Source organism: Microcoleus sp. AT9b-C3, from assembly GCF_036705485.1.
GTDB lineage: Bacteria > Cyanobacteriota > Cyanobacteriia > Cyanobacteriales > Microcoleaceae > Microcoleus.
Genome location: NZ_JAUBUR010000035.1, coordinates 1 through 57,671, shown reverse-complemented (window position 1 = coordinate 57,671; position 57,671 = coordinate 1). Strand labels below are relative to the sequence as shown.

The window sequence follows — 57,671 nt, the reverse complement described above, 5'->3', positions numbered from 1 at the left end:
GATTGCCCTCTATCTGTTTGGAAACCCAGTCGCGAGTTAAATACCGCCCTACCAAAAAAGCGCAAGTTGCGCCTAAAACAGATCCGATGGAAACACAAACCGAACCGCCAACGACTCCGAACAAAACGCCCGAACCGAGAGTCAGCAAGGAACCGGGGATAAATAGAACCGTTGCGACAATGTAAATTAGAATAAAAGCTGCCGGGCCCCACGGGCCGAGACTCGCGATCGACTCCAGCGCATTTTTCAGAATTCCTTGAAAGTTCAAAAACCTGGTCGCAGCAATTAAAGCCACAGCTAAAGCAATCCCTAAAATCAGTTTCCACCTGTTTGATGGTGGCGGATTTTCATCGGGCGATCGCGAATCATTCATTACCTAAACTCCCCATTCATTGCATACTAATTATGTAGGGTGCGCAGTGCGCACCTTACTGCATACTAATTATGTAGGGTGCGCACTGCGCACCTTACTATGTAGCACCTTACTATGTAGGGTGCGCACTGCGCACCTTACCGCCATAATTCGCGCGTCAAACCACTTCTTGCGTCCACGACTGTTAAATCAAAGTACCGCCGCAGCTAGAACCGCTACCCGCCGTACAGCCGTAACAATAAGCAGCCGTTTGCACCTCTTGAATCAAATCTAAACTCCCAGATTCCAGCAATTTAGCAGCAGTTATATTTTCCCCGGTCCCAGTTTTCGCCGGCAGATTTTCCATTTGGTTAAAATCGCAGTCGTAGACATTGCCCAAATAGTCGATCGACAATTCGTTGCGGCACATTAAATTTTCCAGAGTAGCGGGATTAAAATTATCCTCCAAAAACCCCAGATAAGGCTTGTGAAGTTTCTTATGTTCCAAATGAAACTTAGTCCGTCCCACCGGCAAATTAGTAATCGCGAACAATTGATTAAAACAAATCCCAAAATGTTCTGCTAAATAAACCTTATAATCTTGCTCTAACTTGCCTTGTTCCGGTGTTAGCGAAAATTTGTCTGTTGCCGGCACTTGTGGATTGTACACCAAATCCAGAATTAAATTTGGGTTTTTCCCGTATCCCAACTCATTTAGCTTTTGCAGCGCCCGAATCGAACTGTCAAAAACACCGTTACCGCGCATTTTGTCCACATTGTCAGCTTGGTAGCAGGGAAGCGACGCCACAATTCTGAGTTGGTGCTGCGCGCAATATTCGGGAATATCTTCAAAACCTTTTTCAAAGTAAATCGTCAAATTAGAACGAACAATTACCTCTTTACCTGCTGCCCTGGCAGCTTCCGCTAGCGGTTTAAAACCGTAAAGCATTTCGGGAGCACCGCCGGTGAGGTCAACAGTTTGAATTTGAGGAAAGCGGCGAATGATTTCAATTAATTGGTCGCAAATTTCCGGGGAAAGTTCTTCGGTTCGTTTCGGGCTAGCTTCTACGTGGCAGTGAGTGCAAGCGAGGTTGCAGCGTTTGCCGAGATTAATTTGTAAAACTGTAATCTGCTTTTTAGTTAAAGCTGAGTTAATTTTGTTTTTGAAAGGCGTGACTGCTGTCTGAATCATGTGCTAACCTTTTGGTCTGTGCTCGCAATGAATGTAGAGGCGTTCGGGGGGAACGCCTCTCATAATTTAGCACTAATTCTAATAGTTCTGGACGCATCAAAACCCAAGAAACCGGGTTTTCTGCCGTTTTTGCGGGATGTAACGCATCTTCTGAGAAAAAAACCCGGTTTCTGACCACCTGCGGGTATAGGACTATTAATCTTACTTTAGAGAGTCAACTAATGTTTCAACTCGTGCTTTAATTTCATCTCGAACGCGGTGAAAAGTTTCGATGGGTTGTCCGTCGGGATCGTCGAGTTGCCAATCTTCAAACACTTCTCGCAATACCCACGCTTCGGGTAAATTCACGCCGCAGCCGCACAGAGAAATTACGGCATCGTAGTCTTCAGCATTGAATTCGCTTAATGGGTTTGATGTTTGGTCGGTGATATCGATGCCGATTTCTGACATGACTTGAATTGCTGTCGGATGAACTCTGCTTGATTCTAACCCGGAACTGGTGACTCCAATCTGGCCGGCTCCGATGGTTTTAGCGAATCCTTCTGCCATTTGCGATCGGCAGGAGTTTCTTTTGCAAACAAACATTACTTTTTTCATGGTTTTTGCTGGTTGTTGGTTGTTAGTTGTTAGTTGTTAGTTAGATGTTTCAAGGGCGCGATTTGCTAGTGCGATCGCCTCTTTAGCGGCTTGTTCCTTGCGTTCGCTGTAGCGATCGGTCAAATAGTCGGCTTGCTCCCGCAACAGCAAGGTAAACTTGTACAGTTCCTCCATCACGTCGATCGCGCGATCGCGATAAGGCGAATCCTTCATCGTTCCATCCTCATTAAATTCCTGATAAGCCTTAGCAACCGAAGACTGATTCGGAATCGTAAACATCCGCATCCAGCGGCCCAAAATTCTCAAAGTATTCACAGCATTAAAAGACTGGGAACCACCGTTAACTTGCATCACCGCCAAAGTTCGACCTTGAGTTGGTCTGACGGCCCCAATGCTTAAAGGAATCCAGTCAATTTGGTTTTTCATAATGCCGGTAATATTCCCGTGCATTTCTGGACTCGACCACACTTGACCCTCCGACCACAGGCTCAATTCGCGCAACTCTTGAACCTTCGGATGCGTATCGGGAACACTACCATAGATCGGCAGTTCTAGAGGATTAAAAAATCGAACTTCGGCACCGAAATCCTCAATAATTCTCGCCGATTCTTCCGCCAACAAGCGGCTGTAAGAACGCTCTCTTAAAGAGCCGTATAGAAACAAAATTCTCGGTTTGTGCGTAAAACTTGTCATGATACTTTCAATTAAAATCCCGAAATCCGTTAGACAATTCCCGATAAACTGCCACTGCTAATTGTGCCCCCCAAATAGGAGCAACCCAGTAAACCCAGTGGTGTTCCCAAATGCCGCCAACTAAAGCCGGGCCGAGCGATCGTGCCGGATTCATGCTCGCTCCGGTAATCGGCCCCATAAATGCAGCTTCTAACCCTACAGTTAAGCCTATTGCTATCCCGGCAAAACCGATGTGAGCGCGCCTGTCAAGTCCTGAACCGAGGATAACAAACATTAAGATAAAGGTCAAAACAGTTTCTAAAATTAGAGACTGCAACCAGTTACCGTTGAGAGGGATAGTTGCACCGATATTTGCTACTTTTCCTAGGGTAATTAGCAGCACTTGAGAAGCTGCGATTGCACCCGCACACTGCCCTAAAACGTAAGGCAAAACTTTGTATTTTGGGAAAAAACCGCTCGCCCAAAACCCTAAAGTTACAGCCGGATTAAAGTGTGCACCGCTGATGTGTCCTAGGGCGTAAATCATCGCAGTTACTACTGCACCAAATACAAAACTGACGCCTAAATGAGTTACGGAACCAGCGCTAGTTTTGTTAACCATCACCGCACCGGTGCCTGCAAAAACCAAAATAAATGTACCTAGAAATTCCGCGATCGCCTCTCGCCTGCAATCTGGCCGAGCACAACCTAACCTCTGAGGTGTTGCATCCATCGCTCTCAACTAATTGGTTCCATGCCATCATATCAATAAAATTTGATATGTCAAGCATCAAACAAGCCATCTCAGTATTTGAGTGATTAAGAAATGTTGATGGGTTGACCCGCCTCGGAACAGGGGCGCGCCGGCAGGATCTGGCTGAAGCGGCGGTATTCGGCGAGGTACTGTTCGAGGGCGACAAACTGAGCTAAATTGAGGCTGTAGTAAATCCAGCGTCCTTCTTGGCGGCTGCGGACTAAAGCTGCATCCTTCAAGGCTTTGAGGTGAAAAGAGAGTTTAGACTGAGTGACGTTGAGTCGATCGCACAAATCGCACACGCACAACTCCTGTTCCCGCAGCAACTCCAAAATCTGAAGCCGTAAAGGATCGGAAAGTGCGTGAAAGCCAGCAGCGATCGATTTATCTGCAACAGGCGGCGCGATCGGAGAATTTTTAACCATAAATTACCCTTAAATTTTTATTCAAAAACTTCCGGCGCGATTTCTTGTTTTTACCGTTAGATTCCATAAGGTTATCCTTTGAGGGCCATTCCAAATCAACTCCGAAATCTTTATCTTCTAGGACTAACCATTAATTCTCTTACCGATGCAACACCCAGTAAGCACAGCCGCTGATTGCCGCAGCAATTGGCAAGGTCAAAATCCATGATAGTAGAATCTGATAGAAAACGCGCACATTAGCTTTTTTTGAAATCAATCCAACACCAAAGATTGAACCTACCGAAACATGGGTAGTAGAAACTGGAAGCCCATAACGACTGGCAACAATAACTAAAAATCCCGTCACTAAGTTTGCCACCAGCCCTTGACCGGTATTCATTGCTGTCAGCTTTTTGCTCATTGTTTCTGCCACTTTTTTAGCATTCAATAAACCGCCGATCGCCATTCCCAAAGCTACTGCCAAACTTCCCCACTGAACAGATATTGATTGACCGACTAACATGAGCGAAACTATTTTCGGCGTATCGTTCAATCCTCTGGCAAAACTGACTATTCCCGCACTCATAAAATGGCAAACATCCACTAACTTTTGGCTGGGGATTTGTAAGAAATTTCCCAGATATCTTTGCGTACATTTATCGAGAGAATCTACTGCGACATCAGCGGTTGTGATGCACTTGAGGATGTTAGTTGCATCGGGCTGGGGAATGGGAATAATTTGTTGAGTTTGACCAGCGCAAATACACCATTCTTTCTGGATTCCTAAATAAACTCGCAGGTAGCGAGACAGCCCATAAATTAAAGCTCCTAATAGAATCGCAATCATGGGACTCAGCAACAAAGGCATTAGAAAATTTTTCTGCAAAGCAGTAAAATTAACTTGAGTACCAATTGCTACTAAACCTGCACCAACAAGAGCACCTGTAAGACCGTGAGTTGTGGAAATAGGGAATCCAGTTAAGGTAGCAAGAATAACCGTTAAACCCGCAGCGATCGCGACTGCCAAATGAAAATCTGAGCCATTGGCGATATCGTCTGGAACTAGCCCTTTTCCCGAAAAGCTTTTTACCAGAGTTTCTGCTAGAAAAATAGAAAATACTGAACCTGCAAAAGTTGTGATGGTTGCCCAACCAATTGCTGTTTTATAGTTCGTCGTCTGACTGCCAAACAGGGTCGCCACGCCTTTAAAATTATCATTAGCACCATTGCAGTATGCTAAAAAAAAAGTGGCGATAAAGAGCGCAATAAGTAACATTTTATTGGTCAGAATAAGTGTGGTTTATTTGAAACTGTTTTTGGTCGATACCCCTACAGCACCGAATTTGATTGTATAGACACAGTTGCATCAAATAAAATAATAAAAATATTAAGATTTCTTTTGGTAATAGGCGAGCGATCGCATCTTAATTTCGCGCCAGATGGGCAGGATATTGAACGATACTATCATTAAGGCTCGGCGATCGCTTCGGGTACGCTCAATCAACCGATTTACTTCGGAGTCTGTACCCGCGGCGGCACATCTGTCAGTCCCGCCTTCTGCATCAGCGAAATCACCCCTATAGATAGAATTCCCCCAATGATTACCCCAACAACTACCAGAATGAGAAAGACTTTTTGCAGAGTTTTTTTAGTGGCGGGGTGGTACTGTCTCGGCAATGCTTCACCTTGCTCGTCAACTTCTTGCTCCAAGGGGTCTAGCGGATTGGAGGGATTTGAGTTAAAGGGATTGGGCGCTTGATTCATGGTTAGTTTGGGTTAAAGGATATAAAGAACTATTTTAACTTGCGATTTGCCCTCGCAGCTTAAATAATACATTCTGGTTGCACTCAAGACTCTATAAAATTTATTAAGATACCGAGAATTTTACCAACATTATTAATAAAATATTCCCTAGTGTCAATCTCGATCGCAATTCCTTCTAGTTTGAGAAATTTCCAGATACTGCCCGTTGTGAAAAATCAAGTGTTTTTAAGAAGCTAACATTATATCACTTGAGGCGCTAAAATTTGGAAGCGGGGGTATTTATATACTTGCCTGCTTGTCCAATGCTTTGTGTAAAAGATAATTACTATGACGTTACGCGAACTTCAAGACCGAGCACTGAGGTTGTCTGCCGAGGAGCGATGGAAGTTAATCAATGCCTTGATGCGATCGCTCCAACCGAAACCCCGATCGACGGTGAAACCGAAGGGTTTAGCCGCGAGTTTAATTGGCATTGCCAAAACGGACGCGCCACCACCTACAGATGCAGAAGTAAAGGCAATGTTGGATGAGCGGTTAGTCCAAAAGTATCTGTGATGAAAGTTTTATTTGATACCAATGTTTTACTGGATGCAATGCTGGCCCGCGAACCTTTTGTAGCGGATGCTGCTTTTTTACTGAATGCCGTTGAATCGGGGGAAGTTGAAGGGTTTATGTCGGCGACAACGGTTACGGATGTGCATTATTTGGTTGGACGACAAACCAAGAGTTCTGAAGCTGCGATTGCCGCCGTAACTCGACTGTTGGCATTGATGGAAATTTGTGCGGTGGATCGAGAGGTTCTGGAGCAAGCGATCGCGCTGAGATTTCCGGATTTTGAAGATGCGGTGCAGATAGCGTGTGCGATCGAGTTAGAGTTAGAGGCGATCGTTAGTCGGGATGTGAATGGATTCGCAGGGTCGCCGATTCCCGTTTTGTCACCTCCAGAACTGAGAAATCGGTTGACCTAGCAGAGGGCTGAATAAATTAGGCATCGGTGTTTCATCCCCGCCTTAAAAGCGCGGAAATGAAACACTTACAACAAAAATATCGCTATCTGTCATCCTTCTACTTTTGACAAACGATCGAGAGAAATTGTTGCTGCTTGAGATACTTGAGAATTGCTATCTTTTTCTAAGTATTTCAAAGCCGAAACGCTCTTAACACTCGGCAAATTGCCCAAAGCTTCAGCCAGCCTCTGGCGAATCAGCCAATCTTCCGACTGAGCAAAATTGAGGATGCGATCGATCGCCCCAATATCTTTAATTTCCCCCAAAGCCGAAATTGCCGCCTGCTGGATCACCACTTGCTCGCTGTCGAGAGCTTTTAGCAACACATCGCGAGCCCGGGGATCTTTGAGATTCCCCAGAGAAACAGCAGCACTGAAGCGCACCAGCCATTGAGTATCTTCGTAAAAAGCCCGCACCAAAGCATCAAAAGCTCTGATATCTTCCAGGTAGCCCAAAGCACCTGCAGCGTCAGCGCGAATGCCGTAATCCGGGTCTGTTTCTAGCAATTTGACTAGAATAGGATAGCACTCTGCTGTCGGTTTCACGCCGAGAGCAAACACAGCCATCGATCGCACTTGCAAACTTTCATCGTTCAACACCTTTTTAATCAAAGGCACCGCCTCTGCAGCAGGCACATTCCGCAAGTTGGCCAAAGCCACCATTCGATCGGCGGAATTTTGGCTTTCTAACTTGGCTGCAATTTGCTCTAAGCTTAAAGTTGTCATTATGGATAAATCTTGTAGTAAAACTTTACATTCGGGTTATTTTGATTATAGGGGAGTCTCAGGGGAAAAGCAGGCAGTAAAAACCGCCCAAGAATTTGAGATCGGTGAGATTGCAAATTAGTGGCACGATTAATCTAAAGCTGAGATTGCGTGGAAATAATCAAAGAGAAAGTTTATTATTTAAATCCCAAGCACAGGCGAGGTGTTTCTGCCGTTCCCTAAGGCTTTGCCCGATAGTTAGCCGCCCTCTGACAACCTGCAATCAACTATGCCGTTCTACCACCCGCCCTTTTACTCCTCAGCTTTAGAACAAGCGATCGATCGCTACCCCCTCACTGCCGGGCCAGAAACTTCCTTAGCAGTGGCGATCGCCCTGATGAGTCAGTTGCAAAACAGTTGTCCCCTAGTCAAAACACCTGTACCCTCAGACCGGGGGGCGATAACCGAAACATCCGCGCCGGAAAAGGTGCGGGCCCGCTGCGTGTTCGTCGTGCAGAACCAGCAAACTATTACCACAGGCAACTTATCCGACAACCCCAGTCGCGGGCTGTTAATCGGCATATTAACACCCGCCGACCTAGTGAGGCTGATAGCTTCTGGCAAAATAGACAGCCAGCACAAAGTAGCCCTGCACAAAATACCAATTTCCGAAGTGATGTCCCCGGTGTCGGTCTCCCTCACAGAATCCGATGACCAAGACGTGTTTACCGCTTTATCCTTATTTCGCCAGCACAAGATTCGCTATTTGCCGATAGTCAATCAATTTCGCCACTTGGTAGGAGTGCTGACACGGGAAAGAATTCGCCAAGTATTGCAGCCTTCAAACATTCTTAAATTGCGGCGGGTAGCAGAATTAATGACTACGCCAATTACAGCACCTCACACCGCCTCGCTTTTGACCATAACCGAACTGATGTCAGAGCATCAAGTCAGTTGCGTAGTGATTACAAAAAACAAAGAATTAACAATGGAGAAGCCCAAAGATGACTATACCTCCATTTTTCACTATTCCTTTCACCAACCCCTGGGAATTATTACCGAATATGACATTGTGCAGGCACAGTTTCTTGAACTAAATTTCAAGCAAACCCCAGCTCAAAAAGTCATGAGAACTCCCCTGCAATTTCTTCAACCTTCCGATTCCCTATGGACGGCGCACAAAGAAATGCAGCAGCAACAAGTGCAGCGGTTGGTCGTGTGCGGGGGGCGCGGAGAACTGTTGGGAATTATTACTCAGACCAGCTTGCTCAGAGTCCTCGACCCCACCGAAATGTACCGAGTTGTCAAACAGTTGCAGCAGTCGGTTTATCAATTGCAAGCCGAAAAAGTGGAACTGTTGCAAAGTCGCAATGCCAAACTGGAACAGCAGGTGCGGGAACGGACTGCAAAACTCCACGAACAATTGCAGCGCGATCGGCTGTTAACTCACATTTCCTTGCGGATTCACCAATCCTTAAACCTCGAAGAAATTCTCAACGCCAGCGTCGATGAAGTCCGCCAAGTTTTGCAAGCTGACCGAGTAGCAATCCTGCATTTAGAGTCCAGCAATTACGGCATTGTAGTGGCAGAATCCGTTGCCGAAAATTGGCCTTCAATATTGGGAGAAATCATGCCGGATAATATTTGGCAAGAATCTGCTTCCGTGATCGAACAGGAAATTTATGCGGTTCCAGACCTCGACCAAGCCTGTTTGAGCGCCGAAAAATATGCGCGGTTCCAGCAAGCGCAAATCAAAGCTTATTTGATTGTACCAATTTTGCAAGACGGCAATTTGTGGGGGATGATGTGTGTCCATCAGTGTTCCCAATCCCGTCAGTGGCAACCTTCGGAAGTGGATTTGCTGCTGCAACTGGCAACTCAAATCGCGATCGCCATTCAGCAAGCCCAACTCTATCAGCAAGTCCAAAATCTCAACACCGACCTCGAACGCCAAGTCCAAGAACGCACCGCCGAATTGCAGCAAAAAGTTCACGAACTCCAGCATTTAAACGTCCTCAAAGATGAATTTCTCAGCACCGTTTCTCACGAACTGCGGACGCCTTTAGCTAATATAAAAATGGCTATTCATATGTTGAGAATTTCTCCCACGCTAGATCGGCGCCAGATTTATCTAGAAATTTTAGAAACAGAATGTACTAGAGAAACAGATTTGATTAATGCTTTGCTAGATTTGCAGCGGCTCGAAGCCGCAACTTGTCCGATCGACCTCGAACCAGTAAACTTAGAAGTCTGGCTGCCTACTATTATCGACCCGTTTTACACCCGGGCCCACGACCGCCACCAAGATTTGCGAGTAGAGTGCTCGCGCCACCTCCCCACGATCAGTTCCAACCGCGCTAGTTTGGGACGAATTTTAGCAGAACTCCTCAACAATGCCTGCAAATATACGGCTAATGACGGCGAAATTTCTCTGAAAGTTGAGTGCAAAAACGGAGACTGCGAACAAAGAGGACAAAGGACAAATTCGCGACAAGCAAGTGCTGTGGCTTCAGAAATCCAATTTACACTCAGCAATCAATCGTCGATTTCCATAGAGGAATTGCCTCGAATTTTTGAGAAATTTTATCGAGTTCCCAACGCCGATCCTTGGAAACAAGGAGGTACAGGTTTGGGTTTAGCTTTGGTTCAAAAACTTGTGGAACAGTTGCAGGGAAAAATTGAGGTTGAAAGCAGGAATGGCTGGACTCATTTTATCGTCACATTTCCTACCAACCCGGATGGAAATTAGTCTGCCATCAATCCATTTTAGATTTTATATTTTAAATTTTAGATTTCGGCCTAAGAGGTTCGACTGAGCGCGAGCGTCAAGTCGCGCTCAGTCGAACTTTTAGCTTTTCGATTTACTCCACAGATGAATCTGAGAGATTGAACAAGAGTCTAAAATTTTGGCAGTTCTATGATTCCTATCGGGGGTTTGTATCCTTTTTTTGGGGTCAGCGTTGGGAGCATCTCATATTTGTAAAAACACTTCTTCTGACTCCTGCCTTCTGACTCTTTCCTCCTGCCTCCAATTTGGGGCTTGGGTGCTTTCCTTGAGATGCTCCCTCAACTTTGTTGGGTATCACTCTTTTTTAGGAGCTAGTTTGCGGATACGAGACGGTGCTGGTGTCAAATTCAAATATTCATTTTTATCTTCAACAACTGAGGCTCTAGATGCTGCATACTTCTTGCGTTTAGGGGCATGATTCGCAACTGTACCCAAGCATGGTATGCCAAAATTTTCTAATTGACTGAAAACTTTTTTGACTACAGAAAAAGCGACTTGGTGAATTGCTACAACCATCAGTATGCCATCGGTGCGCGCCGCTAAAAAATTCGTATCTTTACTGTCTGCCAGCGGCGGCGTATCGTAGATAACTAAGTCAAATTTTGCCTGAAGTTCTTCCATTAAATACTGCATCTGAGATGATGCCAGCCGTCTGGCAGTACCAGCTTCCGGGAGACCCGCAGTTAATACAAAAAGATTATCTGCTAGATGCGATCGTTGGATAATTTCATGGGGTTCGTTTTTATTGTCGAGCAAGTTGCTCAATCCCTTGACATTAGGCAGTTCCAACAGCAAGTGCAGGCTGGGCGAATGCAAATTCGCGTCTACTAACAGCACTCGCTGACCCGCCAGCGCTGCCACGTGAGCTAAGTTTAAAGCAACGGTAGATTTGCCTTCGCCAACTGTAGCCGAAGCAACTGCCAAAGAGCTAATCGTTCGATTTGAAGAAAGAAAGCGAATATTAGTATAAAGAGAGTCAAAAGCTTCTATAAATTCCGCAGCATTTTTCTTATTACCCTCTTTTCCTTCAAGATAAGCATAGGCATTAGCAATAGAAGGCGCCAATTTTCTAGCATTTTTGTCAAGAGGAATTGCTCCCAATAAAGGTGCTTCAACCGCATCTTTAACGTCATCAGCACAGTAGAAAATATTGCGGAACTTTTCAATGAGGAGAGCAGCTCCCAGACCCAAAACTAGCGCTCCAACAACTGCCATCATCAATTTGTTTTTAGCTTTCGATGGAACAGGAATCAGCTTGCCCTTCTCATCTCGCGGTATGGCGGGTTCAGAAATTATTTCCCAAGGTACTTGGCTTTGAGCTGCTTGGACGCGCAGAGTTTCCCGCTGACTTAAAAGTTGATCGCGGGTGCGGGCGGCTACTTCTAATTGCTGTTGCAGTTCGTTGTAGCGGCGGGCTATGGTGGGGAATTCTGTTGCTTGCCTGTTTAAATTGTTTTTAGTTTGGGTGATTGCTTGAAGGCGAGCTTCTAAGACTTCAACTTGGTTAGCAGTATCAACCAATTGTTTAATCAAGCCTATGCGAATAGAATTTTGAAAATTCTGAACTTTAGAATTAGCTTGGGTGCCTATTAAATTTTGCCCCAAAATTCGAGCAGTTTGCTGGTTGAGCAAAGCTACTAAATTTGCCCGCTTGCGCTCTAAAGCTTCCACTATAGGGTTAGCAGATTTAAAACGAGCTGTTTCTACAGCAATCTCACCTTCTACTTCCTTAACCTTGGTCAGCAACTCTTTATATTGAGGTTCTTCGCTTAAAGCTGAAGCGGCAATAGCTTCATTTGGTGTAAAATCTAATTGTTTTTGCAAGTTAGCATACAGCGTTTTCTGTTCTTGCAGTAGCCTTTGATTTTCTAACTCTAAAGTTTCTACTGCCCGCACTTGCTCGATTAATTGCGCGCCTTGTTCTTGAGGATCGGTAATCTGTTGCTGCTGCTGTATCAGCTGTAAATCTGATTTCAGCTTGTTTACGCGCTTATTGAGTCCCGGAAGCTGGTCTTCAATAAATTTAACACCTTCACCAATCCGAGTCTTGCGTTCCTCAAGACTGTACTTTAAATATTTCTTTTTAGTTTCTTGTAAAACGAACTCTATTAATTGAGGGTCATCCCCCATGAAGCGAACTTGCAAAATTTTAGTCATCGTCATCATATCTTCTCCCATCCGCAAAACGACTAATTCTTTTTCAAGAATTTTTTCGGTAACTTTTGGATATCGTTTTTGGACTTGTTTGGCAATAGCAGAAAGCATCTGAGGACTCTTGAGAATTTCAAGTTGAGTTGCGTAGTCCAAACTAAAAAAATCTCGATTAGGTACTCCTCCCCCCTCGCTGCGATTGGCTAGGGCAGCGGGATCAGCAATTCTTGCCTCCGTTGTCACGGGTTCCACTAGCATCCGAAAATCGCCTTGATATGTTTTCTTGCCTCCCTTGATCTGATAAACAGCTCCAGCGCCCACTAGACCGATAATCCCAATAATGATGAGGGCTTGTCGCTGAAAAGTCCTCAAGAACGGCTTTAGATTCAATCCTTTCTGAGGCTGCGCGCTTAACTCTTCTCCCTCGTCAACGGAAAATTGCTGCACCTGTCTGCTCTGGCTGCTAATGGGTACGATATGAGCGTCCTGTTCTCTTTCCATGTTGACCTCTTGGATATTTTGTGGGTAAAATCAGCTTTCTTCTGCGAGCCTTCGGGTTGATACTTTGAGCATTGGCTTAAGGATATCACACGAAATTATTGGTTGGTCGAGCCCACTTCCTTCTAATAGTTCTCACTACTTTACACCTAGTATACAAAAATAACTAAATCCCTATGCTATGCCGGTGGCAAAAGTTCTTTTACAACTGCTGGAGAGTTATATCAGACTGCATTTGGATCTGCTGCGTTGTGCTTGTATTTAGGCTTTCCGGGCGACGGAGCAAACTTTTTCAGGTGTCGCTTAGCTTCGCGGCAGGGGGTTCAATAGCTTTACCAAACTTTTACAATTGACCGTAACACCTCAGCCGCCGCTTGCGCTGGTATTGGTTTGTAGTCTATGTCATTTTTCGGTTTGGAGTCTACGGCAGAAGCACTTGTTAACTTACGCGCTAACTGACCGGCTAAAAGGTTTTGCACTTCCCATGTAGATATAATTAGCCACATTCTGCAGATTTCTGGGAACGGCAACTAATCGAATCAATTTCCGAGAAAAATCTGTTTCTTCTTTTAATTATAAACTTTTTGAGGAGCTGGATGATTGATTAAGTGTATATATTTATTGAACCGTGGTAATTATATCACAAACTCATCTCTCTAGTGCGCCACAGACATAAAATTTAATAATTTGTGTTTTCAGGCTCGATCGACATCTCGAACAACTCAAGCCTTCTGGGTTTTTCTACCGAGGCGGATGGCGCTACGCGATTTATGCTTTTTCGTAAAAAAACTAGCTTTATGCGTTTCGGGGCTATTAATAAAACAAAACTATCGCTTTGATTCGCCCTCCCACCAAGTTATAGCAATCCTTTCGGGAAACGCGCAACGGGCTTTTTTTTGAATTAACCGATGCCATAAGAAGATGACAGATTGTCAAAGAAAAAAAAATAGCTCGCACAGGATGGGAGGATTGCTATTGATCTCGCTCGGAGTAGCTATAGGTAGTTGTGGTTTTTTGAATTTACTAATTACCAACTACTTTTTATTAGCACTTACCGATTTTGTGCTCTTCTTTCTCGCAGTTTCAACAATATTTCTGCATGAACTTCGCGGGTTATGGGATAAAAATATGTAAGAATCATGCCAGCAATTAAAGCAATTGTGGGCAGCGGTCCGATCGCAATTCGAATCGCAAACAGTGCAGAATCTGGCTGTACGGGGGCCGGCTGTCCGGGAACGGTAGATAGAAATCCAGCTCCTTCTAATGCTTGACCTACCAACCACAAACCCCCTGCCAATCCGATTTTTTGCAGCAGTACCATAAACGAATAGAAAACGCCTTCGCGTCTTTCTCCTGTTTGCAGTTCGTCGAGTTCGATCACATCCGGTATCATCGACCAAGGTATTAGATAAGCCGTGGAAACTCCGATACCTGCCATGACTGCTAATATGTACATCTGCAATACTTGTCCTGGTTGGAGGAAAAACAGTCCAGCTTGGGCAATAATCCACAAACTCATGCCCATAAAATATACGGCTTTTTTGCCGTATCTCTCGCTGACTTTACTCCAAACAAATAGCATGATTAATGCAGTGCCTTGAACTGCGATCGCAACTAAGTAAAAAACGTACTGTGGCTGTTGCATCCAGTTAATCACAAAAAAGGGAATAATAGTAGCAGTCAACTGCACTCCCAGCCAAGAAAAAAGATAAATTCCAATGACGTACAAAAAAGGGCGATTGCTAAATGCAATCCGTAACTGTTCTTTCAGCGGCAAGGATGTAGAATTATCTAGTTCTGGGTTTTCTAATAGTTGGGCTGTGACGTGCTTGCGAGTTCCCCAAACGCACCAGTACAAAGGCAAGACAGAGATAACTGCACAGATTGCACCTAATACTAAGTATTGTTGATACGGGTTTTTTTCAAATACAAGAGAGAGAATAAAAGCTAAAATTAACGAAAAGATGCTGCCGCCGATCGAGAAAGCAAACCGAAAACTATTCAGGCTAGTGCGTTCGTTGTAGTCTTGGGTTAATTCTGGGGTCAGGGCGGTGTAAGGCAGGTTAACGGCGGTGTAAGCTGTGTTAAACAGGATGCTGATCGCCACATAGTACCAAAACAGTAATGTGGGATTTGTGCTGGGAACAATCCACTGCAAAAAGAAGAAAATCCCGAAAGGAATTGCGCCGTATACCATCCAAGGATATCGACGGCCCCAAGGGTGAGAAGTGCGATCGCTCAATACCCCCACAATCGGGTCATTTACACCATCCCAAACCTTGCCAATTAACAAAATATTGCTGGCTAAGCCGGCAGGTAAACCAGCGACGTTGGTAAAGAAAATTAGCAGGCTAAATGCCAAAACATTAGCGGTAATCGCGGGGCCGAGGTCGCCGGCACCGTAAGCTAATTTTGTCGAGAGGCTGAGTTTTTGTGTTGCGGGGTTGTTGGAGTCTGCGGGAGGAGGGGAAGTGTTGCTCATAAATTTTGATTTCGGGGTTATTTTGCAGGTGAGGGCTTTGTAGTAGGAGTATAACTCGCGCTAGACCCGAATACTCAATTTTTTGTAGCGATCGGGATTATTCTGAAGAATTGGTAAGAGGTAATTGATAATTGCTAATTTATAGGTTGGTGGGGGCAGGTTTACGAGATTATTGGTCTTAGGCAATTATTCTTAGTAAAACCTGCCCCTACTTAAGGAAACAGTTGCGAAATCTGAACCTCTATTTCGAGAAATGCCAGCAGTGACAAAACATCATCTTCATTAAATACTGTTTCTTGTCGGGAGTTTGCCTCGCGCGGTTCGCGAAAAACATAAACTTGCCGCGTGTTAACATCAAGTATCCAATAATCAGTAATTCCCGCCTTAGCATAAGCCGGTGCTTTTCGCTTGCGGTCTGTTTCTAAGGCGGTATCAGCTATTTCTACTAATAAGAAAATGTTGGCGGGTGCGGGATGAAAATCTTGGTACAGCCGGGGGTCGATTTGCACTACAGCAATATCCGGTTCGGGTTCTGAATTATAGCTTAGAGCGATCGGGTCTTGGATGCGAATTAAAGCAAGTCCTGCCAGCAGGTTTCTGAGATAGTCGGCTGCACAGAGATTAGTGGCTGCGTGGGGAGGATTTTTTGCACTCATTGAAATAATTTGCCCGTCAATTAATTCGACCCGTTCCTCGGGATTGAGAATGCCTGTTTCCGTCATGCGGCGGTATTCGTCTACAGTCCACAAGCGTAAATCTGTTACAGTCATGGCACAATTTCCTTGGGCGATATTATCTATTATCCATTAGTGGTAAGGTGCGCACTGCGCACCCTACAAGTAGTCTGTGCGTAAATCCTAATTAAATTGCTATGTCAGCAATCTAGATTTGGCTGTAATTGCTCCCACACACCACAAAATAGCATTGACAATTTCCGATCGCTGAATATCTTCTGTGTCTAAAAAACTTGCAAACTCTTCCTCAATATTCAAATGGTCTGCAAAATCATAAAGTATGCGCTTGTATTCCGTTGGCATCGGTATTAAAGTAGCTTTCACTAAATCGAAAAGTGCGTTCAAACAGTTGAGGATAGTAGCTGACTCGTCAAAATCTTCGGCATCGAGCAAGTACAGCGTTTCTGCTATGTCGCAAATAGCGTCTATTTGTGTGGGTGGCTTTCCCAGTTCACTGACATTGATATTGCACAATTGGAGAGCGTTAATCGCTAGTTCTGGACGGGTAAAAAATACAAGTTGACCGCCGGCTACTAAGGGCGGCTCGTGTTCTCCATAGACAATTAGAGTATATAGATTTGGTGTTTCGGTGCCGGGGTCGATCCGGAAACCGAACAGCCACAATAATTTTTCTGTATTTGGGTTCGCTGTTTGCAGTGTTGTTGGGAAAATTTTTGGTTCTGACATGAATTTTTAATCCCTATAATACGCTCTTAAACTCGGTTTATACGCATTTTTTTGGTTGGAGGGAGAAATCTACAGAGAAACCTGGTTTATAAGGCAAGAGTGGGTAATCTTTTTTCTCCTATAAGTTCTGCTGGATTATGTCGCAGCATTCGGCAACAGTTGCTCTTTTTTCCATTGCTGCTACTAGGGCTTCGTAAGCGGATTTGTGGCTTTCGATTAGGTTTTTTGCTCGCAGCAAACCCCAGTTTTGTTTGAGTTGAATCTCGGAAATTGGACGGCGCAGTTGTGTTAAAATTGCACTAATTTTGGTGCGGTCTTCTGCTCCTCCTTGTGCGCTACCGTAAACAAATTTTTCGGCGACTATTCCGGCCATCCACACGGTGCAGTATTGGTCTAAAAGTTGGGCGGAAAGAGTGCCACTTTGGAGTTGAGATGCTAATTGTTCGTCTTCAAATCGGACGCCGCCTTGGGCTGTTTGACCTTGTTTGAAAGCTTCCCAAGCGTTGAGGGCGTAGCTGGTTACGGGAATTCCTAACAGGTACGCGACTAGGAAGTGTCCGGCTTCGTGGTGAAGGATTCGATCGCGCTTTTGTTTGGAAGTTCCCCCCAGCCAATCTAATAAAATAGTACCGCCTTGACCTTGCCACTGGAAACTGTCAAGGGTGGCTAGGCCCAACAGGCAAAAAGTGGCGATCGCAGGTACGGCTTCTGGCAAGTTGAATAGGGGCCCCAACAATATTGAAACGGTGATGGCAAAGATAGAAATAGCGATAATATTCAAAGAAGTGTCTTTCATAATGGGGAATGGGTAAGTGGGAATTGGTAATGGATAATTTGTAATAGGGAATTGGTAATGGGAATTGGTTTTAGAGGTAAACTCAGGTACGATCGCGCGATCGGTTTGGCAGCGTCGGGTCGATCGCAGTGGCCCCGCCTTCCGACAAAAACTCCACCTTCCAGTTTGACTGAAAATTGCTGCTCCGAAGCCACCGATCTTAAAAAGATATTAAAATAAATCAAAGTCAAGTAAAAGTGTTAGTGGAATCCTTCATGTCAGTTTTGGCAGCGATCGCAGTTTTAGGTATCTTGATTGTCGTTCACGAACTCGGCCACTTCCTGGCGGCGAGACTTCAACACATCCACGTCAACCGCTTCTCTATCGGTTTCGGGCCCATCCTCTGGAAGTACCAAGGCCCGGAAACTGAATACGCCCTCCGCGCCTTTCCCCTGGGAGGTTTCGTGGGTTTCCCGGACGACGACCCAGACAGTACAATTCCCCCAAATGACCCGAATTTGCTCAAAAATCGCCCCGTGCTCGATCGGGCGATCGTCATTAGTGCAGGGGTAATTGCCAACTTAATTTTTGCTTATTTCCTGCTGGTGGTGCAATTGACAACTGTCGGCGCTGCAGAAATGAACTACCTACCGGGAGTTAAAGTCCCGGAAGTCGCCGCAGAAGTCAGTTCGGCGGCGAAACAAGCGGGAATTCGATCGGGCGACGTTGTTCTGTCTGTTGACGGCAAGGAATTGGGCGCTTCCCGCGAAGCAATCAAATTATTGGTAACAGAAATCCAAGATCATCCCAAGCAACCCCTAGCGTTGGAAATTCAGCGCCAAGAACAAAAATTTGTGGTGACAGTCACTCCCGAACAGTCCCCCGACGGCAAAGGTCGCATTGGCGTGCAGCTAACTTCTAACGGCACTGTGGTGCGGCAGAGGGCAGGAATTGTAGAGGCGTTTAGCAAGGCAGCCAAAGAATTTGAGCGGATTGTGCTGCTGACTGTTCAAGGTTTTGGGCAGTTACTTAGCAATTTCAGCCAAACTGCCGACAAGTTGTCAGGGCCTGTGGCGATTGTGGCGATTGGTGCAGGGATTGCCAAATCGGATGCTGCTAGTTTGTTTCAGTATGCTGTGCTAATTAGCATCAATTTGGCTGTGATTAATATCTTGCCTTTACCTGCTTTGGACGGCGGTCAGCTAGCTTTTTTGTTAATCGAAGGACTCCGGGGTAAACCTTTACCGAACCGGATTCAGGAAAATGTGATGCAGACGGGTTTGGTGTTGTTGCTGGGTTTGGGAATTTTCTTGATTATTCGGGATACAGCTAATTTGGCTGGGTTCGATTTGATGGGCAATTTTCGGCAACAGTAAATTAAGGAATTGGGAATTGGGGAAAATTTAAAAGTATTAATTTTTTCTAATTCTCCGCCTTTTTTATTCTCGTATTTACCCAATGGGTAAGGTGCGCACTGCGCACCCTACATTTAGATTATGTGTGCAGTTTTCCCAATGGGTAAGATGTACAGTGCCAGCCCTTGATTTACATTAATGACTCGAAATAAGTTAAGTTTAAAACAACGATCGCTCGAAATTCTGATTCGCCTCAAACGCCTGTATCCAGAAGCTCCTTGTACTCTCAACTACGAAACTCCCGTGCAGTTGCTGGTGGCGACGATTCTCTCGGCTCAGTGTACGGACGATCGAGTAAATTTGGTAACGCCGGCTTTGTTTGAGCGTTTTCCCGATGCGGTTGCTTTGGCAAATGCTGATATAGAAGAACTCGAAAGTCTGGTGCGATCGACTGGTTTCTACCGCAATAAGTCTAAAAATATTAAAGGTGCTTGTCAGGCGATCGTCAATAAATTTAACAATCAAGTGCCGCAGCGGATGGAACTGCTGCTAGAATTGCCCGGAGTTGCCCGCAAAACAGCTAATGTCGTTCTCGCTCACGCTTTTGGTATTAATATGGGCGTGACGGTAGACACTCACGTAAAACGTTTGACTCAGCGGTTGGGATTGACCGAACATAGCGATCCTACAAGGATCGAGCGGGATTTGATGATATTGTTGCCGCAGCCGGATTGGGAAAATTGGTCGATTCGGTTGGTTTATCACGGCAGGGCGGTTTGTAATGCGAGAAATCCGGTTTGCAATATTTGCGAACTTGCAGATTTGTGTCCTTCTGCTAATAGTTTGGTGTTGCGCCAAGGTTAAGTACAGGCAAGATGCGTGTACCACAAAAATGTTGAGTTATTGCAGATTTGTACCCTTTTGCTAATAGTTTGGTGTTGCACCAAGGTTAAGTACAGGCAAGATGCGTGTACCACAAAAATGTTGAGTTATTGTGGAACAGGCATCTTGCCTGTTGCTAAAAATCTTGTTAACAAAAGAAATAATTCAAATAAAAGAGATCCGAAATCACCAAAATATACTAAAATGGTAGATTGTGATTTATCTAAGGATATCAACAGATTATGGCTAAGAAGAGCATGGTCGAGCGCGAGAAAAAGCGCCAGAGACTCGTAGACAAGTATGCCGACAAGCGGGAAGACCTGAAAGACCAGTTTGACCAAGCTACCAATCAGATGGACAAAATGGCGATTCACCGCCAACTGCAACAGCTACCCCGCAGCAGTTCGCGGACTCGCTTGCGGAACCGCTGCTGGGCAACTGGACGGCCCAGAGGTTACTATCGTGACTTCGGACTGTCTCGCAACATGATGCGAGAAATGGCTCACGAAGGTCTTTTGCCCGGTGTTGTGAAGTCTAGCTGGTAGCACGAAGGAAGAAGGAAGAAGGAAGAAGGAAGAAAGAAGGAAAAAACTCACAATTAATCGGCAGGATTATGTTTCGGGTTAATTTTTGTTTCAGACTTATGAGTTAAATTTTCCTCCTTCTTGCTTCACTGACCGCAGCATTTATCGATGCCGAGACTTTCGAGTAACAAGTCGCTGACGGCGTTGGCGATCGCAAATTCGCCGTAGAAGCTTTTAGAAAAATCATAGGCCTGCATTTCGGTGACGATCGCAATTACGAGGCTGCCCACGTCATTTTCGCCTTCCATGCGCTGGCGGACATAGATTTGGGCAGCTCTTTTAGCTATTTGCTGGTTGGCTGCTTCTGGGATAAACTCGGAGTCTAGCCATGCCAGCAGCGTTTGTTGGAGCCATTGGCCTTCTTGTTCGGGGTTTTGGGCGGGCGGTAAGGTAATAGGTTCAATGATTTCAGACATGATTATTCCTAATTGCTAATGTTGACTTTGAAAAGTTAACTGAGAAATGACAACTGATAAATATATGCAATATGATATACCGACAATTATACAAGGATACGCGCAAGGCTATTTCTTGATGGCAAATGACGGGGAGGAAAGTTTGGGGTGGTATTCGAGCCGGCAGCGGGCGCTGATTCCCCTGGATGAAAGATTTACCTATCCGAAATCCCTGCGCCGCCAACTCAATCAAAATCGATTTTCGGTGGCTGTGAACCGCGATTTTGGGGCGGTGGTTGAGGGTTGTGCCGATCGCGAAACGACTTGGATTTCTAGGGAGCTCAAGAAGATTTACTGGGCTTTGTATGAGGCCGGTTGGGCTTACAGCTTCGAGACTTGGTGCGGGGACGAATTGGCGGGCGGTATTCTCGGATTGTCGATCGGCGGTGCGTTTATTGGGGAGTCGATGTTTTACCGAATTCCCGAGGGTTCTAAGGTGGCGATGGTGAAGTTGGTGGAGAGATTGCGCGACCGATCTTATCTGCTTTTCGATGCTCAAATGAACAATCCGCACTTGGAAAGATTCGGCGCTTATACTGTTAAGGAAAAACTGTACAACACTCTTTTGCAAGCAGCTTTGAAACGCCGCTGCTCGCTATTTTGAATATTCTGTAAGTAGGGAAACGGCAATGCCCTTTTCGGCGCGGATAGTTGCTTCAAATAATAGTATAATTAAGCTCAGATACTTCTCGGAGACAACCACAATGCAAGTCACAACCGAAGAAATTATTTATCCTTCCAGCGACGGTCAACCAATGGCAGACAGCACAATACAATACAAATTAATTGTCACAATCAAAGAAGGTTGCGAATCGCTGTTTGAAGAAGATCCCAACGTGTTTGTAGCCGCCGATTTACTGTGGTATCCAGTTGAAGGTAGACCAGATATTTCTCAAGCGCCGGATACGATGGTGATATTTGGTAGACCAAAAGGCGAGCGACGTTCCTACATACAGTCTCGCGAAGATAATATTGCTCCCCAAGTCGTCTTTGAAATTCGCTCCCACAACGATAGTAACACAAAAATGAACAAGAAACTTTCATTTTACTATCGTTATGGAGTCGAGGAGTATTACCTTTACGATCCAGAAAGAAATCAGTTAGAAGGTTGGCAAAGAATTGAAGGAATCTTAGAACCCATTGAACCGATCGAGGGATGGATAAGTCCCAGACTGGGAGTGCGGTTTGAGTTACCAGAAGAAGGGTTAGAAATCTATCGCCCTGATGGAGAAAAGTTTCTTTCCTATTCCGAAATAAATGCAGAGCGGCTATTAGAGCGACGGCGCGCAGAACAAGAATTTCAGCGTGCCGAAGAAGCCTCGCAGCGTGCCGAAGAAGCCTCGCAGCGGGCCGAACAAGAAGCTCAAAAAGCGGAACGTTTAGCAGCCAAACTGCGCGAATTGAACATCGATCCTGATAGCATCTAAGCTGGAACTAGGAGAATAAACCCGGTTTGTCAAAGAAATCGGGTTTCTGGGGATTGCAGTTATTTACTTTTTTCAGGGCGAACCGGGATATTTGGTCGATCGCCCCCCAGCTAAAATTACATATACTACAATACATAATACAGATATTTGAGCCAAAATCCTTGGAGCTCAGAAAAATCAGAATCGAAGCCCCTTGAATGTGTAAAAATACTGAAGCAAACATTACTAAACCCTGCACGGAGCAATTGTTGTGGATTCCAGATATAACCCCCAATCCATAGAAGAAAAATGGCAGCAGACATGGGCTGAGCAAAACTTAGACCAGATGCCTGAAGATACGCAAAAGCCTAAATTTTATGCCTTATCCATGTTCCCCTACCCGTCGGGAAACCTGCACATGGGCCACGTCCGCAACTACACAATCATCGATGTAATTGCCAGACTCAAGCGAATGCAAGGTTATCGGGTATTGAATCCGATGGGATGGGACGCTTTTGGTTTGCCCGCAGAAAATGCAGCCATCGAGCGAGGAATTCCCCCTGCACAATGGACTTATCAAAACATTGCCCAAATGAAAGGCTTATTTCGCCGCCTGGGTATTTCTTTCGACTGGACAAAAGAAGTTACAACTTGTTCTCCCGATTATTATCGGTGGACTCAATGGATTTTCTTGCAATTTTTAGAAGCAGGATTAGCATATCAAAAAGAAGCCGCAGTTAATTGGGACCCTATAGACCAAACAGTTTTAGCAAACGAACAAGTAGATAACGAAGGTCGTTCCTGGCGTTCCGGTGCCAAAGTCGAGCGCAAATTATTGCGGCAGTGGTTCCTCAAAATTACCGATTACGCCGAACAGTTATTAAACGACTTAGAGAAATTGCCAGATTGGCCAGAAAGAGTCAAATTAATGCAAGCCAACTGGATCGGCAAATCAGTCGGCGCTTACTTAGAATTTCCCATTGTCGGAATGGATGAAAAAATCGCCGTTTTCACCACACGTCCCGATACAGTTTACGGCGTCAGTTACATTGTTTTAGCGCCGGAACATCCACTAACTCAGCGCGTGACAACCGAAGATAGAAAAGCCGCCGTAGAAACCTTCATCAAAGAAGTCGCCGCCCAAAGCGAGATCGATCGCACAGCCGAAGACAAACCAAAGCGCGGCATCCCCACAGGCGGCAAAGCAATCAATCCTTTCAACGGCGAAGAAATCCCCATTTGGATTGCCGATTATGTGCTGTACGAATACGGCACCGGCGCAGTCATGGGAGTACCCGCCCACGACACGCGAGATTTCAAATTTGCCAATCAATATCAACTGCCAATTAAAGTAGTAATTGTAGATGATGATGAAGTTCCGCTGACGGAAGCTTACACCGAACCCGGAATTATGATTAATTCCGAAAGCTTCAACGGCATGGATTCAATTAAAGGCAAAGCAGCAATAATTAAATATGCCGAAGATGCAGGTTGCGGCAAAGCGCGAGTGCAATATCGCTTGAGAGATTGGTTAATTTCTAGACAGCGCTATTGGGGCGCTCCCATTCCCGTAATTCACTGTCCCACCTGCGGAACAGTCCCCGTCCCCGCATCGGATTTGCCCGTATTGTTGCCGGAAAATGTAGAATTTACCGGCAAAGGTTCGCCCTTGGCAAAGATGGAAGAATGGGTAAACGTTCCTTGCCCGAGTTGCGGCACTGCGGCGAAGCGGGAAACAGATACGATGGATACTTTTATCGATTCTTCGTGGTATTTCTTGCGCTACCCCGATGCTCAAAATCAAGAGCAAGTCTTCGACAGTGCCAAGACAAATGATTGGATGCCCGTAGACCAATATGTGGGCGGTATCGAACATGCAATCTTGCACTTGCTGTATTCGCGGTTCTTTACCAAGGTTTTGCGCGATCGGGGTTTAATCAATTGTGACGAACCATTTAAACGCCTGTTAACTCAAGGCATGGTGCAAGCAATGGCCTACAAAAATCCTGTTACTGGCAAATACTTTCCCCCAGCAGATATAGACCCCGCAAATCCCAAAGATCCTCAAACTGGCGAAGCTTTGCAAGTCTTCTACGAGAAGATGTCCAAATCAAAATACAATGGCGTTGACCCCTTGGAAGTTATGGGCAAATATGGGGTAGATACGGCGCGGATGTTTATTTTATTCAAAGCACCGCCAGAGAAGGATTTGGAGTGGGATGATGCTGATGTAGAAGGGCAATTTCGCTTTTTAAATCGCGTTTGGCGCGTGGTTACAGAGTTTGGTTCACCCCCCCCTGTCACCCCCGGTCAAGAGGTAGAAAATGCTGAATTAAGTAAACCTGAGAAGGATTTACGGCGGGCGATTCACACTGCAATTAAGGAAGTTAGCGAAGATTTGGAGGGCGATTATCAGTTCAATACTGCTGTTTCTGAAATGATGAAACTCAGCAATGCTTTGAATGATGCTAAATGTAAAGATTCGCCAATTTATGCAGAAGGAATTAACACTTTGATTCGCTTGTTAGCGCCTTTTGCGCCGCATATTGCTGATGAATTGTGGCACAATACTGGTAACAGTGAATCGGTGCATACGCAAACTTGGCCGGCTGTCGATCCATCTGCTTTAGTTACCGATGAAATTACGCTGGTAATTCAAGTGATGGGCAAGACTCGCGGCACAATTCAAGTGCCTTCTGGTGCTGATAAAGCTGCTTTGGAAAAGTTTGCTCGCGAGTCGGAATTGGCCAAGCGTCACCTGGAAGGTAAGGAGATTAAAAAGGTAATTGTCGTGCCTGGGAAGTTGGTTAATTTCGTGATAGCTTGAGGGTAAAAGTCGCTACCTGTAGGCAACGTATCGTTTCTACACAAACACAACCTAATCCCCTTTAAACACTATCGGGCAACTATTATTTACTGTAAGAGTAGACAAGTTGCCCTTTTTTTACTAACTTTAAGGGAATTTTAGGATTGTTTAGCGGCGCGTTTTTTAGCCTTACCTTTTCTTCCCATTCTTTGAATTTAGGTTCCAGCATTTCAGGTGTAAGTTTATAAATCTCTTTGAGAGTTATGCCTTCATACAGTCCAATATACCAAGCTTCTACTCTGCGATATTTGTCAAGTATAATCTCATTCAAATGATGGTGAGTAGTGACCCCACCGCTTCTATTGAGAGCAATATTTATTGTTTTAAGTTCGTATTCTTTTCCTTCAGCATCAATAGCATCGTTTCCTTCACGTCCCGGCGATATCCGCAGCCCTAAAAGGATTAATAACTGTAAAGTCTTTCCCCCGTTATCTTGAAAAATATCCGCAATACCATATTCACTAGCCAGATTTTGCAATTCTTGGATGCTTTTCATAGCATTTTCTAGCCGTTTAGCATCTGAAATGCGTTCTGCTTCCGTGGTAACAGCCTCTTCAACAGGCTCTACAACTGACGGAGAAACTGGTTCAGCTATTAGGGTGCTAATGAGAGCTGTACTCTCGCCGCTTTGGCTAAAACTGATTAAATAAGTAGCGGGTACATCGAGCGCTTCAGCTAGAGCGAAAATAACTTCAAAGGATGGCGATCTTTCACCGCGTTCCAATAAGCTGATATAGTCAGTAGTCTTGTCTATGAGTTCTGCTAACTCGTCCTGTGTCATCCTTTTTTCTCTGCGTAACTGACTTACCTTGGCCGCAAATTGTTGTCTGGCTTCTTTGTAATTCATACCCCTCACAATTCATAAAAACGAACTGAAAGTTCGCTTTTTGAATGGTACGAAGAATTTATACACAAAGCGACGTACTGAAAGTACGGATTTACTATGACTGAAAGTACGGATTTTGATATAATGACAGTAGGCTGTGTCTGTTGTACCTTAAACTAATCTAAATTAAACATGAGTAACCTTTTGCCCGCCCCAATTTACACTACCAAATACGGTCAATCTTATTTGGGAGATTCTCTTCATCTCCTGAATAGTCTTGCTAGCAATTCTGTAGATTTGGTGATTACATCCCCTCCTTTTGCATTGCAACGCCAAAAGAGTTATGGAAATGAAGATCAAGATTTATATGTTGATTGGCTGCTGGGCTTTGCTTCTGAAATTAAAAGAGTTCTCAAGGATACTGGAAGTTTTGTTATAGACCTTGGAGGTGCTTATCAAAAAGGAATACCTGTACGATCGCTGTATAATTACCGCGTGCTTATTAGGTTATGTGACGAATATGAATTTAAACTTGCTCAAGAGTTTTTCTGGTTTAATCCTTCAAAACTTCCATCTCCTATAGAGTGGGTGAATAAAAAGAAAATTCGGGCTAAAGATTCTGTAAATACTGTTTGGTGGCTTTCCAAAACGAATCAGCCTCAAGCGAATATTAGTAAAGTTAAAGTAGAGTATTCTGAGAGAATGAAAAAACTTTTGAAAAATGCTGATGAATTTTACACGCCCAAAGAACGTCCTTCCGGTCACAATATTAGCGATCGATTTGCCAAAGATAATGGAGGTGCTATTCCATCTAATTTGCTAGAGATTTCTAATTCGGAAAGTAATTCTCAATACTTGCGTTGGTGCAAAGAGTTTAATGTTAAGGCGCATCCGGCACGTTTTCCCCAAAAATTACCGTCATTTTTTATAAATTTTCTTACTGAACCAGGAGACTTGGTAGTAGATATTTTTTCGGGTTCTAATACTACGGGTCAGGCAGCAGAAGAATTATCAAGAAACTGGATAAGTTTTGAAAAGGAAAAACAATATGTTGCTGCATCAATATTTAGATTCTTGCCTCAAGAATATTTTGGGCAAGCGGATACAATATACAACAAATTGTTAACTGAGGAAGCATCAGGATTGATTTTACCTCAAAACAGGCTACTTTTTGAAGTTAATAATTATTGTTTTTAATTAGGCTAAATAGTCTAATTTTTATTCAGATATGAAACTGTCTCTTGAAATCGCTTCTACACACACAAATTCCCAGCAGAGAGGGACTAAAAGAGATGATTTTAATTATTAGTTTCAAAAAGCAATTGCACGATCGCTCCGCAGTCCAATTTTAATACTGATTGAGCGCTACCGCCATTAACGGCAATTTCTAGCCAACCGTCAGAACCAGTTATGGCAATTAAATCGCCCGGTTGGCTGTCGCTGTAGGTTTTACCGCTGGGGATGCGAATTGCATCAGAACTATTGCTAATTGTCAATGACCAATTGTTACCTATAAGGCAATTATTGGGGATATTAGTAATTAGATTGCCGAAGCGATCGACATATTGAACACATCCTTCTATACCTGTGGCTGTAACGGCACAATTTGGTATCTCTAACTGCACTAAACTTGCAGGGTCGATCGCATCTCCCAACTCTTCCAACGCCACCCCGTTCGCCAAGTGAGCGCCCGCTGCAGCGAAAATATCGCGACCGTGAAAAGTGCTGCTGGGTTGAGGTGTTCGCCAGTATTTGGGGTTGGTGAGTTCGACACAGGATCTCGCACTTTCCCGACTCAACACCCCGCTAAACAACCCGTTATCCGGCCCGACAAGAAAGCAATTAGCACATTTAATCGCAACCCCGCGTCTCTTGCTTCCCACACCCGGATCGACGACAGCAACGTGTACTGTTTCCGGCGGAAAATAAGCAAAAGCAGTCATCAAACAAAACCTCGCGGCCGCAATATTTTGAGAGGGTATTTGGTGCGTAATGTCAATGACTTTTAACTGCGGGTTAATTTGGGCGATCGCACCTTTCATCACTCCCACATAAACATCGCTTAATCCAAAATCCGTAAGCAGAGTTATAATTCTATTTTTAGACATATATCCAAAGGTAAGAATATGGTATCACAATGGGAAAACTTTCTGCAAAACTTGGGAGAATGGCACGGTTCTTTTACCCAGTTATCGCCGCGAGGAGAGGTACTTCAAGATACTCCTAGCGTTATTTCTCTCGAAGGTTTCAATGACAACAAAAATGTGCGATTGAAACTCCGTCGCTTTTCCCCAAATCCTAACGGTATCGGCGAACCAGAAGTGAGCGAACTTGTTCGAGAATATCAGGGTTTGGGACGGGATATCTTGTTTTTTGAAAATGGAGCTTTTTGTCAGGGTACTATTCAACTAGCGCCTTATTCTGAGTGCGGTGCCGAGTTTGGTTTTATCTACAATTATCGCCGATTGCGCTTCGTTCAGCTATACAATACCGACGGCAATTTATCAAACCTTACCTTAATTCGGGAAAAACAGCCGGATAAAAATGTCCCCGAACGTCCGCCTTTAACTGTTGAGGCTTTGCTGGGAGAATGGCAGGGTGAGGCGGTGACAATGTATCCAGATTCGCGTTCTCCTGACTTTTATTCTACCAAACTGCAATTGCATTTGGAAAATGGCGATCGCCTAGTAAACAAAATCACTTTTGGCAGTAATGATACTGTTATCAGTTCTAGCGCCAGCATTGACGGTTCAGTTCTGCACTTTAACGAAGGTGCTTCGCCCGTGCAAGTTGTACTCCTTCCTGACGGCGGTTCTTGCACTTTACCTGTCAAAATTGAATTGAGAAAACCTATATTTTTCGAGGCAGGTTGGTTGGTAGAACCTGACTTGCGGTTTCGGATGATTCGCAGTTACAATGAGCGGGGTGAATGGGTAAGTTTGACTTTAGTTACTGAACGCAAAGTTAGTCATTGATTAGTATGAGCTAGTTCACAAACACTCTTTAATTTCCACCCATAATCTACATAAACCCGCCCCCATTTAGGGCGGACCAAAGTTTATGTATCTGCGAGTTTTATTCGCCGGACTTTGTTTCCTGCGTTTGCGATTGAATCACCGCACTCCAGTCATCATTATTAACAGCCGCTTCCAAATCCTTAGCGCGTTCGCCGTCACTTTGGGCGGCAGTTTCTAATTCTTTGGTAAGACTGGAATCTGCCATTGCTTTCCGCAATTTCAGCTTCTTTTCCTCATAAGCTTTTTGTTCCTCCGCAGACATTGCCGATCGCGCCGCTTGGCCTACCGTAGCCGCCCACATTTCGCTGTCAGCACCGTTTCCAGGCGGAATGCTGCCGAGTTCTGCTATCCAAGCATCCCGCAAACTTTCCATTTCTTCCCGCTTCGGGAATTTGAAAGTTTGCACGCGCAGGAAAGCACAATTTTCTGCGCCATTTTGGGCGATGTGACCGTTGATTGAAAGCAGGATATTTCGCGAATAACCGATAAACTGAGTGTTGCGGGAAGTGTCCATTACAGCGTAAACGCCGGCGACTTTCGCGTTAGTTGCCAAATCGCGCCATGTATCGATCGCCATTACTTGCGTGCCGTCATTTTCTAATGCCGGAGTTGCAGCAACGGCGCTATGTTCTGAGTCGGAACTGTATAAAAAGTTGTGCAGTCCTTCATGGGCGACTGGTACGTTTTGATGTTCTATTGCTACGTCTCGATCGGCATTCACTTGATTAGCTTCCATAAAACCCAATTCCTCAAAAAATGTCAAATTTACTCATTCAATCCCACTTTCAGGGGCAGGCTTTCCGGCCCACCCCACAATAAAGTTCTGTTTGTGGAACAGGCCGAAAAGCCTGTTCTATTGTTTTTTTTGCCCTTATATACTTAACTTGCGGCAATTTGTTGCAATTCCTCGTCAGTCAATTTAACTTCCAGCGCCCCCACAGAGTCCTCAATACTCGATACTTTGGTCGCACCGGGAATCGGAACGATGCAGGGCGATTGAGCCATTAACCAAGCTAATACTATACAGTAAACTGAAACGTTTTTTTCTGCGGCTAATTTGGCGATCGCGGGTATATCTTGCAAGCTGGTGACGCGGCGGCTTCCTCCCAAAGGACTCCAGGGAAAAAATGTCAGTTTTTCGGTTTCGCAATATTCCAGAACGCCGTCTGATTCCGGCTGTCTGTGCCACGGATTGTACTGATTCTGTACAGAGACAATTTCTACTGTATCGCGGGCGCGTTTAATCTGCTCTACAGAAAAGTTGGAAACTCCAATAAATCGAATCATTCCTGCTTCTACTGCTTCTTTTGCGGGTGCTAGGGCTGCTTCGATGGTATAAGCGGGATCGGGGGAGTGATATTGCCAAAGGTCGATCGGTTTCTCGCCGCCCAATGCTTCAAAACTTTCGCGAATTGTCTGGCGCAAATGATGGGGGTTGCCGTTGCGCGTCCATGCACCTTGAGGCCGCATTAAGCCGCCTTTAGTGGCGACAGTAACAGCCCGAGTATCTCCGGTGTACTGTTCCAAAGCTTTGGCAATCAGTTGTTCGTTGTGGTGTTTGTCGGATTCATCTTGGCAGTAGGAATCTGCGGTGTCAATTAGGGTGACACCCAAATCGAGGGCGCGGTGAATTACCGCAATTGATTGCGATTCTGGCGGCCGGCTGCTTAAGGACATTGGCATACCTCCAAGACCGATCGCGCTGATAGTAAAATTACTGTTACCCAGTTTTTTTCTTTTCATTGGTTTGCCTTCGTTTGCGTGGTTTATTTCCAGTTTACATTTCAAGGATAGGTTGAAATCTTACATTTATTTAACTATCTAAGTAAATAGAAAATAATATTTTTTAGATAAGCTGTTTTGCCTTAAAAATGTATATTTCAATTCCCTGTTCCCCGGTGTCAAATCCTCTCCCTCTCAAAGATAATAGACAATCTAGATGTGCAGCAGTTTACCTACCGATTTAACTAGCTGGAAGCGCTAGTGTAAAAGCGGAGTGCAAATTGCCAGAAGTAGCGGGAGAAAAATAACAGCCCGATCGCCAATATTCCCGCCCCTGCGATCCAAACGATTTCACCTCTCCCCAGCATGGCTTCTGCTGGCACAGTCGTCAAGAAGGCAACGGGAACTACGAAAGTGAAGAAAAATCGATAAGCTGCGGGATAAGCTGCCATTGGAAATCTGCCCGCTTCTAACAATCCTTTGAGGACTTCGGTAACATTGTAAATTTTGACAAACCAAATGCTGGTGGCCCCTAACATAAACCATATACTGTAAAGAGTAATAGTTCCGAATAACAGCGGTATTGCTGTTAAAAAATAGTTACCGATTTCTACTCCCAACTTGTTAGCAGCATACAGCAGCAATACGGTGCCGAAGATTAAATCTGGGATTCCCCAAGGCGAAACTGTGTTTGCAGATAGCCAAAATTGGGAACTGATGGGTTTGAGGAGTACGAAATCGAGAGTACCTTGCTGCACTCGATCGACAATACGGCTGAGGTTTGGCGCGAGAAAAGTTGACGAAAACCCCTGCAAAATCGTGAAAATACCGAGTACAACTAAAGCCTCTTCCCATGAATAGCCCGCAAACCTGTAGCCGGTACGGTAGAACAAAAATAGCCCAAACAAGCTGCCCGCAAGATTTCCGAGGCTGCTGAGAGTCGCGAGGACAAAGTTGATTCGGTATTCTAGTTCCGCTGCGATCGCCGCACCCCAGAACAATTTCAGTACGTGCAAATATCGTCCCATGTTTGTCGCCATTTTTTGCCGTGTAAATACTTAAATTCGCATATTTTAAAGGTTGTGTGAAGTTAACTGCTGTACAGGCTGCTCATTTCACTATAACTTTAAATTATTTATACCGCTTAGTTAAGTTGTTTGACTAACACGCATTATTAACTTATCTAACAATATTTAAACAAAAATTACAATTATTAATTTCACTTCATCTTAAACCCATATCTTTTGGCAATTATTAACAATAATTTATATTTTACACCAACTATCGCTTCATTGATTGGAAATACTAATATGTTACAATTATTAATATGATAAAGATTTGACAAATATAGTAATTCTAAAATTTATAACTCTTGCAAGGATTGCTATATGATAAGAGTTGAGGGTAAAAATACAAGATTAAGGCACCCGGATAGCGCGTATAAAACGAAAAAGTCTTGTTATTCTAAATTAGACAACCACTTTCTAAGATATTCAATTCAATTACTAATTCACGCTTCTAAAATTTGCAGATGTTCCAATTCCCTATCCAAATTAAAGCAATCATTTTCTGCGTCCGCGCTCGCATTATAAGTTGATCGTACCTTGATTCAGCAACGCCTACCTAATTTTAATTAACATCCTGTCCCTCCCTTAAGCAGGGCTGGGGGGACAGGATGGGAGGGGAAACGAGGCTTAAAGCGATCGATAAACGCGATAGTTAATTTCAGGGAAAATATTATCAATCTCCTCAACCTTCTCCAACCAACCCGAATCAACTTTCCCTTCTTTCACTTCATCGTAAAGCTTGTGAAAGCGCATTAAATGCGATCGAGTCCGTCGCACTGCATAGGGCACCATCGTTCCTGTACGCATGATAAACGCCCAGTCAGACGATTGAGCTAGCAGCACTTCCCGCGCCGCCTGGTTCAAAGCCCGCCACTGCAATTCATCCGCAGGTTCCATGCTTCCCAACTCAATCATCCGTTCCGCAGCTTTGTGCAAGTGCGGGTAAATCCAAGCATTGGTATCGTTGAGCCAATATTCGTGGAAACCCCGGAAACCCCAGCTAGACTGAGACGGGCGGCAAACTTGCTGAGTCGGATTTCCCCGCAAATAATCGGCTAAGTGCGTCATCTCGTAGGTATTTTGGTCGTACCAACTCTTGCGGAACAGGTAATCTAAGAACCAAGGCCCTTCGTACCACCAGTGGCCGAAAAGTTCGGCGTCGTAAGGCGAAACAATAATCGGCGGACGCTGCATAATGCCGTTGAGGTGTTCGACTTGGCGTTCCCGGTTGAAAGCAAAGTTGCTGGCGTGTTCGGCTGCTTTTTCCCGTGCCCAGTAAGGATCGTACAACTGTTTATCGCCTAAACCCAATCCGCGACCGGTGATTTTGTGATATTTAATCCCGGTATTTTTCCGCTGGCCGTTGGGCATGATGTAGGGCTTAATGTAGTCGTAGTCAGCTTCCCAGCCCAAATCTTTGTAGAATTCGCGGTATTCGGCTGCGCCGGGATAGCCGACTTCCGAAGACCAAACCTGCTGCGAGGATTCGTGATCCCGGCCGAAGGCTGCTACTCCGCATTCGGTGAAAATTGGGGCGTAGCTGCCGTAGCGGGGACGCGGGCGGGCGTAGAGGATGCCGTGACCGTCTGTGAGAAAGTAGCGGAGGCCGGCGTCGGCTAACATCCTCTCTAAGCCTTCGTAGTAGGCGCATTCGGGCAGCCAAATTCCTTTTGGTCGGCGGCCGAAGTTTGCTTCGTAGTTGTCGCAAGCTACTTGAATTTGTGCCCAAACTGCTTCGGGGTACATTTTCATCAGCGGTAGGTAGCCGTGGGTGGCACCGCAGGTGATGATTTCGAGGTTGTTGGTATCTTGGTGTTCTTTGAAAGCTTTGACTAAATCTCGATCGTACTTTTCCCAAAAGTTGCGGACTTGAGAGAAATGGGCGGCGTAATGTTCTGCCAAATAGCGGAGGTGGCCGTTTCCGCTGTTGTGTTCCATTTCGAGATCGGCTAATTCTTCGAGTTTAGCCAAGTGGTCGTCGAAGCGGTCTTGCAGCAAGGGATCGCGCAGCATTGCCACCAAGGGCGGCGTCATGCTCATGGTAATTTTAAAGTCGATGCCGTCGCGCTTGAGCCCTTCAAAGACTTGCAGCAGGGGAATGTAGGTTTCCGCGATCGCCTCAAACAGCCATTCTTCTTCTAAAACGTAGTCGCTTTCGGGGTGGCGGACAAAAGGCAAGTGGGCGTGGAGAACGAGTGCGAGGTAGCCAATAGTCATAATGATTTGGATGCCGTAGTTATTAACTGCAGCCAGTTAGGCACAGCTTTAAAATATTTTAAGATTTTATGCTGAAACGGGACTCACAAAGTGCCGTGTTTTTTTAATGACCTTTCTCTAACAAACTAAATGTCAGCAAATTCTGATTTTCTGCTTGCTGTCGGATTAGGGCTGCTGCTGTTTGAGAGTCTACTGCCTTTGAGAAAAAGAATCCCTGGGCGTACTCACATTTTAACCCTTTTAGTATAGATAGTTGCGAGGATTCTTCGACTCCTTCGGCTACTACATCCATGCCTAAATTGTGGGACAAAGTAACTATCGACCGCACAATTTCTGTGGGGTCAATGCCTCCTTTACTGAAATCGAACTCACCTCCCATCCTGCTAACAAAAGAGCGGTCTATTTTTAAGGTATTGGTGGGGAAGCGGTGCAGGTAGGAAAGCGATGAATAGCCGGTGCCGAAGTCGTCAATGCACAAGTGTATGTTTCGGGTTCTGAGCTGCACCAGCATAGCTGTTACTGATTCGGAATTTTCTATGAGTACGCTTTCGGTAATTTCTAGTTTTAAACTGCTGCCGTCGAGGTGAGTTTCTGCGAGAACTTGGTCGATGTATTCGATTAAATCTGGCTGAGAAAACTGTTTGACAGAAATGTTGACGCTAACGCTCAAGGGGGGGTGGTTGGGAAATAGCTGCTGCCACTGGCGGATTTGGTGGCAAGCTGTGCGGAGTACCCAGCGGCCGAGGGGTACGATCAAGCCGGTTTCTTCGGCGATGGTGATGAATTCGCCGGGGGAAACTAAGCCGCGTTCTGGATGCTGCCAGCGCACTAGGGCCTCAAAACTGGTAATTGTGTTAGTGGCGATCGACACGATCGGCTGGTAGTGAATAATAAACTGGGGCGCTGGGGATAAGGGAGGTAAGGCTGATTCGGAGGATGGCGGAAAGTCTTCTTCTGTGCCCGGCTCTCTAATTGATTCGATCGCCCGCCGCAGGTCGTTTTCTAGCTGCAACAGCCGCAAAGCGTGGGCGTGCATGGAACTGTTGAAAACTTCGTGTCGGGCTCTGCCGAGTTCTTTGGCGCGGTACATTGCTGTGTCGGCGTCGCGCAGCAGGGTTGTCGGTTCCAGGTATTCGCCAGAACTCAAAGCTATGCCGATGCTGGCGGTGATAAATACTTCGTGTCCGTCTAGAAGGATAGGGGAGGTGATTTTCTTTTGCAGGCGGTTGACAATGGTGGTAGCTTCATTGATGCCCTCGATGTCTTCTAGCAACAGCACAAACTCGTCTCCTCCGAGGCGGGCCACGGTATCTCCGACCCTCAGACAAGCTTCCAGACGCCGCGCGATCGATACTAGCAGTTGATCGCCGATGGCGTGGCCGAGGGAATCGTTGACTACTTTAAATCTATCTAAATCGAGAAACAGCACGGCAAACAAGTAGTCTTTGCGCCGTTTTGCCATCCTCAGAGCGTGTTCCAGTCGATCGGTAAATAGCGATCGGTTGGGCAATCCGGTGAGGGCGTCGTGAAAAGCATCGTGCAGCAGTTGTTCTTCGGCGAGTTTGCGCTGAGTGATGTCGTGACAGTTAATCACGATTCCCTCGACTGCGGGATCGTACAGCAAGTTGGTGGCTACAGCTTCTACATAACACCAGGAACCGTTGCGGTGGCGGACTCGGTACTCAACAGGGGACTGGCTTCTTTTGGGGTTTTCAATGGCTTTGTGGAGGGTTTCGGTGATCGTGGCGCAGTCGTCGGGGTGAACTATTTCTAAGGCGCTGCGGCCGATCGCCTGGTGGGGCGGGTATCCTAAAATTCGCTTGACGGAAGGGCTGATGTAGCGGAAGATTCCTTCGGCGTCGAGAATGATCGTGATGTCTGTGGCATTTTCAATCAGCGAGCGAAATCGCTGTTCGCTTTGGCGCAGGGCTGATTCTGCTTGTTTGCGATCGCTGATGTCGAGGGCTACTCCGTCTATAATTATGTCGCCGTTTTCGTTTTTGGAAAATTTAGCGCTGTCTTGCACCCACTTGACCTCCCCAGATCTCAGAACGATGCGGTACTGGCGATCGCACGGCAAAAGACTCGCTCTTGATGCTGCTACCCTGCTGTCACACGAGCTTTTGTCCTCTGGATGGATGATTTCGGTCAAGAGTTCTGGGTGCGAAATCACTTCTTCGGCCCCGAACCCAGTAACTTCGCGCACGCCCGGACTGATGTAGGGCATGGACATTGTGCCATCTGGATGCAGCACGGTGCGGTAGACTGAGCCGGGAATGTTGGCTGCCATTGTGGCTAGCTGCTGCTGGATGCCGCAGACTGCTGCTTCGGCGCGCTTGCGTTCTGCCAGTTCGGTTTGGGCTTGTTGGTAGAGTTCGGCTTGGTGGATCGCGATCGCGCACTGATCGGCTATGGCTTTGAGTAGCGACAGTTCTTCGATGCTCCAAGAGCGCGCCCGATCGCACTGATAGAGGCTAATTCCTCCCAAAAATGACTGCTGGTAGAGCAGTGGGGCGATCGCGACGGAGCGAAACCCTACCAACTCTGCTGATTCTTGCAGGGACGGGCACAGTGTTGATAACTCGTCGATGATCAAGGTTTCCCCGGCCGCGAGCCCGGATCGGTAGTGCTCGGCCACTTTGCAATTTAGCCCGACAAACCTTTCTCTGTTGGATGCTTTGCTGATGTATCGAACTTTGATGCCGCCTTCAGCATCTGGCTGCAAGATCGCGCAGGCGGTGATGTCTAAAGCTTCGTGCAGTTGATCTGCGGTGGTTTGCAGCACTTCGTCGAGTACAAGGGTGAAGCGCATGGCTTGGAGGATGCGGTTGACGATCGCTTCTCGCTGAGCTTGCCGCTGAATTTGGGCGATCGCTTCTTGTTGCTGGCGCCGCATTTTGTATTCTTGGAGCGATCGTTCTAAAACTGTTGGCAACCTAAACAGCCGCCCTTTTAATACGTAATCGGTCATTCCGGCTTTGATGCACTCTACTGCCGCTTCTTCTCCCAAACTTCCCGTTACTAAAATCAAGGGTATGTCTTGCCCTAATTCCTGCATTAATTTCAACACTTCTAAACCGTTGAAACCGGGGAGTCGGTAATCTGAAAGTACAGCATCGTACTTGCAATTTTCGAGCATTTTTCTGCACTCTGTTGCTGTTTCTGCCGTGTCGCACTTAAAATTTACCCCCCCCGCTTCTAAGGCGAGCACTATTAATTCCATATCTTCTGCCATGTCTTCGATAATCAACAAGTTTAATGTTGATTCCGCTACCATTTTTAGTAGATAGTTGGTCTGATTTATATCTAACATAAGGTATTGGGTAGGTTTTCAATTGGTTATTCGTGTTGTTGCTAGTAATTTATTAGACGGAATTTGCTTGTTAATTTTATCTCGATATTTTTAGCAAAATCAATTATATACTCTACTCTCAAAACTTTTATTTAGCACCGGCCGTCGAGGGCTGACAGAACCGATTGGGGATCATCCCAATTTTTTAAAGAGCGTTTTTTAGGAGTACGAGCATCTTGCACTGCCAAGCCTAGATCTTTCGCTTCCATCCCTGACGAAGTGAACATTCCTGTCACACCAAAATTCTGATGCTCTCATGGATTGTGACTTATTTAAGTGTATAAGAGTTTTAAATTCAGAATTTAAAACTCTTATACACTTAACTTACGAATCTATACTACCGTTTGAGATTGTTTGCCCTAGTTTAAAGTAAAAGGTGGCTCCTTGACTAGGTAGGCTTTCGGCCCAAACCGTGCCGCCGTGGCGGTGAATAATCCGCTGGACGATCGCCAAACCAATGCCCGTACCTTCAAATTCTCTCTGGGAGTGCAGCCTCTGAAAGGCTGCAAACAGGCGATCGGCATATTCCATCGGAAAACCCACCCCGTTATCCTTGACAAAAATCGTCCCATCAGGTAAACCCTCAATAACTATTGTAGCCGGAGTGCGTCCTCGGCTGAACTTGACGGCGTTGCTAATCAAGTTGCTGAACACTTGTTGCAGCAAGGTTGGATCTCCCATTACCGTCGGTAAATTTCCGACTGCAAATTCAACGCTGTGGGGAGTTTGGGTCGGATGTGCGACGGTTGGTGGTTTAGTCAATTTAATCGCATTTTGTACCAAACGGCTCAGATCGATCGGAATTTTCCTCAACTCGGTGCGACTCACCCGCGACAGGGCGAGCAAACCGTCAATCAACAGGCTCATTTTTTGGCTGCTGTCTTCAATTACTTCCATATAGTGAACTATTTTGCGATCGCTCAAAGCCTCAGTTAATTCTAGCCGCTGCTTCAACGCTTCTACAAAACCTGAAATGTGTCGCAAAGGTGCGCGCAAGTCGTGGGAAACTGAGTAAGAAAAAGATTCTAATTCTTGATTGGCAGCTTCTAATTGCTCTGTGCGTTCTGACAAAGCTTGTTTTGTCTCTACCAACTCAGTGATATCGCGAGAAGTGCCAATTAAAGCATAAACCTCACCATCGAGATTTCTCAGGGGAATTTTAAAAGTATCATAGTAGGAATTGCCACCGTAACTCACGAACTTTTCCTGAAAGTGCAGAGTTTCGCCTGTTTCAAATACCTGCAAATTTTCCCGGCAAAATCGTTCTGCGAGTTCGGGGGAAAAACATTCAAAAACTGTTTTGCCCTGCATCTCTTTGCTGCTGTTAAAACCGCAAATTTTGGCAATAGTTTTGTTGACAAAAGGCTGGCGCATATTTTTGCGTTCGACCACAAAAATGCGATCGGGCAAAGCATCAAAAAAAGTCTCTAATTCTGCGGTACGCTGGGCGACTTGAGCTTCTAAAGTTTCGTTGAGTTCTTTGAGTTCCGCTTCTACTCGTTTGCGTTCGGTGATATCTTGACCAATGCCGATACAACTGCCGTCGGAAAGGTGAACATTTGCCCAAGAAGTGTCGATAATTCGCCCGTCTCTAACTTTTGTTTTGAAATCGCTCCAGTTCTGAGTTGCTGCTTGGATGAAGTCCAAGACGTATTTGCGGTATTCCGGCTGCGGATAAAATTCTGCCAACATATCGCGAGCTTTGGTTTCTGCAAAACTCCAGCCGAGCACTTGTTCCCAGTGGTGGTTTACCCAGTTTATTTGACCGTTTTTATCTAAGAAAGCGAGCATGATCGGCACGTTGTCGAAGATAGTTTGCAGCAGTTCTTTTTGCTGTTTTAATGATTCTTCGGCTTCTTTGCGATCGCTGATGTCAAGTACGGAACCGATAAATTGTAAAATTTGTCCGTCTGGGGTTCTTTTGAAAATTTTAGAGCGATCGTGCACCCAGCGCCATTCCCCATTTTTGTGTTTGATTCTGTAGTCTATGTCATCCGTTTCATAGGGATTACTGCTGCGTTTGAGCCGCTCCATACCTGTAATTAGCTTTAACAGATCCTCGGGATGAACTAAGTTAGCGAGAGCGTCTGTACCCAAATCTTGCAATTCTTGGGGAGTGTATCCCAGCATGGCTGTGATCGATTCATTTGCATAAATATTTTTGTTTTCTACGGCATCGTAAATGTAGAGAAAGTTAGGTATTGTGGTAACAATACTCTCTAAAAGTTGCTGATGTTTTTGCAGTTCCCATTCTGCCTGCTTGCGCTCGCTTAAGTCCAGCACAAAACTGACGCCTAACTGCTTCGTTCCTTCTAAAAATGTGCTACCCAGTAGCACAGGAACGCGGCTACCATCGGAGCGTATAAATTCTTTTTCAAAGGGAACAACCGTATTTCTGGCCTTCAGCTCGGCAACTTTTTCTGTATCTAAACGCACGTATTCTGGCGGTGTCATTTCTTGCCAGTTAACTCTTCCTGCAAGCAGATCGTCCCGCGTATAATTTACCGTGTTTAAAAAAGCGGCGTTGGCATCTGTAATGCTGCCGTTAAGATCCCAAAAAATTAGGCCGATCATGTTAGAATCAACTATGGCTTTAAATTTGGATTCGCTTTGTCGCAACTGCGATTCTACTTGTTTGAGTTCTGTGATGTCGCGGGCAATGGATAAAAGTGTTTCGACTGAATTGTCTTCAGCAAATTCGGGAATGACTCGACAGTGGTAATGTTTTATGCCATCGGGAGTGGGAAACTCAAATTCTATGGTTTCTTGTTTGCCGGTGCCAAAAACTTTCAAAAAAGTCTCGTCCCACAGGTCGCACAAGTGTGGTGGCATTCCTGATTCTCTATAACTCTTGCCAATCAATTGTGCGGGGGTTTTTCCGGTTGCTGATTCTACTGCGTGGTTGATGTAAATGTGGCGGAATTCTCGATCAAACCTGGCGATGATATCGGTCGCATTTTCCGCTAGGGTGCTGAAAGCTTTTTCGCGTCGGTGCAGTTCTTCTTGAATGCGGTGGCAATTGGTTATGTCTCTACCAAAAGATAGAATTGAAACTACTGCCCCCGATTCATCGATGAGTGCAGAATTGTACCATTCGCAGTAAATTATCGAGCCATCTTTGGTATAGTTGCGGTTGCGGCAAATGTTGCGGGTTTCTCTGTTGTGTAACAGTTGATTGGTGACGGCGCACATTTGCTCGAAGTCTTCTTGATGAACTATTGACCATTCGTGCCAGTATTTGCCGATTACTTCTGCTGCACTCCAGCCAAATATTTGTTCTGCCATTGGCGACCAGCGCACTACCCGAAATTCTTTGTCCCACTCTATAACGGCCATTGGGGAGTTTTCTAGGTGAAATTCCCGTCGCGAGTTGGCTTTTTTTATTTGAGTTTGAAGTTGCTGCCGGAGTTGCTTCGCCCCGACCAAGCGGTCGCTGAGTTCCTGTGTGTTTGCTGAGCCGGCTTTGGCAATGTGAGCAATGGTTTCTGCTGTTTGTTTTTCGAGTTCGTTCCAAGCGAGTTCGAGGGCTGATTCCGCCTGCTCTAGCTCAGTGATGCTGTTCTGAAACAGTTTGGCACTTTCAACTGGAATTTCAGGCATAGTTTTGACACTTAGGCAAGTGTTACTTTGAGAATTCAAAATTAAAGCTTAAAAAATAAAAATATGTAATTTCCTGTTAAATTATACATTTTTAATTTTTAGTGTGTGCGTGGAGCCGATCGTTGGAGGCGGGCGGCGTTATTAAAGGCTGCCAGTCAAAGGATTTGGGGTGCAGATCGATCGGCAATTGTGGTGGATCGATCTAAAACTCTCCTGCGTAAGGGAAGGGTGCGGGCAGGAGCAGGCGCTAAGTATATTTTTGCATAGAGTTGTTGTTTGGGGGCGATCAAAAGGAGATTGGTGTGGATCTGGGCCTCGCTCGCATCGCAACTCTGTAGCAGGGTATTTTGTGTGCCGATCCCTGTCTCTACTAAACGAAAGGCGCTTTTCCAGCAGATTCCGGCAGGGGTTTAAACCTGCCGAACTAAGGGTTTGACGCGCTTGCTGACACCCATGAAACCGCCGCTACCTACAAATAATCCCCACTCACTTTGGTCAATAAAAAGCTAAAATATAATCTAAAGTTATTCAGTCTTTTAAATCGCTTATGACTGCTGCTGCACCTTCTTCGATAAAAAACCGAACTCAGTACGAAGCCATTATCGGTCTTGAAACTCATTGTCAATTGAGTACGAATACTAAAATTTTCTCCAGTTCTTCTACAGAATTTGGCAATGCTCCAAATACTAACATTGACCCAATTTGTATGGGAATGCCTGGAGTGTTGCCAGTATTAAATCAAAAAGTGCTGGAGTATGCGGTGAAAGCAGGGCTGGCTCTCAACTGCTCCATCGCACCTTACAGTAAGTTTGACCGCAAGCAATATTTCTATCCCGATTTGCCGAAAAATTATCAAATTTCTCAGTTCGATTTGCCGATCGCTACTAACGGTTGGCTAGAAATTGAACTGGTGGATGAGACGGGAAATTCTACTAGAAAAAAAATCGGGATCACTCGCTTGCACATGGAGGAAGATGCCGGAAAATTGGTTCACGGCGGTAGCGATCGGCTCAGCGGTTCAACTTATTCAATGGTGGATTACAACCGCGCCGGTGTGCCTCTAATCGAAATTGTTTCGGAACCGGATTTGCGATCGGGCGCGGAAGCAGCCGAATACGGTCAAGAATTGCGCCGGATCGTGCGCTACATCGGTGTTGGCGACGGGAATATGCAGGAAGGTTCGCTGCGGTGCGACGTGAATATTTCGGTGCGCCCCGTGGGCAGAAAAGAGTTCGGCACGAAGGTGGAAATTAAAAATATGAACTCTTTTAATGCGATCGAACGGGCGATCGATTACGAGATCGAGCGGCAAATTCAAGCTGTGGAAAATGGCGAAACCATCGTCCAAGAAACCCGGCTTTGGGATGAAAACAAGCAGTGTACTTTCAGTATGCGGGTTAAGGAAGGTGCCAGCGATTATCGGTATTTCCCGGAACCGGATTTGCCTCCGATCAAAGTTTCTGCCGAGCAATTAGAGGATTGGAAAGCTCAACTGCCGGAATTGCCAGCAATGAAGCGCAATCGCTACGAAACTGAGCTCGGTCTTTCTCCCTATGACGCGCGGGTGCTGACTGACGACAAAGCGGTGGCGGAGTATTTTGAAAAATCGATCGCGGCCGGTGCTGTGGCTAAACAAGCTGCGAATTGGGTGATGGGCGATATTACTGCTTATCTGAAAAATGAGAAACTGGCGATCGCAGAAATTCCTTTCCAACCGCAGGATTTAGCCGAACTGCTGGGACTAATTGAGGCCGGTACGATCAGTGGCAAAATCGCTAAGGATATTTTGCCGGAGTTGCTGGCAAACGGTGGTTCGCCTCAGAAGTTCGTTGAGAGCAAGGGTTTGATTCAAATTTCGGATACAGGGGCGATCGATCGAGCGATCGATGCCGTGTTAGCCGCCAATCCCAAGGAGCTCGAACAGTACCGAGGCGGTAAAACTAAGCTGCTGGGCTTTTTTGTGGGCAAGGTGATGAAGGAAACGGGCGGCCGGGCCGATCCAAAATTGACCAATGAGCTGCTGGCGGCGAAGCTTAACGGCCCAGGTTAAGCAGTTTTTAAGGGGGGCGTGTAGCGGATACAGCGGCGGGCGAGCGGTTTTTCCTGAACTCGCCGCGATCCCTGGCTCGTAACTTTATAATTAATCTACATTTCTTTACAACATCTTCACGTTTGGGGGTGACACCCCTCATGCCGACCGTGTTATATTGTGTTATGTAGATGCACCCTGATGGCAGAGAGAGTTACTTAGGTAGCTCTCTCTTTTTTTTGTCTTTTTTTTTGCACGGACGTGAAAATACGGAGGGGGGAGAGGGGGATTTGCCATACCGATCCCCGATTACTGATTACCGATTAGCAATTACCGCTTTGAGTCGATTAATATCAACTTTAGTTATTAACTAATTTTGACATTATGAGCGAACAAGCTAGCGAGCTAATCAAGCAGGGGATTTCGCAATATCAGGCGCGTCAATTTGAGGCGGCGCTGGGTTCTTGGCAGGAAGCGCTGGCGCTGTATCGCTCAATGGACGATAAGCGCCGATCGGGTGCGGCGCTGGGTAATATGGGCGTAGCTTACGAAGCGCTGGGAAATTATGCTCAGGCGATCGACTGCTACCAGCAGCATTTGGTGTTAGCGCGGGAAATTGGCGATCGCCGGGGCGAGGCTAATGCTTTGGGAAATCTGGGCAATGCTAGCTGTGCTCTGGAGGATTTTTCTGGTGCTATTGATTACCAGAAACAGCGTTTGGCGATCGCGCGGGACACTGGCGACGGGCGCTCTGAGTTGGAAACTTTGGGCAATTTGGCGCTAGCTTACGATGCTAAGGGAGATTTGCCTGGTGCGATCGAATGCTATCACGAGCAGTTGTCGATCGCGCGCGCCTGCAAGGACGATCGCATTGAGCGCAATGCCCTCAAGAATTTGAAGCTTGCTTATAAGTATTTAGCAGATTACGAGAAGGCCGACGATTACCGACAGCAGCAATTGGCGATCGTCCGGGAACTGTTTTTAATTGATAAAAATAAGAGTTTTGTACAACTTGCAGAAACAGTTGGTTTGAATCCGATTGAGGATTTTGCTGGGGCTAATTTAAGCGGTTTTGACTTGCACTACGCTGATTTTAACGGTGCTGATTTGCGCGAAACCAACCTTCGAGGGGCAGATTTGACTTTGGCCGATCTCAGCGGTGCTTTGCTGAGCGCTGCTATTTTAATTGATGCTAATTTGTGCAATGCTAATTTGCGGGATGCTGAACTCAGCAGCGCCAATTTGAGCGGTGCTGATTTGCGGACAAAGCTGCCCCGTGCGAATTTGAGCGGTGCAAATTTAACCGGCGCCAATTTGAGCAGTGCTTATTTACCGAATGCGATTTTAGTAAATGCAAATTTGACAAATACTGATTTGAAGAATGCTGATTTAAGCGGTGTTAATTTGAGTGGTGCGAATTTAAACGGGGCTGATTTGAGCCGCGCTGATTTAAAAAATACGGTGGTTAAAAATGCGAAGTTTTTTGGTTGTCTGGGAATTTCTGACGCCGTGAAGGTTGAATTGACCGCACGGGGTGGATTTTTTGAGTAGAATTGGAAATGTTGGTAATTGTAGAGGGTAATAAAAGCTATGACTGCCGTAACTGCAAAACGATTCTCGATCGCCGAATATCACCGTTTGGGAGAACTGGGATTTTTCGCCCCCGATGACCGAGTTGAATTGATTCGCGGAGAAATTATCATTATGTCTGCTAAAGGTAGGCTGCACTCTTTTTGTAACAGTCTTTTAGTTGAGGAGTTAATCATTTTACTGGCAAGACGCGCTCGCGTGCGCGCACAAGAGCCAATTATTTTGTCTGATGATAGCGAACCAGAGCCTGATGTTGTGATTGCTCGCAATCGTGATGACAATTATTTATCTTCTCACCCGCAGCCTGCTGATATTTTGTTGGTAATTGAGGTTTCGGATTCTACGTTGAAGTACGATCGCACAACCAAGTTGCCTCTCTATGCTGAGACTGGGATTTCTAATTATTGGATATTTAATTTGGTTGATAATCAACTGGAAATGCACAGCGAACCTTATCAGAAACAAAACGGGAGTTATAGTTATCAATTGCAACGAGTTGTTTTGCCAAATCAGACGGTGGTAATTCCGGGTTTTCCAGAGTTGTCTCTAGATTTGTCTTCGGTATTTCCAGCCTAAGCTTCCTTCGATGATATAATGCAAAAGTGCGATGGCTACGCCCCGGCCCCGGCCTACGAACTCTTCACCAAAGTAGCACTATGACAGCTAAAACTCTCTCCCCGCCCGAACAAATTGTCCAACTATCGGGTATCAGTTGGCAAACCTACGAAACTTTGCTTGCCGAAATTGGCGATCGGCAAATTCGACTGACATATAATCGCGGCAATTTGAAAATTATGGTACCATCCCCAGAACACGAACTTTACAAAAAAGTAATGGGTCGATTTGTTGAAACCCTAGCAGAAGAATTGGAACTCAACATTGCCCCCCGGGGTTCAACAACTTTCAAGCGCCCTGAACTGAGCGGTGTAGAACCTGATGAATGTTTTTACATCCAAAATGTTAGTGCAGTTAAAGGCAAAAAAAGAATCGACATGAATCAAGATCCGCCGCCGGATTTAGTGGTAGAAATTGATATTACCAGTCGTTCCGAAAATAGCTTACAGGTTTATGCGGATCTGGGAGTGCCGGAAGTTTGGATTTATAATGGATCGCGGCTCAGAATCAACAGATTAGAAAATGGAGAATACGTTGAGGGCGAGATAAGTTTAGCATTTCCCAGCTTACCGATATTAGAGATTGTCAGATTTTTGGAACAAGCAGAAACAATGGAATATTTGGAATTAGTGAAAGCATTTCGGAATTGGGTAAAAAGCCAAATTCAGCAAAACTAATGAGTTGCAGCTCAAATTAAACAAAATTTACAATTGTGTCCACAAAAAAAAGCTGTATAGTGATAAAATAGAGATGATAAACTAATTTAAATATCAATTACAGGCTGGTAGTGCCAGCAATTCTACCCGATATGCGCTCGCTAGAGTCTCACAACAAATACCCAGATTGCTTGTGGATGCAATTAGAAGCAATTCCCCTGCCATCGGTTGCAGCCCAAACCCAGCAGCTAGACATTCACTTGAGCCTGAATTTTAACGAGCATTGGGAACCGCTACTCGGTGGCCGCGTCAAATTTGGTCTGCAAGGCGGAACGCTCAAACTCTATCTAGAAAACTGCGAAATACCCGTAGCCTCACGTCAGTTAGTCGGTTCTTTCAAGCTTTTGCCAATTCAAGAAACTCTGCCCATTCAAAGCAGTGCAGAAAATTTAGTAACCGAAAGTCAGCGGGGATTTCAGGGCGAGGAGAAGGCGGAAAAAATTAAGGAGACAGAGAGCATATTTTGTCACGTTTCCACAATCAGCGATGATACAACGCCAGCTTGGATTTTTTCAGTAGAACAGGGCAAATCAGTATTAAAAGGTTTGCTAAAAAATGCTAAGCTGGGAGAAATTTCTGGCAAAGAATTTCGGATGGCAGCCGCTTTTGAGGTTGCTAAAGAAGATATTAATCTCACAGATGCGGAGGGTTTGTGGCCGCACGATATCACGCCAAATCAACATTCTGTTTTAGAAAGAATCCTGACTATATACTTGCAACAACATAAACTCCAACCTGCCCTCAGTTGGGCGCTATTGTCCTACAATTTACCTCCGGTTGAACCGCGCGAAGTGGAAATTGTCCCGGAAGCTGAATCCCAATTGCAGGAAATGGTCGATCGCATTATTTCCGCTGAAACCGACACCTTTGTGGAGTTGGCAAAAATCGCCAATCTCAATCCAGCACTAGATTTCGCGGGTAGCAGCTTGCGCGGAACGACTTTAAGTGCAGTGGATTTTAGCAGCGCAAATCTCGATCGGGTAAATTTCCGGGGTGCAACCTTAAACGATGCCGATTTCAGCGACGCCAACCTGCAAAATGCCAAATTCGGCGGTGCAGATTTGAGTGGCGCTTTCTTAGGAAATGCTGATTTAAGCGGTGCAGATTTGCATAAAGCAAGTCTAGCTTTAGCTAACCTCAGCGGTGCCAATTTGAGTGGCGCAAATCTGCTGGAAGTGAACTTAACAAATACTAATTTCAGCGGTGCGAATGTCGAGTCAGCCAGATTCGGGAACAATTCAGGAATGGAGGAGGAGATGCAGGTGAATTTACAGCAGCGAGGGGCAATTTTTGAAGAGGTTTAGTCGGTAAGTGCGAATCCCTTTCATCCATCTTGCCACAAAAAGGGTGATCGCGATGTAAATAGTAAAATTTACTCTGGTTTACTGCTTGTGCTATAATTGAGTAAAAATCTTTGTAATTACCAATTGCTAAGCTAATGCAAGCTGAAAAAATATCAATTTCCTTATCACAATCGCTACTAAAGTTTATTGAAACTTACAAAATTGCTAAAGGATGCAAATCGCCCTCCCAAGTAATTGAAGTAGCTTTGGAATTGCTGCGAAATCAAGAATTAGAATCTGCTTACCGACAAGCATCTAGTGAAGTAGACTCCGCTTGGGATGTAACAGTTGGCGATGGATTGACAGATGAAACGTGGTGAAATTTACTACGCTAATCTCAGTCCTACGGTTGGTTCTGAGATAGATAAACGCCGTCCCGTATTGGTGGTGAGCAATGACGCTAATAACCGTGCTGCCAATACAGTTACAATTCTACCAATTACCTCTAATATAACCCGTGTCTACCATGCACGAGGTGTTGCTAAATCCAGAGGATAGCGGTTTGCCCAAACCTTCTAAAGTGCAAGCACAGCAAGTACGGACAATTTCTAAACAGCGCATCAGCAGCGATGTAGTAGGAAGTTTGAGTGAGGAAATCATGCAGTTGGTAAATGGTGCTCTCAAACTGCATTTAGAGGTTGATTAAGTGTCATATATCCGCAACATAACTTTTTCGGCGTTGCTGATCCGAAGTATGAAAACACAAACCAGATCCCCGACTTCTTTCTTGCCACTCGGATTTTCAGTAACTGAATTTGATTCAGAAGCCGGGGATCTGCCGGAAATCATACCGTTATTCAGCAACGCCCAGCGCGATCGCCCTTTTATCCATATCCCTCCATCGTGGCACGGGCGTCTCGCCTGTGCTTCCGAATCGGGTCAAAAAGAGCGATCGCCCTCCCAAACAAATTACCCCTCATCCTCCTGTAAAGGAGGACGCCCAGAAATCACAATAAATCCAACAGATTCGAGAGTCAGATTTGGGCGGCGAATACCATCTAACACCGCTTGACTCAACAAACTTTCCGTACTGATTTCCTCAGCTAAAACCGATTCTAAAAGTTGTTCGGATTTAGAAAGTCGATTCAAGCGCAACTGCAATTGATTCACCCGGTTTTCGAGTTGGATAGCAGCCGTGACAGCAGATCGATCGCACATTTCCACAAAAGCCGATCGCCCGCGCAGCAATTTCTCCGATACCACCCGTCCCTTTTGACAAAAATCATCCCATTCTAGCGGATCGACAAAACTGTCAATCAGCGACGTGCGATTTTTCGACAAATTGTAATCCCGATTCTGCCCGCCTTTCCCCTTATAAGCCCGCTGCAAAATCGCCAGAATTTCCGCATCTTCCACTAGAGACATTTCTTCGCTGCGAGCATCTACAAACACAGTTTCAAAAATGGGCAGAAACAAAGAATCAGCGCGGCGCTGCAAAGCTTTCAAGTTGTAATTTTCGATATTTTGTGCTTGCAAAACTTGCTCGGCCGGCTGCACATCAGTCTGGATTGAATAATTAAACTGAAAGCCAAACCACTCCTTCCCGGGCGCAGCATCCCAAGTTTCATCATGCCGCCACATGGCAAAAGCTTGACCGCGATCGTCCCAGCGAATATAAGAGCCAAGTGCATCGATCAATCCCTCACCAATGCGGTAAAGAGCAACATCCGCATTCTGATAAGCAATCCGGCGATTGTAACTACCATATTGCTGGCAATAAGGAACCAATCTGGTCATCAAATCGTTCGAGGGAATTAACGTTTTTTGAGTAGGTTTATAGCGCATCAACCCCGATACACTCGGATGTTCGATTTGTTTGAAGTGAAGAGCTTGACACAACCAACCTTCAGTAGCCCGCTGCATTTCTTTATGCTTAGCATCGCAGTTGTCGAGAGATTCAAAATACTGAGATGCGCTGTCATCAAGAGTATCAATTTCATCGAGAACGTACTGTTCGTCAATTTTGATTTTCTCTTGTTCGATTTCAGTTTTAATCGCTTCGATTTCGCTTGATAAGCCCTTGCCTCCCTCCGCAAACAACTTTTCTTCAAGTTTGAGAAGTTTTTCCTCAGCATAAAACTGAAGGCTGGCAATAGATTTGTTGAAGATATCAAACCCATCTTTTAAAACTTGAAACCAAGCTTCGTGGGGACTCTCTGGCAAATCCGGGCCTGCAAACAAACAAAATTGCACTCCCATTTTGCTGCCAATGCGATCGACTCTGCCGAGTCTTTGTTCTAACTGGTTGGGAAACCACGGCAAATCGAAGTGAACTAACCAATCTGTCACTTGTAGATTTACCCCTACTTCCGCCGATCGATCGCACACTAAGATAAAACAATGCGGTTCAGTCTTAAACCGCTTGAGACTAGCCTCAACATCATCAGCCGATTTGCTCGTGTCATGGCTGGCGATCGCATTTTTACCAAAGATTTTAGCTAAATTTTCCGCAATCTCTTTACAAGTTGCAGTAAAACTGGTAAAAATCACAATCTTCGGAAAACGCTCGCCCGGAATCGGCCGTTTAATTTGCTGTTGAATTCTCGACAGCAAATCGCGAGGTTTGCTGTGATACTCGCGCGGAACCTTCAAAGCAACTGCGAGAAATCGGAGAATCGCGATTCGTAACAAACTCAGTCGATCGAGTCCTTCCTGGGGCTTTTCCAGGGTGTTGAGCAAGGTTTCCAGCATTTCCCTTTCTTCGGGAAACAGCGCCGTTTTGGTCAAAATTGCCGTGTCATTTTGTCCAAATTCGCGATCGAGTTCTGGAGTCGATTTTTTCTGCAAACGAGCTTTGACAACCCGTTCTAAAACATTCAGCCAAGTACCAGAAGCGCGGAAAAACAGCAGAAAAATTCTCTGATATTCGCTCGACTTGGGAGCGACTGTGCGCCATTTATCGAGTACGGTTTGAATTTCCGACCACTGTTCATCATTCAGGTCATACTCAGTTTTGGGGACAGCATCTCGGTCGAAAATCACATCCTCAACCGCATCGCGGCGGTTGCGAAGGATGCGGCGGTGCAGGCGGTAAGTATCGCTAACGTGAGTGCGGATATTTCGGACAAGCCGAGCCTGTTCGGCGGTTTCTTTAGTTTTCAAACAACCTTCTAACTCTGTTGCTAAGCCGATTAAATAATCATCTTTAGCAAAAATAGTGCGAAGTTGAGCGAGTTTTGCTTGCAAAACAGCAGGCTTGGCATTTTCTCGAAAATCTAGCAAAGCGCGACCGATTTCTTGACGGTTTTGCACCTGTTCTTTGAAGCTGTCCAGGTCATCAAGACGGTAAGTTGTGGGATCTAGCAAGTGCAGCATCGTTAGAAAATCTTGCTCGCGGCCGAGAACTGGCGTTGCAGATAATAACAATACATTTTTGCTTTTCTGAGCTAGTTTCTGACAAAGTTCAAACGACTGCTGCTGAGTACGATCGCTCGAATGTGCCATTGCTGCCACATCATGCGCTTCATCAACAATCAGAAAATCTAGGTTAGCGTTGCGGCTAACTTGATTGATTTCGCTAACAGCAACAAGCTGCACTCTGTCAGCAAAATGAGACAAATAGAATTTATTTTCCAACTCCTGCCGCCACTGTTCGAGCAAGTATTTGGGAACGATAACAACCGCGCGCCCGTTGGGTTCGTCTAGCAGAAATTGGCGGAGAATTGTCCCGGCTTCTACTGTTTTTCCTAGTCCTGGTTCGTCTGCTAATAAATAGCGCACGATAGGGTCTTCTAGGACGCGCCGGACGACTTCAACTTGGTGCGGATAGAGGTCTATGTTAGCAGAAATTAAACCGGTCATGCCGCGGCTGACGGCCCGCTGTTCGATCGCAGATTGAACGAATGCCAATCGGCGATCGTGAAAATACGGCGTTTCTTGGCCTTTGACTGCTAAAATGTCGATCGGATCGGCGATCGGGATATTGCAGCGAACGTAAAGTTCGCTTTCAACAGCTTGCAAACTTTGGCTGTCGGGGAGGTCAATTTCGTACTCTAATTTATCTTCATCCCAATCATAAACTCGCCCAATTATCCATCTTTCCTGAGTGGTACTCCAGAGGTAGCACCGGGTTTGGCGCTGAAGTCTGGCTTCTTGCAGCAAGCCCAAGGGTACAGTTTTGCGGATGCGGTTTTTAACTGAGCAAAAATATTCAACTACCGCCTCGGTACGCGATACCTCGACAACTTTTCCGACTCCCAAATCGTTTCTGGGCGATCGAACTAACGAACCAACATCAATCATAGTTTTAGCGTGATAACATTTACTAGAATACAGTAAATCCTTTCATGTTAAAATTTTTAGCAATCGGCAATTTTTGCGCGGATCACTTTTCTAGTCCCATGACAGTCAATCTGGTATTGTGAAAGGAATCTGTTTAGCATTGCTAACATTTTAGTAATTGAATAAATATGCTGACAGCGAATAAGAATAAGTAATTACGAGAAAGGAAAAATAACGCCGGGATTACCGGATTCCCATTTCGGGTATTTCTGCATAACACTTGCATAAATTTCAGACTCTGTAAACCCTGCTAACCAAGCTTGTAGCTGTGGCCAAGGCTGTTCGTTAAACCAAGCTGGGTCGGTATGAGCAAATTGACGAACAAAAGGTGCGATCGCCATATCAGCTAATGCTACATTGTTACCAAATAAATATTTAGTTGCTCTTAACTGTGAGTTGAGTTTGTCGAGAAATAAAGAACCTTCATAACGATGTACTTGGGCATCAACACCGGGATAACGAGCGGGGTACTTATAACGGTCAAGATGATATTTAAATCTATCATCAAATAGAGCGATTAGTTCCAGCATTTCTGCAACAGAACCTTGCTGTGGCATCAACCATTTTTCAGGATCGTGTTGTCTCAATGCCCACAACATGATATCGATACTTTGATCGAGTACCCGCCCGTCAACATCAATTAATATTGGTACTGTACCTTTGGCAGATACCTCCAACATTTCTTGTGGTTTGTCTCGCAAAACAACTTCCCGTAACTCACACACCCGATTGCTAACCATCAAGGCCAAGCGCGCGCGCATAGCATAGGGACAGCGGCGGAAGGAATACAAAATCGGGTATATTGCTGACATATAATATCAATTCCGGTTACACCGGAATTATTGTTGACTGTTGACGGTTGACTGTTGACTCGATTTTATTAGGCCGATGCAACGGGAAACGATATAATTAGTCGATCGCGCGATCGGGTTTTTCGGGTCCCAAACCCGGTTTTTTCGTAGATTTATTGTCGCTAAACAAGATTTTTCCTAGAAACGGGGTTTCTTGGAGTTTAGTGAATAATAATATTAGTCGATCGCACCATCTACTTTTTCCTTCGCATCGTAGCGCGCGCCTATATGTACTTGGTTGCGACGCTTAGCAAGCTCAATCTGACGTTGACGTTCAGATAAGGCTTGTTTTTTGGTTTCAGTTTTTGAGTCATGACAATGAGGACAACTCACACCAAGTACAAATAATTCAGAAGCCTTATCTTCCTGACTAATCGGGTGACGACAACCGCGACAAAGTTCATAGTTTCCCGGCTTTAACCCCTGACCCACAGAAACCCGTTCATCAAAGACAAAACATTCGCCTTCCCAACGAGTTTCTGCTTCCGGCACTGTTTCCAAATATTTTAAAATTCCGCCTTCGAGATGATAGACTTCCTCAAAACCTTGACTACGCAAAAAAGCCGTAGATTTCTCGCAGCGAATACCACCCGTGCAAAACATTGCTATTTTGGGTTTATCGCGTAAAGCAGCTTCTTGCAGCGCCCATTCCGGTAACTCAGAAAAGCTTTTTGTTTTTGGATTAATAGCGCCTTCAAAAGTACCCATAGATACCTCGAAGTCGTTACGAACATCAACCACGACAACATCGGGATCGTCAAGCAGCTTATTCCACTCATCAGGCTTAACATATTTGCCAGCCATGAGGCGGGGATTAATGTCCGGTACTCCCATCGTGACGATTTCGCGCTTCAAGCGTATTTTCAGGCGGTAAAAAGGTGCTTTTTCCGAGAAAGATTCCTTGTGTACAAGATCCGCAAAACGCGGGTCACTACGCAAGAATGCCAGCACTGCGTGTACGCCTTCGGATGAGCCTGCGATCGTGCCATTAATGCCTTCAGAGGCGAGTAAGATAGTGCCTTTGACGTTGTTTTTGTTGCAACAATCGAGTAGCGGTGCTTTCAGGTCAGCAAAATCAGGTAGTTCAACGAACTTATATAAAGCAGCGGTTAAGAAATAAGCCATAGATTGAATTTATAGCACTAATTAATTTTCATATAAATATGAAAATTCAGTCAAAGCGGACGGTGGGACTCGAACCCACGACGTTCAGCATGGGAAGCTGACATTCTACCACTGAATTACGCCCGCGCTTAGTGTTTTTTACCTGTTTTCACCTTGTTTCATTGTGGAGGCCGATCGGTAAAAAACGACTAGAAAAACATTGTACAACTATTTTCTGATTTTGAGTATAGCATTTTGACAATCAATTTTGGCCGATCGCCGATCGCACGTCCAGCCAAAAAAAGTCCTGCGTTTGGTGCAGGACTTATACTTCTATTCTTCAGTCCGCTTGGAGTGGACATCGTTTGTGTAGCTGCGGTTTCAACCGCCGAGGCTATTGGAGAAACGATCGGGCGATCGATCGCCCTCACCTCTTAGACGAAGCGCAAAGAGTTGCTGTCAATAGCCAGGAAAGAAACTGATTGGACGATCGCAATCAATTCATCGGCGCCCGAAGTCTTCTTGAAAATAGCGGTTCCAGCAGGCAATCCTTCGGGCGAAGCACCTAACTGGTAAGTGCTAGGAGCACCTTGAAGTTGCAGGATATCTTCACTCGGGTTGAAACCGACAATCAAAGCGTAGTCGCCTGCGCCAGTGCCCGTATCGTTGCCATCGTTGTAGTAGAACTTGGTGGCATCTCCCAGCAAGAAAGTATCATTGCCTTCTGCACCAATCAGGGTATCGATTTCGCCTAGCCCTGGGTTAGCAGCAACTCCGTCAACGCCACTGAGAATGTCGTTGCCTTCTTTGGCATAGAGGAAATCGTTGCCAGTACCGCCCAGCAAAGCATCATTATCTTTACCGCCGTACAGGGAGTCATTACCAGCGTCGCCGGCTAACGTATTGTTGCCGAGATCGCCGCTGATGGCATCGTTACCGCCGCCGCCATACAAGAAGTCATCACCTTTTCCTCCTAACTCGATATCGTTACCGTCGCCTCCAATCACGGTGTCATTGCCGTCATTGCCAAAGAGGAGATCGTTGCCGTCGTCGCCCAATAAGGCATCGTCTCCTTTGCCTCCGAAGAATGTGTTGTTTTCGCTATTGCCGATTAAGGTGTCGTTGCCTTTGTTGCCGTAGACGGGACTGTTAGCGTCGATCGCAATAATCACGTCATTGCTGTTGCTGCCGATATTCCCTGACGCTGAGCCTGTCGGTGCGGGTGCGCTTGTGACTGTGAGTGCGATCGGAAGTGCGATCGTCACAGGCGATGCGGGAGTGAAAACGGGTGTAGGTGTTGTAGCCGGTGTGGGCGTCGTAACCGGTGTGGGTATCGGTGTGGGTGGCAGCGGTGGGAGTGCAACCGGTGTTGGCGCGGTGGGTGTTGGCGCAGTGGGTGTCGGCGCGGTGGGTGTTGGCGCGGTGGGTGTTGGCGCGGTGGGTGTGGGCGCAGTGGGTGTGGGCGCAGTGGGTGTGGGCGCAGTGGCCTCTGGTAAATTAGCTGTGAGAATCTCCGTACCAGAGAGGTTGCCCACAGTTTCGATAAAGCCAGCACCTTCGACAGTCGCCGATGCACCGAAGAAGTCGGCAATTACAATGTCATCCGTAGCCCTGACAATTCCGTCTTTATTGATGTCAATCACTAAATTAGTGCCTTGTCGGGTCAAGCCTGTATTTCCCGATGACAACGACAGCGACAGCGTAGGGCTGGTACTGATATTACCGTTAAAAGTAACGAAATCTAGGTGATCAATCCCACCTGTATCCTGAATCGAAATTTGATTGGTCCCCTGATCCTGTCGGATTTGATAGAGATCGTTACCTACACCGCCTCGCAGCACACTGCCATTGCCAAAGTTGGTATAGAGCGTATCATCGCCAGCACCCCCTTCCAAGGTGCTACCATCACTACCACTGAGATAGTCATTGCCGTCTCCTCCTAAGACGACGCTCTTGAAGCTACCCAAGAGGCTGTCATTACCCGCACCGCCCTCCAAATTTGAGCCGTTTACCAGCGTGTCATCTCCATCACCACCGGCCAGGCTATCCTTGCCAGCGAAACCTCCATCCAGAAAGTCGTTGCCGATACCTCCATCCAGGGTGTCATCGACATTGCCGCCAAGAAGGCTGTCATTTCCGCCACCGCCACTGAGGCTGTTGTTTCCTCCGCCGCCGAGCAAGCTGTCGTTGCCCTCTAAGCCAGTGATGGTGTCATTGCCCTCCAGCCCTGAGATGTTGTCATTACTGGCAGTGCCGGTGAGGTTATCGTTGCCTGCTGTTCCCGTTATGCCACTGGTTCCGGGTGCTATCGTAGCCTCAGTCAGATTAGCCGCGAGAATCTCCGTACCAGAGAGGTTGCCCACAGTTTCTATGAAGCCAGCACCTTCAACAGTCGCCGATGCACCGAAGAAGTCTAAAATCACCACCTCCTCCCCAGTCCTGACTATGCCGTCTTGATTGATGTCAATCACTAAATTAGTACCTTGTCGGGTCAAGCCTGTATTTCCCGATGACAACGACAGGGATAGGGCTGGGCTGGTACTGATATTACCGTTGAAGTCAACAAAATCTAAGCCATCGATGCCACCTGTATCCTGAATTTGAAGTGGAATCTTCCCGTTATCCGGCAGGAGATAGCGATCATTACCTGCACCGCCTCGCAACACAGAGCTAAATCCGGCAAGGGTATCATCGCCAGCACCCCCTTCTAAGGTGCTTTGACTACCACGGAGAAAGTCATTGCCGTCTCCCCCTAACAGGAGGCTTGGGAAGTTAGCAAAGAGGCTGTCATTACCCGCACCACCATCCAAAGTTGAAGAGGCGTCATTGCTGCCTTGGAGCGTGTCATCTCCATCGCCACCAGCCAGACTGTCTTTGCCACTGAAACCTCCATTCAAAAAGTCATTGCCGACACCCCCATCCAAGGTGTCATTGCCGTCATCGCCAAGCAGGCTGTCATTGCCTCCACCTCCACTGAGGTTGTCGTTTCCTGCACCGCCAAACAAGGTATCGTTGCCATCTAAGCCAGCGATGGTGTCATTACCGTCAAGCACTGTAATGTTGTCATTGCCGACAGTGCCTGTGAGGTTATCGTCACCGGGAGTACCGGTGATTGCATTGGTTCCTGATGCCGCCGTAGCCTCAGTTAGATTAGCAGCGAGAATTGCCGCACCCGTGAGGCTGCCCACATTTTCGATGAAGCCAGCACCTTCGACAGTCGCCGATGCACCGAAGAAGTCGGAAATTACAATGTCATCCGCCGCCCTGACGATGCCGTCTTTGTTGATGTCAATCAGTAAACTCGTGCCTTGTCGAGTCAAGCCTATATTTCCGGATGACAATGACAACGACATGGACAGGGTAGGACTGGTACTGATATCGATGCCAAAATCATCAACAAAGTCTAAGCGATCGATGCCACCTGTATCCTGAATTTGCAGTTGATTCTGGCTAAAATCCCGCAGGAGATAGCGATCGTTGCCTGCACCACCTCGCACCACCCTCCCACTGCCAAATCCGGCAAGCGTATCATCGCCAGCACCCCCTTCTAAGGTGCTATCACGATCACTACTGAGATAGTCATTGCCGTCTCCTGCTAAGAGGAGGCTATTGAAGCTACCAAAGAGGCGGTCATTGCCCGCACCGCTATCTAAAATGCTAGAGCCACCGCCGCCTTGGAGCGAGTCATCTCCATCGCCACCAGCCAGACTAATTTTGCCGAAACCTCCACTCAGAAAGTCGTTGCCGATGCCTCCATCTAGGGTGTTATCGCCGTCATCACCAAGCAGGCTGTCATTGCCCCCACCCCCACTGAGGTTGTCGTTTCCTGCACCGCCTAGCAAGCTGTCGTTGCCATCTAAGCCAGCGAGGGTGTCATTGCCCTCAAGCCCTGAGATGTTGTCATTCTCAGGCCCGCCGATGAGATTGTCATTTGTCAATGTACCAGTCAATACTGCCAATGTTTTTTCCTGCTTACGGTAAACAGGCGAGGGCTAATTTTACTTAGCTACTACGCCCTAATTATCTATCAGTGCTTTTTCCCCAAAATTATGCAAACTTTCCAAAAAACTTTTTTTAGCCAAAATTTGTTTCATTTTCGACAAAAAATGCGATTTATAATAGCATCTGGTAAGGTAAAACACAATATTTTTATTAACTATAGCAATCCTAAATCATTATCAAGACTATGATACAATTATATGCAATACTCGATCGTGAATAAAAAAATGAAT

At 45.8% G+C, this 57,671-nt stretch carries 49 protein-coding genes and 1 tRNA gene (1 of these 50 running past the window's edge); 21 read left to right on the top strand and 29 right to left on the bottom strand.

Translation table 11 applies throughout. From position 1 onward, the window contains the following. The 8 genes from QUB77_RS25245 to QUB77_RS25210 all read right to left on the bottom strand — a co-directional run. Positions 1-373 carry the 5' portion of a TVP38/TMEM64 family protein gene (locus QUB77_RS25245; RefSeq protein WP_333178133.1) on the bottom strand. The gene continues 353 nt to the left of window position 1, outside the view, so only the first 373 of its 726 coding nucleotides appear in the window; it begins with the start codon at positions 371-373; its stop codon lies off the left edge, out of view. Between the two features lie 184 nt (positions 374-557). Further along, a complete protein-coding gene (arsS, locus tag QUB77_RS25240; protein ID WP_333178136.1) occupies positions 558-1,544 on the bottom strand; it encodes an arsenosugar biosynthesis radical SAM (seleno)protein ArsS in 987 nt (328 codons plus the stop codon). A 201-nt stretch (positions 1,545-1,745) separates the two neighbouring features. Continuing rightward, positions 1,746-2,141 (bottom strand): arsenate reductase, glutathione/glutaredoxin type, encoded by a 396-nt coding sequence (gene arsC / locus QUB77_RS25235; RefSeq protein WP_190662998.1) that lies wholly within the window; start codon positions 2,139-2,141, stop codon positions 1,746-1,748. A 36-nt stretch (positions 2,142-2,177) separates the two neighbouring features. Beyond that, positions 2,178-2,834, bottom strand: coding sequence for an arsenical resistance protein ArsH (gene arsH / locus QUB77_RS25230; RefSeq protein ID WP_333178139.1), 657 nt, complete (start codon positions 2,832-2,834; stop codon positions 2,178-2,180). A gap of 7 nt (positions 2,835-2,841) precedes the next feature. Then, the gene (locus tag QUB77_RS25225; protein WP_333178142.1) at positions 2,842-3,546 is read right to left on the bottom strand and encodes an MIP/aquaporin family protein; all 705 of its coding nucleotides are present in this window, start codon (positions 3,544-3,546) and stop codon (positions 2,842-2,844) included. Positions 3,547-3,632: 86 nt separating this feature from the next. Further along, positions 3,633-3,992, bottom strand: a complete 360-nt coding sequence (locus QUB77_RS25220; protein ID WP_333178144.1) for a metalloregulator ArsR/SmtB family transcription factor — start codon at positions 3,990-3,992, stop codon at positions 3,633-3,635. Positions 3,993-4,131: 139 nt separating this feature from the next. Continuing rightward, the gene (locus QUB77_RS25215; protein WP_333178146.1) at positions 4,132-5,247 is read right to left on the bottom strand and encodes an inorganic phosphate transporter; all 1,116 of its coding nucleotides are present in this window, start codon (positions 5,245-5,247) and stop codon (positions 4,132-4,134) included. Between the two features lie 233 nt (positions 5,248-5,480). After that, positions 5,481-5,735 carry a hypothetical protein gene (locus QUB77_RS25210; RefSeq protein WP_333178149.1) on the bottom strand — a complete coding sequence of 85 codons (255 nt, stop codon included), beginning with the start codon at positions 5,733-5,735 and terminating at the stop codon, positions 5,481-5,483. Between the two features lie 327 nt (positions 5,736-6,062). Between QUB77_RS25210 and QUB77_RS25205 the strand changes: the two genes are divergently transcribed. Beyond that, on the top strand, positions 6,063-6,290 hold the full coding sequence (locus QUB77_RS25205; RefSeq protein WP_333178152.1) for a hypothetical protein: 228 nt from the start codon (positions 6,063-6,065) through the stop codon (positions 6,288-6,290). Continuing rightward, positions 6,290-6,703, top strand: coding sequence for a PIN domain-containing protein (locus QUB77_RS25200; protein WP_333178155.1), 414 nt, complete (start codon positions 6,290-6,292; stop codon positions 6,701-6,703). The genes QUB77_RS25205 and QUB77_RS25200 overlap by 1 nt, the downstream gene beginning before the upstream one ends. 89 nt (positions 6,704-6,792) lie before the next feature. Here the strand turns inward: QUB77_RS25200 and QUB77_RS25195 are convergent, their stop codons facing one another. Beyond that, positions 6,793-7,467, bottom strand: a complete 675-nt coding sequence (locus QUB77_RS25195) for a HEAT repeat domain-containing protein (RefSeq protein WP_333178157.1) — start codon at positions 7,465-7,467, stop codon at positions 6,793-6,795. Between the two features lie 268 nt (positions 7,468-7,735). Here QUB77_RS25195 and QUB77_RS25190 point away from each other — a divergent pair, with 268 nt between their 5' ends. After that, positions 7,736-10,195 (top strand): CBS domain-containing protein, encoded by a 2,460-nt coding sequence (locus QUB77_RS25190; RefSeq protein WP_333178160.1) that lies wholly within the window; start codon positions 7,736-7,738, stop codon positions 10,193-10,195. A 333-nt stretch (positions 10,196-10,528) separates the two neighbouring features. Here the strand turns inward: QUB77_RS25190 and QUB77_RS25185 are convergent, their stop codons facing one another. The 6 genes from QUB77_RS25185 to QUB77_RS25160 all read right to left on the bottom strand — a co-directional run bounded on the left by QUB77_RS25185 (position 10,529) and on the right by QUB77_RS25160 (position 17,582). Next, a complete protein-coding gene (locus QUB77_RS25185) occupies positions 10,529-12,886 on the bottom strand; it encodes a polysaccharide biosynthesis tyrosine autokinase (protein WP_333178163.1) in 2,358 nt (785 codons plus the stop codon). A gap of 329 nt (positions 12,887-13,215) precedes the next feature. Next, positions 13,216-13,389, bottom strand: a complete 174-nt coding sequence (locus QUB77_RS25180; RefSeq protein WP_333296110.1) for a hypothetical protein — start codon at positions 13,387-13,389, stop codon at positions 13,216-13,218. A 545-nt stretch (positions 13,390-13,934) separates the two neighbouring features. Then, positions 13,935-15,365, bottom strand: a complete 1,431-nt coding sequence (locus QUB77_RS25175) for an MFS transporter (protein WP_333178165.1) — start codon at positions 15,363-15,365, stop codon at positions 13,935-13,937. A gap of 212 nt (positions 15,366-15,577) precedes the next feature. Next, a complete protein-coding gene (locus QUB77_RS25170; RefSeq protein WP_333178167.1) occupies positions 15,578-16,135 on the bottom strand; it encodes a Uma2 family endonuclease in 558 nt (185 codons plus the stop codon). 99 nt (positions 16,136-16,234) lie between these two features. Next, complete coding sequence (locus tag QUB77_RS25165; protein WP_333178169.1) at positions 16,235-16,786, bottom strand: hypothetical protein; 552 nt, start codon at positions 16,784-16,786, stop codon at positions 16,235-16,237. A 118-nt stretch (positions 16,787-16,904) separates the two neighbouring features. Then, entirely contained in the window at positions 16,905-17,582 is a 678-nt protein-coding gene (locus tag QUB77_RS25160) for an ATP-dependent Zn protease (RefSeq protein ID WP_333178171.1), read from the bottom strand. Between the two features lie 57 nt (positions 17,583-17,639). Between QUB77_RS25160 and QUB77_RS25155 the strand changes: the two genes are divergently transcribed. The 4 genes from QUB77_RS25155 (at position 17,640) to rpsN (ending at position 20,343) form a co-directional block, all read left to right on the top strand. Further along, entirely contained in the window at positions 17,640-17,801 is a 162-nt protein-coding gene (locus tag QUB77_RS25155) for a hypothetical protein (protein WP_333178174.1), read from the top strand. A 35-nt stretch (positions 17,802-17,836) separates the two neighbouring features. Beyond that, entirely contained in the window at positions 17,837-18,937 is a 1,101-nt protein-coding gene (gene rseP / locus QUB77_RS25150; RefSeq protein ID WP_333178177.1) for an RIP metalloprotease RseP, read from the top strand. Between the two features lie 177 nt (positions 18,938-19,114). Then, on the top strand, positions 19,115-19,780 hold the full coding sequence (nth, locus tag QUB77_RS25145) for an endonuclease III (protein WP_333178180.1): 666 nt from the start codon (positions 19,115-19,117) through the stop codon (positions 19,778-19,780). Positions 19,781-20,040: 260 nt separating this feature from the next. Continuing rightward, positions 20,041-20,343, top strand: a complete 303-nt coding sequence (gene rpsN, locus QUB77_RS25140) for a 30S ribosomal protein S14 (protein WP_333055623.1) — start codon at positions 20,041-20,043, stop codon at positions 20,341-20,343. A 125-nt stretch (positions 20,344-20,468) separates the two neighbouring features. Here the strand turns inward: rpsN and QUB77_RS25135 are convergent, their stop codons facing one another. After that, on the bottom strand, positions 20,469-20,798 hold the full coding sequence (locus tag QUB77_RS25135) for a hypothetical protein (RefSeq protein WP_333178183.1): 330 nt from the start codon (positions 20,796-20,798) through the stop codon (positions 20,469-20,471). Between the two features lie 64 nt (positions 20,799-20,862). Here QUB77_RS25135 and aat point away from each other — a divergent pair, with 64 nt between their 5' ends. The 3 genes from aat to leuS all read left to right on the top strand — a co-directional run bounded on the left by aat (position 20,863) and on the right by leuS (position 25,070). Then, positions 20,863-21,441, top strand: a complete 579-nt coding sequence (aat, locus tag QUB77_RS25130; protein ID WP_333178248.1) for a leucyl/phenylalanyl-tRNA--protein transferase — start codon at positions 20,863-20,865, stop codon at positions 21,439-21,441. Positions 21,442-21,541: 100 nt separating this feature from the next. Continuing rightward, complete coding sequence (locus tag QUB77_RS25125; protein WP_333178184.1) at positions 21,542-22,264, top strand: Uma2 family endonuclease; 723 nt, start codon at positions 21,542-21,544, stop codon at positions 22,262-22,264. A gap of 250 nt (positions 22,265-22,514) precedes the next feature. After that, complete coding sequence (gene leuS / locus QUB77_RS25120) at positions 22,515-25,070, top strand: leucine--tRNA ligase (RefSeq protein WP_333178187.1); 2,556 nt, start codon at positions 22,515-22,517, stop codon at positions 25,068-25,070. Positions 25,071-25,152: 82 nt separating this feature from the next. Here leuS and QUB77_RS25115 read toward each other — a convergent pair whose 3' ends face one another. Next, a complete protein-coding gene (locus QUB77_RS25115; protein ID WP_333178191.1) occupies positions 25,153-25,956 on the bottom strand; it encodes a helix-turn-helix domain-containing protein in 804 nt (267 codons plus the stop codon). A 171-nt stretch (positions 25,957-26,127) separates the two neighbouring features. On the opposite strand from QUB77_RS25115, the gene QUB77_RS25110 reads away from it, so the two are divergent. Next, entirely contained in the window at positions 26,128-27,132 is a 1,005-nt protein-coding gene (locus QUB77_RS25110; protein WP_333178193.1) for a site-specific DNA-methyltransferase, read from the top strand. 101 nt (positions 27,133-27,233) lie between these two features. Here QUB77_RS25110 and QUB77_RS25105 read toward each other — a convergent pair whose 3' ends face one another. After that, positions 27,234-28,043 (bottom strand): SAM-dependent chlorinase/fluorinase, encoded by an 810-nt coding sequence (locus QUB77_RS25105; RefSeq protein ID WP_333178196.1) that lies wholly within the window; start codon positions 28,041-28,043, stop codon positions 27,234-27,236. Between the two features lie 18 nt (positions 28,044-28,061). On the opposite strand from QUB77_RS25105, the gene QUB77_RS25100 reads away from it, so the two are divergent. Further along, positions 28,062-28,910, top strand: a complete 849-nt coding sequence (locus QUB77_RS25100; RefSeq protein WP_333178198.1) for a DUF3598 family protein — start codon at positions 28,062-28,064, stop codon at positions 28,908-28,910. A gap of 100 nt (positions 28,911-29,010) precedes the next feature. Here QUB77_RS25100 and QUB77_RS25095 read toward each other — a convergent pair whose 3' ends face one another. From QUB77_RS25095 to QUB77_RS25070, 6 genes are all read right to left on the bottom strand, one after another. Next, complete coding sequence (locus QUB77_RS25095) at positions 29,011-29,688, bottom strand: GIY-YIG nuclease family protein (protein WP_333178201.1); 678 nt, start codon at positions 29,686-29,688, stop codon at positions 29,011-29,013. A gap of 143 nt (positions 29,689-29,831) precedes the next feature. Further along, entirely contained in the window at positions 29,832-30,695 is an 864-nt protein-coding gene (locus tag QUB77_RS25090) for an aldo/keto reductase (RefSeq protein ID WP_333178203.1), read from the bottom strand. A 224-nt stretch (positions 30,696-30,919) separates the two neighbouring features. Next, positions 30,920-31,714, bottom strand: coding sequence for an ABC transporter permease (locus tag QUB77_RS25085; RefSeq protein ID WP_445251770.1), 795 nt, complete (start codon positions 31,712-31,714; stop codon positions 30,920-30,922). Positions 31,715-32,368: 654 nt separating this feature from the next. Beyond that, on the bottom strand, positions 32,369-33,958 hold the full coding sequence (locus QUB77_RS25080; protein ID WP_333178206.1) for a glycoside hydrolase family 57 protein: 1,590 nt from the start codon (positions 33,956-33,958) through the stop codon (positions 32,369-32,371). A gap of 103 nt (positions 33,959-34,061) precedes the next feature. After that, positions 34,062-37,271 carry an EAL domain-containing protein gene (locus QUB77_RS25075; RefSeq protein ID WP_333178209.1) on the bottom strand — a complete coding sequence of 1,070 codons (3,210 nt, stop codon included), beginning with the start codon at positions 37,269-37,271 and terminating at the stop codon, positions 34,062-34,064. Between the two features lie 363 nt (positions 37,272-37,634). Beyond that, complete coding sequence (locus QUB77_RS25070; RefSeq protein WP_333178212.1) at positions 37,635-40,910, bottom strand: PAS domain S-box protein; 3,276 nt, start codon at positions 40,908-40,910, stop codon at positions 37,635-37,637. A 547-nt stretch (positions 40,911-41,457) separates the two neighbouring features. Between QUB77_RS25070 and gatB the strand changes: the two genes are divergently transcribed. The 8 genes from gatB to QUB77_RS25030 all read left to right on the top strand — a co-directional run bounded on the left by gatB (position 41,458) and on the right by QUB77_RS25030 (position 47,849). Next, on the top strand, positions 41,458-42,960 hold the full coding sequence (gene gatB, locus QUB77_RS25065; protein ID WP_333178215.1) for an Asp-tRNA(Asn)/Glu-tRNA(Gln) amidotransferase subunit GatB: 1,503 nt from the start codon (positions 41,458-41,460) through the stop codon (positions 42,958-42,960). A 363-nt stretch (positions 42,961-43,323) separates the two neighbouring features. Continuing rightward, positions 43,324-44,490, top strand: coding sequence for a pentapeptide repeat-containing protein (locus tag QUB77_RS25060; protein ID WP_333178218.1), 1,167 nt, complete (start codon positions 43,324-43,326; stop codon positions 44,488-44,490). Between the two features lie 39 nt (positions 44,491-44,529). Further along, complete coding sequence (locus QUB77_RS25055; protein ID WP_333178221.1) at positions 44,530-45,105, top strand: Uma2 family endonuclease; 576 nt, start codon at positions 44,530-44,532, stop codon at positions 45,103-45,105. Between the two features lie 80 nt (positions 45,106-45,185). Continuing rightward, positions 45,186-45,821: a Uma2 family endonuclease gene (locus QUB77_RS25050; RefSeq protein WP_333178224.1), complete on the top strand. Its 636-nt coding sequence runs from the start codon at positions 45,186-45,188 to the stop codon at positions 45,819-45,821. A 110-nt stretch (positions 45,822-45,931) separates the two neighbouring features. Next, positions 45,932-47,164 carry a pentapeptide repeat-containing protein gene (locus QUB77_RS25045; protein WP_333178227.1) on the top strand — a complete coding sequence of 411 codons (1,233 nt, stop codon included), beginning with the start codon at positions 45,932-45,934 and terminating at the stop codon, positions 47,162-47,164. Positions 47,165-47,298: 134 nt separating this feature from the next. Further along, on the top strand, positions 47,299-47,523 hold the full coding sequence (locus QUB77_RS25040) for a CopG family transcriptional regulator (RefSeq protein WP_333178229.1): 225 nt from the start codon (positions 47,299-47,301) through the stop codon (positions 47,521-47,523). Beyond that, positions 47,510-47,701, top strand: a complete 192-nt coding sequence (locus QUB77_RS25035) for a type II toxin-antitoxin system PemK/MazF family toxin (protein ID WP_333178231.1) — start codon at positions 47,510-47,512, stop codon at positions 47,699-47,701. The genes QUB77_RS25040 and QUB77_RS25035 overlap by 14 nt, the downstream gene beginning before the upstream one ends. Then, the gene (locus QUB77_RS25030; RefSeq protein WP_333178254.1) at positions 47,670-47,849 is read left to right on the top strand and encodes a type II toxin-antitoxin system PemK/MazF family toxin; all 180 of its coding nucleotides are present in this window, start codon (positions 47,670-47,672) and stop codon (positions 47,847-47,849) included. The genes QUB77_RS25035 and QUB77_RS25030 overlap by 32 nt, the downstream gene beginning before the upstream one ends. Positions 47,850-48,112: 263 nt before the next feature. Here QUB77_RS25030 and dpdE read toward each other — a convergent pair whose 3' ends face one another. The 4 genes from dpdE to QUB77_RS25010 all read right to left on the bottom strand — a co-directional run bounded on the left by dpdE (position 48,113) and on the right by QUB77_RS25010 (position 53,586). Continuing rightward, positions 48,113-51,445, bottom strand: a complete 3,333-nt coding sequence (dpdE, locus tag QUB77_RS25025) for a protein DpdE (RefSeq protein WP_333178234.1) — start codon at positions 51,443-51,445, stop codon at positions 48,113-48,115. 194 nt (positions 51,446-51,639) lie between these two features. Continuing rightward, entirely contained in the window at positions 51,640-52,296 is a 657-nt protein-coding gene (locus QUB77_RS25020; protein WP_333178237.1) for a glutathione S-transferase, read from the bottom strand. Positions 52,297-52,512: 216 nt separating this feature from the next. Beyond that, the gene (trhO, locus tag QUB77_RS25015) at positions 52,513-53,460 is read right to left on the bottom strand and encodes an oxygen-dependent tRNA uridine(34) hydroxylase TrhO (protein WP_333178240.1); all 948 of its coding nucleotides are present in this window, start codon (positions 53,458-53,460) and stop codon (positions 52,513-52,515) included. Positions 53,461-53,514: 54 nt separating this feature from the next. Continuing rightward, a tRNA-Gly gene (locus tag QUB77_RS25010) sits at positions 53,515-53,586 on the bottom strand. Positions 53,587-53,694: 108 nt separating this feature from the next. Between QUB77_RS25010 and QUB77_RS25005 the strand changes: the two genes are divergently transcribed. Continuing rightward, on the top strand, positions 53,695-53,877 hold the full coding sequence (locus QUB77_RS25005; protein WP_333178243.1) for a hypothetical protein: 183 nt from the start codon (positions 53,695-53,697) through the stop codon (positions 53,875-53,877). On the opposite strand, the gene QUB77_RS25000 is transcribed toward QUB77_RS25005, so the two are convergent. Then, positions 53,874-57,398, bottom strand: a complete 3,525-nt coding sequence (locus tag QUB77_RS25000; protein WP_333178245.1) for a calcium-binding protein — start codon at positions 57,396-57,398, stop codon at positions 53,874-53,876. The two genes, QUB77_RS25005 and QUB77_RS25000, sit on opposite strands and share 4 nt — an antisense overlap. Positions 57,399-57,671 lie beyond the last annotated feature (273 nt).

Coding starts and splice junctions, on each gene's coding strand:
- QUB77_RS25070 (WP_333178212.1), bottom strand. CDS start 40,910: ATGCCTGAAATTCCAGTTGAAAGTGCCAAACTGTTTCAGAACAGCATC.
- QUB77_RS25055 (WP_333178221.1), top strand. CDS start 44,530: ATGACTGCCGTAACTGCAAAACGATTCTCGATCGCCGAATATCACCGT.
- QUB77_RS25030 (WP_333178254.1), top strand. CDS start 47,670: ATGCACGAGGTGTTGCTAAATCCAGAGGATAGCGGTTTGCCCAAACCT.
- QUB77_RS25040 (WP_333178229.1), top strand. CDS start 47,299: ATGCAAGCTGAAAAAATATCAATTTCCTTATCACAATCGCTACTAAAG.
- QUB77_RS25075 (WP_333178209.1), bottom strand. CDS start 37,271: ATGTTAGATATAAATCAGACCAACTATCTACTAAAAATGGTAGCGGAA.
- QUB77_RS25190 (WP_333178160.1), top strand. CDS start 7,736: ATGCCGTTCTACCACCCGCCCTTTTACTCCTCAGCTTTAGAACAAGCG.
- QUB77_RS25170 (WP_333178167.1), bottom strand. CDS start 16,135: ATGACTGTAACAGATTTACGCTTGTGGACTGTAGACGAATACCGCCGC.
- QUB77_RS25215 (WP_333178146.1), bottom strand. CDS start 5,247: ATGTTACTTATTGCGCTCTTTATCGCCACTTTTTTTTTAGCATACTGC.
- QUB77_RS25125 (WP_333178184.1), top strand. CDS start 21,542: ATGCAAGTCACAACCGAAGAAATTATTTATCCTTCCAGCGACGGTCAA.
- QUB77_RS25090 (WP_333178203.1), bottom strand. CDS start 30,695: ATGAAAAGAAAAAAACTGGGTAACAGTAATTTTACTATCAGCGCGATC.
- QUB77_RS25155 (WP_333178174.1), top strand. CDS start 17,640: ATGGGAATTGGTTTTAGAGGTAAACTCAGGTACGATCGCGCGATCGGT.
- rpsN (WP_333055623.1), top strand. CDS start 20,041: ATGGCTAAGAAGAGCATGGTCGAGCGCGAGAAAAAGCGCCAGAGACTC.
- QUB77_RS25035 (WP_333178231.1), top strand. CDS start 47,510: ATGAAACGTGGTGAAATTTACTACGCTAATCTCAGTCCTACGGTTGGT.
- QUB77_RS25225 (WP_333178142.1), bottom strand. CDS start 3,546: ATGGATGCAACACCTCAGAGGTTAGGTTGTGCTCGGCCAGATTGCAGG.
- QUB77_RS25080 (WP_333178206.1), bottom strand. CDS start 33,958: ATGACTATTGGCTACCTCGCACTCGTTCTCCACGCCCACTTGCCTTTT.
- QUB77_RS25050 (WP_333178224.1), top strand. CDS start 45,186: ATGACAGCTAAAACTCTCTCCCCGCCCGAACAAATTGTCCAACTATCG.
- trhO (WP_333178240.1), bottom strand. CDS start 53,460: ATGGCTTATTTCTTAACCGCTGCTTTATATAAGTTCGTTGAACTACCT.
- QUB77_RS25195 (WP_333178157.1), bottom strand. CDS start 7,467: ATGACAACTTTAAGCTTAGAGCAAATTGCAGCCAAGTTAGAAAGCCAA.
- QUB77_RS25110 (WP_333178193.1), top strand. CDS start 26,128: ATGAGTAACCTTTTGCCCGCCCCAATTTACACTACCAAATACGGTCAA.
- QUB77_RS25105 (WP_333178196.1), bottom strand. CDS start 28,043: ATGTCTAAAAATAGAATTATAACTCTGCTTACGGATTTTGGATTAAGC.
- gatB (WP_333178215.1), top strand. CDS start 41,458: ATGACTGCTGCTGCACCTTCTTCGATAAAAAACCGAACTCAGTACGAA.
- QUB77_RS25115 (WP_333178191.1), bottom strand. CDS start 25,956: ATGAATTACAAAGAAGCCAGACAACAATTTGCGGCCAAGGTAAGTCAG.
- arsS (WP_333178136.1), bottom strand. CDS start 1,544: ATGATTCAGACAGCAGTCACGCCTTTCAAAAACAAAATTAACTCAGCT.
- arsH (WP_333178139.1), bottom strand. CDS start 2,834: ATGACAAGTTTTACGCACAAACCGAGAATTTTGTTTCTATACGGCTCT.
- QUB77_RS25135 (WP_333178183.1), bottom strand. CDS start 20,798: ATGTCTGAAATCATTGAACCTATTACCTTACCGCCCGCCCAAAACCCC.
- arsC (WP_190662998.1), bottom strand. CDS start 2,141: ATGAAAAAAGTAATGTTTGTTTGCAAAAGAAACTCCTGCCGATCGCAA.
- QUB77_RS25180 (WP_333296110.1), bottom strand. CDS start 13,389: ATGTGGCTAATTATATCTACATGGGAAGTGCAAAACCTTTTAGCCGGT.
- aat (WP_333178248.1), top strand. CDS start 20,863: ATGCAATATGATATACCGACAATTATACAAGGATACGCGCAAGGCTAT.
- QUB77_RS25095 (WP_333178201.1), bottom strand. CDS start 29,688: ATGGAAGCTAATCAAGTGAATGCCGATCGAGACGTAGCAATAGAACAT.
- QUB77_RS25100 (WP_333178198.1), top strand. CDS start 28,062: ATGGTATCACAATGGGAAAACTTTCTGCAAAACTTGGGAGAATGGCAC.
- QUB77_RS25165 (WP_333178169.1), bottom strand. CDS start 16,786: ATGTCAGAACCAAAAATTTTCCCAACAACACTGCAAACAGCGAACCCA.
- QUB77_RS25205 (WP_333178152.1), top strand. CDS start 6,063: ATGACGTTACGCGAACTTCAAGACCGAGCACTGAGGTTGTCTGCCGAG.
- QUB77_RS25200 (WP_333178155.1), top strand. CDS start 6,290: ATGAAAGTTTTATTTGATACCAATGTTTTACTGGATGCAATGCTGGCC.
- nth (WP_333178180.1), top strand. CDS start 19,115: ATGACTCGAAATAAGTTAAGTTTAAAACAACGATCGCTCGAAATTCTG.
- QUB77_RS25210 (WP_333178149.1), bottom strand. CDS start 5,735: ATGAATCAAGCGCCCAATCCCTTTAACTCAAATCCCTCCAATCCGCTA.
- rseP (WP_333178177.1), top strand. CDS start 17,837: ATGTCAGTTTTGGCAGCGATCGCAGTTTTAGGTATCTTGATTGTCGTT.
- QUB77_RS25185 (WP_333178163.1), bottom strand. CDS start 12,886: ATGGAAAGAGAACAGGACGCTCATATCGTACCCATTAGCAGCCAGAGC.
- QUB77_RS25220 (WP_333178144.1), bottom strand. CDS start 3,992: ATGGTTAAAAATTCTCCGATCGCGCCGCCTGTTGCAGATAAATCGATC.
- dpdE (WP_333178234.1), bottom strand. CDS start 51,445: ATGATTGATGTTGGTTCGTTAGTTCGATCGCCCAGAAACGATTTGGGA.
- QUB77_RS25020 (WP_333178237.1), bottom strand. CDS start 52,296: ATGTCAGCAATATACCCGATTTTGTATTCCTTCCGCCGCTGTCCCTAT.
- QUB77_RS25085 (WP_445251770.1), bottom strand. CDS start 31,714: ATGGCGACAAACATGGGACGATATTTGCACGTACTGAAATTGTTCTGG.
- QUB77_RS25175 (WP_333178165.1), bottom strand. CDS start 15,365: ATGAGCAACACTTCCCCTCCTCCCGCAGACTCCAACAACCCCGCAACA.
- QUB77_RS25060 (WP_333178218.1), top strand. CDS start 43,324: ATGAGCGAACAAGCTAGCGAGCTAATCAAGCAGGGGATTTCGCAATAT.
- QUB77_RS25160 (WP_333178171.1), bottom strand. CDS start 17,582: ATGAAAGACACTTCTTTGAATATTATCGCTATTTCTATCTTTGCCATC.